Source organism: Gallibacterium anatis DSM 16844 = F 149, assembly GCF_000379785.1.
GTDB lineage: Bacteria > Pseudomonadota > Gammaproteobacteria > Enterobacterales > Pasteurellaceae > Gallibacterium > Gallibacterium anatis.
In genome coordinates this window covers 18,459-61,807 of sequence record NZ_KB903748.1, presented here as the reverse complement: position 1 = coordinate 61,807, position 43,349 = coordinate 18,459, and the positions used below count along the sequence as shown (strand labels likewise).

Sequence of the window (43,349 nt, the reverse complement as noted above, 5' to 3'; positions counted from 1 at the left end):
GGTCTTTTGGAACGAGTTGTTCGAGACTTATCATCTCGATTTCATATTGGAGTGAGGGTGTATTTTTGAGCATAGGCATTTCCTTTTTTCGATATGCCTATTAGATCAAACCTCTAGAGGTATGTCTAGAGGTTTGTCAGCAGTCTGAGCTAATTAATAATTAGCTTTAACTTTATCTATAATTTCGAAATACTTTTCCACTGAATCAATGCTATAACCTTCAACATAAAAATATGTATGAGAAAAATTTATATGCATATATAAACTTACTCGACTCAGTGACTTAATCTCATCTCGTAAATGATTAAGTATTTTTTCAATCAAAAGATATTGATAAATATTGGCTATCTCAGGAACCTCTTTAGATTCTTTTGCAATATGCCACACGTCCTCATCTGTAACTTCATCATTGTAGGCATCTAGAATATCTTTCCAAGCTCCTACATTTGGAGATAAATTGTTCTCCAATCTGAATTTTTTTAGCATAGCATTCCCCTTGTAAGAAAAACAAAGTGAAATGCCATTATTTATATAACTTTATGCAGTCCAGATAATCCTGTACTGAATAAATGGATTTTCCATCAATTCTCAGATGAGTATCGTAAGAATTAACGAAAATAAAAATATCTAAAGCCTCTTCATCAAGACCGGTTTCCTCACAAAAATGCGAAACGATACGCTCTAGAATTAAACTTTGATAAATATTGCCTAATATAGGCAATTCTTTAGATTCTTTTGCAATTTCCCAAACATCATCCTCAGAAGGATGATCATCATAACGCTCAAGAATTTCTTCCCATTCCTCAATTACAGAGGAACAGTTGTCATAAATGTTTAAGTGCATAGCATTTCTCCTAAATTCTAAAAACAAAGGGAAACACTATGCCCACCGGGAATAATGTTTCCCGGATGGGTTAAAGATAGGTTATTTAATAAGTTGATTTTCTTGTATATATTGCAATGAGAAAGCTCGTTTACCGATAATCTCTTCCACTTTATTCGGTGAAAGTCCGGCATCCAAAAGCTCTTTTCTTAAAGCATCAATAGAACGATTAAACGCTTCTCTTGCTGCTTGAACACCATCTACAATAAATTGAGCATTAAAATCATCTTTTAAATCATAAAACTGAATATTTGAAGCACATTTTGCAAACCATTCACACCGCACAGCAACTTCTTGCAAAGCCAATGTGCCGTGAGCTTGTTTAACACCGACATCACTCAAATAAACAGTACCTTGAATATTCGTAAAACCGTGTTTCTTTAGAATACGCTGAATATCAGTATACGCATTACGCCAACTGGCGTTATGGTAATTTTCTTCTAAACAGTGTGTATCCATATCAAACACAATAAGCGTACGATCCATAATCGTTCCTTAATAATAGGAGGGAAAATATCCCTCCTTTTGTTTAATTCCTTTAGCCTATAATGCGATAACCTGAGCATCATCAAATACCTCAGCATCACCGGACACTCGGGCATTACCGTACACCCAAGCATTACCGAACACCCGAGCATCACCGAACACCCAAGCATCATCGAACACCCGAGTATTACCGAACACCCGAGCATCACCGAACACCCAAGCATTACCGGACACCCGAGCATCACCGAACACCCGAGCATCATCGAATACCTCAGCATCACCAAACACCCAAGCATTACCGAACACCTGAGCATTACCGAACACCCGAGCATCGAATACCTCAGCATCACCGAACACTTGGGCATCACCGGACACCCGAGTATTACCGAACACTCGAGCATTACCGAACACCCGAGCATCACCGAACACCCGAGCATCACCAAACACCCAAGCATTACCGAACACCCAAGCATTACCATCTTGAGACAAATTAGATTCATCTTCTATCCAACCACCAAGATCACCGGCTTTTACGCCAATTTCTGGTAGGTCTTTTAATGCCTGAATTCGATAAAGTTTACGAAAGCAAAACACGATTGAGGTTTTTGTTAATTGATATTTCATAATGTTTCTCCTAAAAATAAAAAAGACGGAGAAACATCCTTACCCAACACGGGAAAAATGTTTCCCGTCAGGGTAAAAATAAAAAAGAATTAATTAATGAATAAACTTCATCAATCCCATTAATAAGCCTACACCGGCGATAATAATACCTGCCATTTTATAAATAACAGAATGTATTTCCGATATTAATTCGCTTTTTAACTTTGTCATTTCAATTTGCAAATCAGATTTTGTTGCTAATGAACTTTGACTTTCAGTTAACGCTTCTTCAATAGCTTTCGCAAAGGCTTCAGCTGATTCAGGTGACTGATTACCTTCTTTTTCCAGAATTTTGACAAATTTAAGTTTATCAAAACGAATAGATGACATAGATGCCTCCATATAGTTCTCCTGTGAATAATGACTATAGTAGTCTATGTGAAGTGAAAAGACCAACAGTATTGCTGTTGGTCTCATTGATTAGAATGGAAGCTCATTACCATCTTCCTGAACCAAAATTTCTTCTGGTAATGGAAGTGCTTCAGTGATAGCTTCTTCAGAATTTTGAACAGGAACAGGTTGTTGTTCTGTTTCTCTCGGATAAACTTTTACACCATCTTTCTTAATCATATCGATACGAATAAGACGACCTTTTAAAGATACAGCAGTATCACCTTTTTTGTGATGACTGCTATCTCTATTAACGGTGTATAAATCAGCCCACAAATCTGAAATAACAAAAGATATTAACATCTTATGTCCTTCAGACACCGCCTTTTGGCAGTTTTTAACTAACTTTTCAGCTAGAGCACCGACAACGTTTACATCAAAGTAACGATACTCTGGTGCTGTTGAATCACCTGCCAAAGCAGCAATTCTACAAGCCCAGAAAGGATTTCCTTTTTTAGGCTTAACTTCCCGAATATTGTTTAAATATCCGATTCCTGTTGTGTGAAGATTAAAATAAGTTTTAGCTTGTTGAGTTTGAGTATTCATAATGTTTCTCCTAAAAATAAAAAAAGCGGAGAAACATCCTTACCCAACACGGGAAAAATGTTCCCCGCCAGGGTTAAAAATAAAATTCTGTTAAACAAACACTCACCATCGTTTGCACGATAGAGGCTGGTCTCAAAGTGCTCGCAGCCTTAGCAAAGGGCGGTAATTTATTTTGAAACCCCTACCTAGGTTTAAAGGGCGACCATACATTTGACAACGTCAAACACGGCATTACAGGTCAGCCGTTATAAATGCTATCAACGATAGCGATTTAACACTTAGCATTAAACAAACAATTTCAACGAAATAAAATAATTTATTGATTAAACAATCTGATTAAAAAAAATCCGGAGTATACATACCGGAAAAATTTCAGCTATAAATATAGTTTAAGAGGAGGATGGATAACTTTTCAGTTATCCATCGGTGTGACGTGATTTTTGGAAGGGTTAACTAGCTAGGTACAAGAATGAGCAAACTTTTCCAAAACACTGAACGATTACATTAAAACAATATCAACAAAGAAATAAAACAATTTTTTCATTAAAGATTTCCATCAAAAACTACAAACATTATTTTTAACATTTTTTTAACCTGATCACACTGTGATCAGTGCTTATAATTTAATCAGTTAGATTTTTCCACTTGTTTTTTTATGATCAATATACAGATAAAGTCTATTTTTAATGATATTTTCTGTAAGAACCATTGCGAAATTATGATCTTCGTCTTGAGCATTAATATTATCTATAATCTCAATAGAATCTTTAAACACGAAATGTAAAACATCTAAATCAGAATAGTATTCGAGGATTGGGAGTGCCCATTCAAAGATAATTCCAGTGTTCATCCAAAACACTTCTCGTATTAAGATCCCCATTTCTCCTTTTTCAATATGATGAAATATACGAAATTCTTCAAGTACTTCAATATTATATTTTAAATTCTGATGATTCAAATTTTTCGTAGTTGCATAGTTAAATAACCTGTTTTGCTCTTCTAAATAATACCTTTTTAATTTTCCGCGAAAATAGACCTGTCTAATATATCGGTAAATAATTATATGTGGTTTAAGCATACCTTACTCCTTATTCTTTGATAAAGGTAAGATAAACTATATCCTTAATTACACAATAAGAAACTGTATTAGAATAATTGAATAATATTAGGATAAAATTGGTATATTGCGATTAATCCTGAAATTATAGATATAATAATCCCAGTTCTTTTCCACAATCTATCCTTTAATTGTAATAACTGTATCTCTTGAGCTAACTGAAAAACAAGTTCATTCATTTCTCTGCTCTGTTTTGCTAATGCTCGCATTTTAAATCGAATTGCAAAAAGCAAATTAGAAAGAAATCCAGTTTTTTGATAAATCAATACCATCTGACGGAGATAGTTGATTTTAGCTATATCGTAATTTTCCTGCTCTAATTCAATAATGAGTTCCTGTAGTATTGGAAGAGCTTTTTCATATTTTAAATCTACTGTATCTACATACATTTCCAAAGCATCTTCTGTTAAATACCCTTTCTCTAAAGAATTTCGTACAATAGATTTTAGACGCTCACAACGTTTTAATTTCTTATAATTCCCTATTGCATACATAAACGCAATAATAATCACATCAATAACAAAGATGATAATAAAGTTATTTTCTTGAGACATATACACTCCCCAATCAATATTTCAATAAATGGTCAAATTTTAAACACTGATCACACTGCGATCAGTGTTTAAAAAATAAGCAATTATAAAATTTAATGTGAATCTACTGCAAAACAATCTCTTCAACGCTTTTACTCTCATCATCTTCTTGAAGGTATTCCAACAATTTCTCTATTGTTTCATTTCCAGTAAGCAAATCATTCATAATACATCTTGCCAAATACTCAGCTCCCGTATCGTTGTTATCCTTATCTAGGAATTTAACACTGAAGCCAATATCATCAAACTCAAATCTCATTTTCACTGAAAACGAAAGCAACACTTCATTATATTCAAGATACAGCCGAAACTTATCTTTAAAAAAACCAAAGAGCAGAACGAGGTTTCTATTCATATACTCTATTAATTGCTCTACTTTCTCTTGCGGAAAAGTATCACTTGCGTCCCATACAATATGTATGCTGATTTCATCAGCTTGTGAATAATCCATTGTTACTGAAAATTTTACATCCTCGATTTGTGCCATCTTTATCCTCATTAAAAAGTAAAGGTTAAGGGTAATTTCCCTCTGAAGGTAAGGGGTTCACCCCTTACCTTTAAAAGGCCTTTTAGTCCGGGTTTTACATATGTATTCAAAATAGAGATTACATATTAGCAAATAATAGCATTTACCTACTTTTTGATTACACCCTATATTAAATTTCTATTTATGTGAAAAACACCCTTTTCCAATTAACGATCAAAAAATAACCACTGATCACAGTGTGATCAGTGGTTATTTTATATACAATTCACTAAAATCATCTATCTTTAGAGATATTTTAGGTTGAATTTTGAACCAAATTTAAAATTTAACAATTTTTTAACCTGATCACACTGCGATCAGTGCTTATATTTTATACAATTTGCTTTTTATATAGCGATTTTTTAAGCGTGTCGTACTTCTAAATTTAAATTTAATGCCCGCATTACTTTAAATACTGTCGCAAATGTTTCTGTTGATTTTATTTGGATCATATCACCCCTCCTCTTAGCACTATAATATCGTTCCTAGAAAAATGTAAACTATAATTCACACATTGATCCATTTTTGTTTTAATTAATTTTAGGGTATTAGCTACCACAACCACTATCTGTATAAAAAAACAGCAGTGATCACACTGCGATCACTGCTTAAATTTTAATCAAATCAAACAATCGGATTGAGTATATAGAGAAAACATACTAAAGTTAGATAACATTTTTTATGTTGGAGGGAGTTCTATGCCAATTATTTTATCTCTATACTTATGCTTAATCGCCGTTATCATTCCATCTGCCATTCAAGATCTAATAAGAGCAAAAAAGTTTTACAATTTAATAAGCAAATTATTTTCAGAAAAATCTCTTAACACCTATAACCTAAATAAAGCTATTAACTTCACAAAAGTAAAACGAATATATGCTATTAAGAACTTAACAAAGCTATATTTTGAAAATATCAATAACAAAGAAAATGAGATTGAGATTATACATTTAAAAGAACTACTAGATGACTATGAAAGAGAGATTAATTTTCCAGAGCTTCCAAAATCTATAATGAATCAAATAAAACTAATCCGTGCAGAAAATCCATACGAAAAAGAAAATATTCTTCAATTAGCAAATACCATAAATGATGTTTATTCTAAAAAGGAAAAATATAAATTATGTAATATTCTATTGTCTATACTCAGTGCTGCCTTAACACTAATATCTGTATGGGATACATTAGCAGCTCTTTTTCAAAAATATCTCTATTAAAAAAGGAATTGAAAAAAATAACCCCTCACTCTAGTATAAAAATTACATAATTAACACTGAGGTAAAAAATGGAAATTACTCAATATCTCTTACTAGGGATAATAATGCTACTTGTGTCTATAGGTAATCTTTGTATGTTTATACTAGAAACAAAAGGGTACGATCCCGATTATTTGTACGCAACATTATATTTTATATTAATGAGCATAACTTTATTTATTGCCTTATTTTTATTATTTGAAGTTGTCCCTAGCCATATTCAAATGAAATCTTGCACATAACCCTAATCATTAGCTCAAAAAACAACCACTGATCACACTGCGATCAGTGGTTGTTTTTTATACATAAAAGAAAATTTGCAGCATAATCTCACCGACCATACTGCAACTATAAAAATTACGTCAAAGATGACAATTTTGAATTGAGCTTATCACCACGATAATAAGCTATTGAAGAGTTTGACGAAAAAGAAAGTTTAAATAATTAATTGTTCCCTCTGAAATACCATAATTATTCTCCCCATCCACTGATCACTAAGTCGTCCCAATCAGTTTGACAATAGCGCTGACGCACAAAGGGCGAGCATTTTTCACCACTGCCCCGTGGTTTAGCAAAAGAATATCGTGGGATTTTATTTATTCCCATCATTGGAAACAAATAAAATCCCACGACATATAGACAAATAAAAAATGATTATAGATGAGATTGCATTTACTCTGTTAAGAGAGACCATATTTCAAAACGCTCGACAACTTAGTTCAAGTCAGCAGTTGTCTCAAACGGTCATTTACGACATTCCTCGCGTGAGCTACCACAGAACCGCAAGTTCAGTCTTAAAGGGCGTAACTTTGACGTAAGTTACCAACGATTTGCAATCTCTATTGTAAATAGATTATTGTGATTTTCCAACCCTTTTTCTTGAGCCAATATTTTCTATTGCCGTACAAGTAGGATAATTGGAGCAGCCCCAAAAATCTCCGTTTTTACCTTTTCTTCTTCTCATTGCTGCACCACATTTAGGGCATATCTTTTCAGCTTTCACTTGAATTGCCATACTCCCAGAACCAATCATTGATTTCACTACGTGGGAAATAAATTGATTCTGCTTATCCATAAAATCCTGTAATAACATCTTACCTGAAGCAATATCATTTAACGCCTGTTCCCATAATGCAGTCATACCCGGATCTTTAATAATATCCGGCAACCCATCAATTAAAGATTTACCAGCTGAAGTTGCAACAATTTCCTTGCGCTTTTTCTCAAGGTAACCTCGCTTAAATAATGTTTCAATCACTTCTGCTCGAGTAGCTTCTGTACCAAGCCCCTCAGTTTCTCTTAGTCTCTGCTTTAATCGAGCATCTGTAACGAACCGAGCCGCATTTTTCATTGCGGCAATTAATGTTCCCTCAGTGTAATGCTTAGGCGGTGTAGTTTTCAAAGTTAAAACATCACTATCAACAACATTACACGATTGCCCCTGCCGCAAGGATGGTAGCGATTGTTCTTCATCATCATCATTCCTGTCTTGCTGAAACAGAGCCTTCCATCCCATATTTATTACTTGCTTACCTTTTGAAATAAACGTCTGTTCATTACCAGATAACAGCACACTCGTATTATCCTCCTCATATAATGGTAGAAACTGAGCAAAATAATGCTTGCGTACAAGCTGATAAACCTTTAATTCATCGTCACTCATCTTACTCAAATCAACTTTTTGAGTTGTCGGAATAATGCCGTGGTGAGCCGTAATTTTACTATCATTCCAAACTCTGGAACGAAGAGATATATCTAATTTTGCTACAATATTTCTAACTTGAGGATCTGATTCAGATACAGCTTTTAGCACAAGCGGAATTTCATCAATCATTGATTCAGGTAAATAACCACAATCGGTTCTTGGATATGTCGTTGCTTTATGTGTCTCATATAATGACTGTGCTATCTTTAGCACTTGTGCTGCTCCCATACCAAATAATCTAGAGCAAGTTTGCTGTAACGTCCCGAGATCAAATGCAAGTGGAGGCATCTCTTTTTTGCGCTTAGTTTCAATATTATCTATTTTAAGTGTCTTCGATAGTTGTCTTTGCACTTGCGTAATCACACTGTAATCAATACATCTTCCCTCATCATCGCAAACCGATTCTGTCGGTTGCCAATAAGCACAAAATCCATCAAGGTTTACTTTTAAACGATAGAAAGGCTTAGAAACAAAGTTTTCAATTTCACGATCTCGCTGTACTACAATCGCCAGTGTCGGACTCTGTACTCGCCCAACACTCATCACACCTTGATACCCTTGCTTTTGAGCGATGAGAGTAAATAATCTCGTCAGGTTCATCCCAACTAGCCAGTCAGCTCTTCCTCTTGCTAATCCTGCGGCATACAAAGGTTTTGTTTCTGCATCAGATTTTAAATTAGCCAATGCTTTTCTAATGCTGCCATCATCTAAAGCGGACAACCAAAGTCTCTGCACCTTTCCTTTATAATTAGCCATATCTAATAATTCACGCGCAATAACCTCACCTTCTCTATCGGGGTCAGTTGCAATAACAATATGATTAGCTTTTTTAATTAATCCCATTACAACTTTATATTGTTTAGCTGTTTCTTTCTTTACCTTCATCATCCACTTGTCTGGAATAATCGGCAAATTATCAAAACCCCATTTTTTATAGGATTCATCATAATCCTGAGGTTCAGCCTGCTCAACTAAATGACCGATTCCCCAAGTCACAAATGTTTGCTGATCTGGACTCGATAAATATCCTTCCCCTCTTTTTGTTGCACCAATAAACTTCCCAATATCCCGTCCTTGCGATGGCTTCTCGCATAAAATTAATTTCATTCCGCTCTTCTCCACTCGCCATCTATATTTCCTACCTTCAAATCAGTTTTCGTTAAATCAGTCATAACTTTATCTCCTATCATTACAAAATACTTTTGATTAAATTTTACTCATTGATTACATTGCGATCACTGACTAAAATTTAAACACTGATCACACTGCGATCAGTGACCATTTTTTAATCAATAAAGTTTATCTTTATTTTTCATATAGATACAATTTATAAGATCACTTTCGAAATGAGCCATAACTACTATTACCACTATAACGAGTGATATTTGACAGGATTTAGATTAAGAGACCAACACGATCCGAACAATAATAAATTGTATTTTAGAATTAAGAAAATATCTGACAGATAAAAAAGGTAAGGCTCACACCTTACCTTTATTTTTTCCTTGCTGATACAACTGTTCTATTTCATTAATTTTTTCTGCGCATTCTTTCGCCTGTCGGTAAATGAAGTTCATTACTGACATTTGCGCATTAAACGCTATGCGATCTTTTTCCAATGCAATTAATGCTTCTTTAATTTCTTCCGGCACATTTTTATCTTGAATCAACTGATCCCAAGCATATTTACCTGTACGGTTTCGCAGTTGATTACGCCATCGCAAGAACTTTCCCCCAGAGGAGCTATTATGATCAATAATGAACACTATCGGAACGTGGTTCAATGGATACTCTTTTGCCCCATTTACAATATTCTGTCCCAATTCAAATAACTCAGCACGGGCATCCTTTATCATTTGTGCTAATGCTTTGTATTCATCAGCATTATCGATTGGACCGAATAATGTTTTTAACCCCGTATTCAACGGGGTATTAAACACTAATTTTTTATAATCCTCTTTATCTAATGAGCGATATTTCATTCAATCTCCTTATCAACTGCTTCAGACTTCTCATCATTATCTTCTGCTTCAGCAAACAAAGCTATATTGACAGGCGCAAATTGACTACGAGTTTTTCCAGAAAGAATATCTTCCGGCAATTTACCAAACCGAGCAATCGCGGCCAAAGCATTAGCTGTACCAGCTTTTATATCCGCACGGCTAACTCCAGCATCCTGATACCGTTGGATTAAACCAAAAACTGAGCGAACAAGATGAGCAGCTTGTTCTACTAAATTTCTCACCTCTTGCCTTGGCATAATTGCAATGTGTGCTGCTGTCATTGCTACAGTTGTAAAATAATCAAAATCAGCTAACAGATAAATTAGCTGATATCCGATAGAAGACCTGATAGCTAATGGGATTTTCGCTGGATCAACATTAAAACTATTTTTCAGTTCAATGGCTCCCGGCACATTTTCAGCATAAATATCAGTCATTTTATCTGCTAATTTAGCCATTTCTTCACGAGTAGATAAAATTTTACTCTCAATTTTCATTAAATAAGCATCTGCATACGGATCATCTTGCGCAGCGTGTTGGGTAATTCTATTTAAAATCGATAAACACACCGGAACGCTGATAATCCGAGTTATTTGCTTATTATCTTTATTGACATTTTTACCCTGCCAGAGTCGTGTGGCATATTGGGTTTGCAACGTTAAAGTGATATCAGTGCGTAAAGCACCGATTGAGTTTACATCAGCCATAGTATCGTATCCTTTTTGTTGTTAATTGAATAAAACCTCATCATATGTTTTCGCTATATGAATACAATAAACTATTAGATACTCGTTTTTATCAAAAAAATATGGTTATTTTTTAAGCAGTGATCGCAGTGTGATCAGGTTAAATATTTGTTAAATTTTAACATTTTTATAATATTTGCTTTATTTTTGTATAATAAATGACCTAATATACTCAGTATGATTAAAAAATAAGCACTGGTCACACTGCGATCATTGCTTATTTTTTAACCTACTCAGTGTTTATTAAATAAAAAAGCCGGTTATTCACCGGCAAATGCTTTACTCATTACTAAGGGGAATAAGAATTAAAAAGGAGGTGGTTCATCTTCAATGATTTGAATTTCCGCTTCAGGAGAAATATGTTCTTCTGTCTGTTTGTTTTGTTGAATAACTGGTTTACTGCTTATTAATTGTAACTGCTCACCAATAATTGAAGTTGTCCAGCGATCAATGTTTTTATCATCCGTCCATTTTTGTGTACGTAAATAGCCGGTCACAAAAACTTTACTGCCCTTGTGCAGATAATCTTTGGCAATTTCTGCTAATCTTCGATATAGCACAATTCTGTGCCATTCGGTTAATTCTTGTCTTTCACCGTTTTTGTCTTTCCAAACGCGACTTGTTGCTACGCTTAGCATTGCAGTTAAATCGCCGTTCGGCATATAACGTACTTGAGGCGCATCCCCCAAGTTACCCAAAATATTTACCTGATTAACGCTCGGCATTGATTTGTCTCCTCGTGTTGTTTTTTAATTAGAGCTTATTATTCACGCCACGCCGTTAATCACAATGATTAATTGATTTTCCGAAAGCGATAAAAAACTAACCTCGTAATTGCTCTGCCAGTAATTTTGCTTTATTCAGCATATTGGCAAGCTCTTCAGGACTTCTAGTGACTGTCAAAACCGGGTTATTTTGTTTTTTTGTCTGTGAGGTTGGTTTTGCCAAATCTGCTGTTTTGTTCTTAATTTTGCAAAGATACTCGTTAAAGTCTCCCTGTTTCGCTTTTCTTAGCAAGCTACACACATAGCTTAGCGGATTACGAATATCGCCTTTTTCAATGCGTAATGCAGCTTCAGTCATCACGCTCTGAACGACAGCATCAGATAATCTGAGTTGTCTTATTAAATTTTCTAGAGTCTGTTTTTCTAGATCGTTAAATACTTTTAATAAATTATTATTAAATACAGTACTAGTACTGTACTTAGTATATATATTATTAGTACTAGTACTGTACTGAGAAACTAAGTGTTTTTTACTGAGTTCCGTATGAAAATTAGCCGATTTTAGTGGTTTCGTACTGAGTTCCATATCGGAACTAAGCAAATTTTCTCCTTTTTCACTGAGTTCCATTTGGGAACTGGCTATATTTTCATCATTTTCACTGAGTTCCATTTGGGAACTGGCTATATTTTCATCATTTTTACTGAGTTCCATTTGGGAACTCTGATAATTTTCACTGAGTTCCATATCGGAACTCTGTAAAACTTCATCTTTTTGACTAAGTTCCATTTCGGAACTCTGCAATTTTTTCTCTTTTTCACTGAGTTCCGATTTGTTATCTGTCTCTGTTGTTAATAATTCTGCCATTACTTTTTTCGCTACTGCCGGAGTGCGATTTGAATTTAATGAGGCATCTTGGGATTCATTGAAACGTTTCTGCATCAATGTTAAATATGATACAAAATGAGCGTTGTTTTTATCATTTTTGATTGACTCAATAATATGCTGTGCAACTTCTTGCACGACTCTGTCATTGTGTTTAGTTGACTGAGCAAGTAGTTTTAAATAGGAAGAGTCAAAATGAACGGCATCCGTAATGCCGATAGGCTCATCGTGAATGATGTATACGTTGCCCAAAACTCTTCCTTTCTCATCTCGTTTGGTATCACACAAAGTGAGCCATCTTGTTAATCTCAACAACAATAGCGTTTGACTTACAATTTTTCGTGAGACTTTTTCTTGGCGATAAAGTTTGTCTGAGAGAAGTTCTTGCAACTTCTCATAGCTCGGAAATAAGCTACTAGCAAAGGCTTTCGCGTGGTAACGAATCATTTGCCAAGTATATTTTGCACGAACCGTTAAATAGGGATCTTGTAAGAGTCTTAGAGGGACGGTTTCGTGCGGATTTCCAAAATAAAACAATCCTGCGTTCCCTGTTGTTATTGTCATAGCTCACCTCCATTTTTTTCCCATCTCTGCACCTGCTTCCAGAGCGTTGTCAAATCAAGATCCAGCTCTTCAGCAATCACCATCAAATTGTCTAAAGCGGTAATATCATTTAGCTCTCTGTTTTTCTCAGAGAGCTTACAGGCTTCCTGCCATCTATACCACGCAGCACTGGATTTTTCCGGGTCAGTAAATGCTCGTCTTCCGCTTGAGATTTGCTTCCCTAGCAAACGTCTTCTTTCGCTAACTTCGTGGCTTTGCGCGCCAAAAAAATGGCGCATTAATTCAATGCTTGCGCCAAGAACAAGTGCTCTGTCAAACAGATTTTGATATTCTGTTTGATCTTTGGTTCTCTTCAGCATTTTATTTAGTAAATCGTGATTAACACTTACTTTGAAAAAAGTCGTGTTCATATTGCTCAGAAAATGGAGCTCGTCAGTAGTAAGGTTGTTGATTTTTATCAACTCCTCGGTACTAAATCCCAGCTCCTCACAATAGCGTAATTTGCCCATTTTTATCTGGGCAATGAGGTGAGGTAGTATAATTTGATTGATTGTTGGCATCATAATTAACATCCCCGTAAGTGCTGTCTTAATTGACGCGTGACTCTGATAAGCCTGAAGATTTTAACCAGTAATAAATCATTAATTTCCGGTTCAGATTCCATACCTATCAATAATGATTCATTGAGGGTACAAGTTAAATTTTCATTGTGACCATCTGTTGCCAAGCACGACAACAATTGATGTATATTCTCTTGCAAAGCAGAGACATTATCTGATTGTAATGGCAGAATAGTAAAACTGAAGTCATCATTAATAGGTTCAATGATGGATGATTTAAGACCGATAATTGACACAATATCAGTCGTTAACCCATACGCTTCAAAGCGTAGTTTTTCAACATTATCAATAGCTGGATAAATTTGCCAGATATCTTCAACAGGCTGACAGCCACTGTTTGCAAATGTTATGCCGTTTTGTGCGGCTCGTTGCTGTTTCTGCTCATTAATTGATTGCTGTTTTTCAAATGATAGCCCGAAATCAGATAACCCATTATCGTCAATATTGTCTGGTTCAGTTGTTAAAGATTCTTCATAATCTGGTTCAGTCTGATAATCTTCATTTTCTGGTTCAGAATTATCAAAACCATCAAAATCGTTCATTTTTTGCTCACTGGTCACACTGCGATCAGTGCTTATTTTTTGATCATCTTCTGATTTTTCATCATTTTGATTATCTGGTTCAGTTTTTAATTCCTGTGAAGGCGTAATATTTTCATTAACTGCTTCAGTTTCTTGATTGGTTGATACATTGGCTTTAGGTTTATTCTCAAGTTCAAAGAGAATATCTTGGTAAGAAACATAATCCGTACCAATTTCATTGACCATATTGCCTATCAATTCATCTTGGAAAATTTCAAATGAATAGTCGTCATTATCGAACCTTTTTAGGGTATCTAACCATAATGACTGAAAACTATTGTTATCTTTGTAGTGTAATGCGGTGTGTTTATCAAAACACTTTTCTGCATTGTTATAAATGATTAATAATTTTTCGATTTGCGGTCTTCCCATCCCATTAAATAATAATGTTGGAATGGCTGGATAGAGTAAATCAATGCATTGTTGCATCCTTGCCCAGACTGAATATGTGACGCTATAGCCATCGGCTTTTAAGCGTTCAATAAATTTACGGTGAGAAAGTGATTCACCTAGCTGTTTTTCATAAAACCGTTTTGCTTGGGCAATGCCTAACGCACGTTCAATGAAGCTGAGGTCTCCACGCAGGTCATTTTCAGCTAAATGTCCAATCAAGCAATGTAAATCGCCTTCTGTGTTGTCATCGCTTTCACCTTGCCACGGCTTATATAGACAACGAATGGAGAAATATTTAGGGTCTTGTGTTTCTTCATATAACTCTTTTAATGCCTGCAGACGTGTGTTACCACCGTCAGCGATGATATAAAAATTCTCATTTGGTCGCTTAGTAATGTTAGGTGGAAAATCTAATCCTCTTACTCTGATAGACTCTTTGATCTCTTCAAACTTTGGATTTTGTGTTTTTCTTGGGTTGTTATCAAACGGTCTTAATTCTAACAGCGTGACTGTCCTTAATTCAGGTTCTGCTGTTTGAGTAGCAGTAATCGCTGCGGTGTAATCAGGGCTAGTATTTGGAATTAAACCGACCTGAATGCCTCTCATCAAAGAGGCTTTGCGTTCTTCTTTTGATTTTTGAAAGATATTTTTCATAACTCCTCCTTAATTAGGCATTAGCATAATGAGATGGCTCAAATCGGGAATATTGAGCAGCAAAATAAGATTCTACTGTACCAACTGGGCCGTTACGTTGCTTCCCGATAATTACTTCCGCTAACCCGGTTTTTTCATCATCTTTGCTATAATAATCGTCTCGATGCAGCAATATAATGACGTCTGCATCTTGTTCGATTTGGCCTGAGTCTCTTAAATCTGCGTTGGTTGGACGTTTTATCGCTCGTCCTTCTACAGCTCGATTAAGTTGAGCCAATGCGATTACCGGGCAATTCATCTCTTTCGCTAACGCTTTCAACGCATTAGAAATTTTGCTGATTTCTTCATAGCGATTTGGTGCTGTCGGATAACGCATCAGCTGTAGATAATCAACAAAAATTGCTGCAGGTTGTCCGTGTAATCTTGAGTATTTACGGACTCTTGAGCGTAAAATATCCGCTGTTAATGAAGGAGAATCATCAATGATTAAGCGATTTTCCCATTGTTTGATGGTATTGATTGCTGTTGACAGCTTGGCGAAACCCTCATCATCTAGCAAAAGCGGATTACGCAAGGTTTGCAGTGGAATGTTGCCAACCATTGATAACAATCTAGTGATGATTTGATCTGATGGCATTTCTAGCGAAAAGAACAATACAGGCTGTTCAGATTGCTCTAATGTCGCTTTTATTGACGAGAGTAAGAATGCGGTTTTTCCCATTCCCGGTCTGCCTGCGATCACCACGAAATCTGCAGGCTGAAAGCCTGTCGTCATTGTATCTAAATCATCTAATCCTGTTGGTATTCCGCTTACTGCCGAATTTTGAAAGCACGCATTTTCTATTTTGCTCACTGCTGTTTTCAATGCTGCAGAAAGTGAGATATTGCTGGCATCAGTTTGATTGGTGGTTATCTCAAATAACTGTTTTTCAGCACTTGATATTACATTTTCTATGCTTTCATTTTGTGAGATATTTTGTAATTTCTCACCCAATTTCATCAACTCTCGCACTTTTGCGATTTCGCTTAATTTTTTAGCATAGACTTCAGCATTACTTGATGTCGGTGTTTTTTGTACAAGTTCAACTAGATAAGCAAACATTCCCTCTTGAGAGGGATAAGATTTTCTTAAATCGTCTTCTAAGATCAGAATATCAATACTTTCGCCATTAGAAAGTCTGTTTTTGATTGCTTTGAAAGCGATTTGATGCCAATTGAGTGAAAAGTCTTTTTCAGACACGATATCTGAAATATTGTCAAATACGTCATTATCAATTAGTAATGACCCAATCACGGCTTCTTCTACCTCTATTGAGCGATTCATTAAGGCATTGTTATTTTTTTGTCCCATATTATTTCCTCCTATTGTTGAAAGTAAGGTGCAAATTGAGGAAATAATGTTGAACAGAGCTTCTTCATTGTTTCAAATTCAGACTCTCTGTATCTGTGGATAGGTGTACAAAGCGTATTTGCCTCTCTGTAAGCAACGCGAGATGGAATAGTGAGGTCAAGAAACTCAGCTTGATAGCCTTGTTGTTTAAATTGGGGTTCATTGAATATTTGATGCAGTTGTGCAATAACATCTTTTGCATCATTGGTATTATCAACACGATTAGCAACCGCTTTGATTGGCGGTAAATGCAAGCCCAATGCTTCATATGTGCTTAAATCCGCATATAAGCTCAACGTGCCTCGCAAAAATTCACGCGTTGATAACAGCTCCGGAAGGAGTGGAGAGAGAATTAAATCACTGGCAAGCACTGACATTTCCAATGTGATATCTCGTGTACCGCGAGTATCGATCACAATCAAATCGTACCCTTGAATTTGTTTTAATAAATGATTAAAACGAATAACACCGTCCGGCGAATTTCTTAAAAGTAGGCTAATTTTGCCGGTTGGATCATTAGACTTGATCAAATCGAGATTTTGAATAACGGTGTGAGAGATGATTTCGCTGTGATTGAGATTTTTGTTGATCAAAAACTCATAAATACCGCCCTCTGCAATATAGTCCAGCTCATAATATGAACTTAGAGACGGCTGAACATCGGTATCGATCATCAAGACTTTAAGTCCGTGATCAGCACAAAATGCAGAAATATTCGCAGCGTTAGTAGTTTTAGTAACTCCACCTTTGGTGGATAGAATAGTTGTGATGAATGGTTTTTTCATATGTGGTAACTCTTTGTTGATTAAAGAAAATTTATCAACATCAAACAACCAAAATATGTTTCTACAGGACTTGAATCTGTTTGAAAACAAACCAATCAAAGAGATGGTGCCTAGGGCCGGACTCGAACCGGCACACCCGAAGGCGGTTGATTTTGAATCAACTGCGTCTACCAATTTCGCCACCCAGGCATCAGTGAACGAGGTGCATTATACGGATGTTTAAGACGGTTGCAAGCATAAAATTCACGAAAATGTTCGTTCGGTGCTATTTTCAACAATTTTAGCTAAATTGTATTTTTCTTATCCGATATTGCACCTATTTTTTATGATTTTCCTATGATTAACGACAAAATTCCGGCAGCAATTAATGGCCCGACAGGCACCCCACCTAAAAAAGCAACTCCCAAAATGGTGCCAATCAATAACCCGGTTACCAATGTTGGCGAGCCACTCATCAAGGAAACGCCTCTACCCCCTAACCAAGCAACCAAAATCCCTACGGCAATAGATAAAAACATTTTCCAATGCAATAACTGTTTTAATTCCGGCAAGCTGATTTTTCCGGATACCAGAGGGCTTAAAACCCCGATAGTTAAGATAATAATACCAATGGTCAAACCATATTTATCCAGCCAAACGATATGCTTTGCTAACAGTGTTTGTTGCATTAATAACAAGACTGATGCCGCCACAGTGACCGAACTATTATGTCCAATAACGCCTAACGCAATTAAAGCGACTAAAAAAAGTGCTATCCCATTAAATTGTAAAGACATTTTTCTTCCTCAATCCAAAACCACCAAATCCGGTAAAGTTGCAAAACATTGATTTTTCACTGTTTCATAAAAATCATCAATATAAGCAACGTTTCGATCTTCCACTCGAATTGCCGCATATAAATTACTATATAAACCTTTTTCAGTAATTTTTCTCGCCACAACATACCCTTTTTCTAAATAAGGTAATACTGCCCAGTACGGTAATGCCGCAATCCCTCGTTTACTGGCGACCAATTGTATCATTGCAATGGTTAACTCTGTAGTCCGTCTAATCGGATTTATTCCTGCCGGTTTCAGCACCTTACGCAATAAATCCAGCATATCATCCGGCACCGGATAGGTAATCAACGTTTGATCGACAAAATCTTGTGCCTGCCAAACCTCTTTACTTGCCAGTTCGTGATCTCTCGCACAAATCCCTACCATTTCATAAGCAAACAAAGGACAATGGATCACTTCACTGTTTTCTTCCATTTCCGATACCACTGCCCAATCGGCACGATTGGTTAACAATAATCCCACCGGATCGGTCTGGAAACCGGAAACAATATCCAATTCAACCAAGCCCCAATGTTGTCGAAACTGATCCATTGCCGGCATTAACCAATCAAAACAGGTATGACACTCTACCGCAATGCGTAACTCCCCTGCTTCCCCCTGTTTAACCCGCGCTAAATCACGCTCCGCAATAACCACTTTCGGCAACACCTCATTTGCCAACTGAATCAAACGCTCTCCGGCGGCAGTAAAGCGAATAGGCGATGTTTTCCGTTCAAATAAAGGTAAGCCGAACTGCTCTTCCATTAGCTTTAATTGATGAGAAAGTGCCGATTGCGTTAAATAAATGCGTTTTGCAGCTGAAGACACACTGCCGGTCTCCTTTAATGCCAATAACGTTTTTAAATGTCGTAATTCTAAAAAGGTAGGTTTCATCTTTATTAATTTAATTCATCTTAAATATGAAAATTATGAGCTTTCATCATACAGAATTTTTCGTTATTCTGCATCATATAAAGACGTTTAGACGTCTATTCAGATCAATTTTAATATAAAAATATAAGGAGATGCATTATGACAACATTTCACCTTTTAGGTTTTCCGCGCGTTGGCGCAAAGCGTGAACTAAAATTCGCTCAAGAACGTTATTGGCGACAAGAGTTATCTGAACAGGATTTATTAACCGTTGCAAAATTATTAAGAGAAAAAAATTGGCAACACCAAGCCGCCGCCAATGCGGATTATGTGGCAGTGGCAGATTTCACTTTTTATGATCATATTTTAGATCTGCAAGTGGCAACCGGAGCAATTCCAGCGCGTTTCGGTTTTGATAGCCAGCAATTAACGCTTGATCAATATTTCCAACTGGCGCGTGGTAACAAAGAGCAATTCGCCATTGAGATGACAAAATGGTTTGATACCAACTATCACTATTTAGTACCGGAATTCCACAAAAACACCGAATTTAAAGCTAACCCAGCCCATTATGTGCAACAAATTCGTGAAGCAAAAGCCCTTGGTTTAAATGTGAAACCGACCATTGTTGGCCCATTGACGTTCTTACATTTAGGTAAGGAAAAAGGTGAAGCCTTTGATCGCTTTGCATTATTAACCAAACTCGTGCCTGTTTATGTGGAAATTCTTAATGCATTAGCGGCAGAAGGCGTGGAATGGATTCAAATTGACGAGCCTGCCCTTGCGGTAGATTTGCCTGCTGAATGGGTCGCGGCGTATCAAGCGGTTTATGCTGAGTTAAGCGAAAAAGTGAATGCGAAGTTATTATTGGCAACCTATTTTGGCTCGGTAGCAGAACACGCAAACTTATTGAAATCCTTACCTGTGGACGGCTTACACATCGATTTAGTGCGTGCGCCTGAGCAACTGACTGCCTTTGCTGATTATGACAAAGTGCTTTCAGCCGGTGTGATTGACGGACGCAACGTATGGCGTGCCAATCTCAACCAAGTGCTAGACGTGCTTGAACCGTTAAAAGCCAGACTAGGCGAACGTTTATGGATTGCGCCAAGCTGCTCTTTATTACATTGTCCGTACGATTTATCAGTGGAAGTGCAATTAAAAGAAAACAAACCTGAGCTTTATAACTGGTTGGCATTCACGCTTCAAAAAGTGCAAGAATTATCGGTAATTAAGACCGCACTTGAGCAAGGCCGTGCCGCAGTGCAAGCAGAATTAGCTGCTAGCCAAGCCGCTGCAGATGCGCGAGCCAACAGCACAGAAATTCATCGCCCTGAAGTGGCTGAACGTTTAGCTAATTTGCCGGTAGGCGCAGATCAACGTAAATCGCCATTTGCTGAGCGTATTGCCAAACAAAATGCGTGGTTAAATTTACCTTTGTTGCCAACTACGACGATCGGTTCATTCCCACAAACCAGTGAAATTCGCCACGCTCGTGCACAATTCAAAAAAGGGGCATTAAGCCTTGAAGATTATGAAGCAGCGATGAAAAAAGAGATTGAATTGGTGGTGCGGGAACAAGAGCGTCTAGATTTAGACGTGCTAGTACACGGCGAAGCGGAACGTAACGATATGGTGGAATACTTCGGTGAATTATTAGACGGATTCGCTTTCACCAAATTCGGTTGGGTGCAAAGCTACGGTTCACGTTGCGTTAAGCCGCCAATTATTTACGGTGATGTGGTTCGTCCTGTGCCGATGACAGTTCGTTGGTCGCAATATGCACAAAGCCTAACCAACAAAGTGATGAAAGGAATGCTCACCGGCCCGGTTACGATTTTACAATGGTCGTTCGTACGAAACGATATTCCACGCGCCACTGTGTGTAAACAAATTGGCGTGGCACTTTCTGATGAAGTGTTGGATTTAGAAAAAGCCGGCATTAAAGTGATCCAAATTGATGAGCCGGCAATCCGTGAAGGCTTACCGCTCAAACGTGCCGATTGGGACGCGTATCTACAATGGGCAGGCGAAGCATTCCGTTTAAGCTCAATGGGCGTGCAAGATGATACACAAATTCATACTCATATGTGTTATTCCGAGTTTAACGACATTCTGCCAGCCATCGCCGCCCTTGATGCAGACGTGATCACCATTGAAACTTCACGTTCGGATATGGAATTGTTAAACGCGTTCGCCGATTTCAAATATCCAAATGATATTGGCCCAGGTGTGTACGACATTCACAGCCCACGCGTACCAAAAGCAGAAGAAATTGAACATCTGCTACGCAAAGCCTTGAAAGTATTACCAAAAGAGCGTTTATGGGTGAACCCAGACTGCGGCTTAAAAACCCGCGGTTGGACAGAAACCTTACAGCAATTAGAAGTAATGGTTGAAGTGACCAAAAAATTACGTGCGGAATTAAATTAATATCTAGAAGGAAAAGGTGCGGTTTCTATCCGCACCTTTTCATTATGAACAGAATAAATCCTCATTTACAGTCAAATTAAACAACATTTGCATTTTCCTCGACAAACGGCAATATCGGTTCTCATCACCGTTTTTAACACATTGCATCAATGCTCGTCTTCCCTAAAGTTTCAATATTTGCAAATTCAACAGCAACAAAAAACTTCCCGTTATAAATGATATGAAACAAAGATTTGTAATGATTATTTAAAATATTCTAGGAATTGAATTTTGATTTGGTTAGACTAACGCGCACAAATGAAAATTTTTTAGGAAAAATTATGGATAATGGTAACAAGGTCGAATTATTGGTCAATGTTACCCCGAACGAAACAAGGATTGCCCTGGTTGCAGGGGGAATTTTGCGTGAAGTGCATATTGAACGGGAAACAAAACGGGGAATTGTTGGCAATATATATAAGGGTCGGGTAACACGAGTTTTGCCCGGAATGCAATCTGCTTTCGTTGATATCGGTTTGGAAAAAGCGGCTTTTTTACACGCTTCCGATATCGTGTCGCACACTGAATGTGTCGATGAAAATGAACAAAAACAGTTTGTGGTTAAAGACATTGCGGAATTGGTGCGTGAAGGACAAGATATTATTGTGCAGGTAGTTAAAGATCCGTTGGGAACAAAAGGTGCAAGATTAACCACAGATATTACACTTCCCTCCCGTTATTTGGTCTTTATGCCGGAAAACAGCCACGTCGGCGTATCACAACGCATTGAAAGTGAAGAAGAACGCGCTCGTTTAAAAGAGTTGGTTACACCATTTTGCGATGAGTTGGGCGGTTTTATCATCCGTACCGCTGCAGAAAATGTTTCTCTGGAAGAGCTTAAACAGGATGAAGATTTTCTAAAGCGTTTGTGGCGTAAAGTGTTGGAACGCAAGGTGCGCTCTACTGCACCGGCAATGCTTTACACCGAGCCGGCACTGGCACAACGCATTATTCGTGATTTTGTCGGGATGACGATTGATAGCATCCGCATTGATTCAAAATTAATCTTCCTTGAAGTTAAAGAATTTATTGAAGAATTCTTGCCTCATCTTACCCATACACTCTCCGTCTATACCGGTCCACAACCGTTATTTGATCTTTATAACGTTGAAGACAGCATCCAAAAGGCGTTGAATAAACGGGTTAATCTCAAGTCCGGCGGTTACCTGATTATTGAGCAGACCGAAGCAATGACCACAATTGATATTAATACCGGTGGTTTTGTCGGTCATCGTAATCTGGAAGAAACCATTTTTAATACCAACATTGAAGCGACACAAGCGATTGCCCAACAACTGCAATTACGTAATCTCGGTGGCATTATTATCATTGATTTTATTGATATGCAGCTGGCGGAACATCAAGAGCGGGTATTACAGTCTTTACGTGATGCCTTAGCGAAAGATCGCGTAAAAACAACAGTTAACGGTTTTACGCAATTAGGTTTGGTGGAAATGACGCGTAAAAGAACACGGGAAAGTTTGGAACACGTTTTATGTGAAGAGTGCCCAAACTGCCACGGACGCGGTCACGTAAAAAGTGTTGAAACAATTTGCTATGAAATTGCGCGTGAAATTATTCGTGTTCATCATCTCTACTCAAGCGAACAATTCTTGGTTTATGCCTCTCGGGCAGTGGCGGAACATTTGATTAATGAAGAAACACACGCCCTGCTTGCCGAAGTGGAAGTCTTCATTGGCAAGAAAGTGCAAATCAAAATGGAACCTTACTATACACAAGAACAGTTTGATGTTGTTGTGATGTAATAATGTTCAAATTTGTAGAACGACGCATCACTCATTACACGGTGAATTGCCCTATTTTGGGAGAGGTTAAACCTCTTCCAAATTCAATATGCTCTACCGTCGTGAACGGCGTGATTTCAACCATTTAGGAGAAACATAATGAGGCAGTTTTATCTATTCCGCCACGCACAAAGCCAAGCCAATGTGGGCGGAATGCCTCTGCCCGATCGAGAAATCCCTCTTACTGAACTCGGCCAACAACAGGCTTTAAACCGTTGCCAACAGTGGCACATTCAACCTTCTGCACTATACTGTTCCCAATTTTTACGTACCCAACAAACGGCACAACCTTTTGTACAAAAATATCAATTACCGCTGCAACAGCTCTCTTGCTTAAACGAATTGAGTTATCTCGATTTTGCAATGATTCAATCGCTTACCACAGCCCAACGCCAACAACTTGCCACGCAATATTGGCTCACTGCCGAACCGGAAGATAAACAAGCTGCACAATGCGACAGTTTTCTTGATTTTAGTCGGAGAATTGATGATTTTTGCCGACAAATTACGACTTTTCCTGATAATAGTCTATTTTTTACGCACGGTATCTGGCTAGCACAACTATCGTGGAAAATTCTTGATTATGATGTGAATAATAATCGAGATATGCAACGTTTCCGACAATTTACTCACGCTTTGGCAATTCCTAATACAGCCGCCTTTGTATTAACTGTTGATCATCACTGTTTACAGCTACAATATCTGGCAGATTATGCTGTTCTTGGTGTATAAACATTGTTATTTACAGAATGAACGGCATATAATGCTTACCATTTTTTAGAGCAATTTTTTACACATTAATCATAATATGAAGATATTAGACCAAGTAGCAGATTCTTTATTAACACCCAACCAACTTTCCATAGCACAACTGCCAACAATTTTTGATATTTTTTCCGATCGTCAAATCGATTTTGCCGATCTGTTCTTTCAGACTTCAATGGATGAAGTTTGGACATTGGAAGACGGCATTATCAAAGAGGGCGGATTTCATATCGATCAAGGTGTCGGCGTGCGTGCTATCAGCGCAGAAAAAACCGGTTTTGCCTATTCGGATGTGATCAATTTGAACGCCTTGCACAATTGTGCTTCTGCCGCAAAAGGCATTGCTCAGCATAAATCGCCCGTTACTGCCATTTTCCCACAACAAGGTTTCAACGCGGTCGATCCAATTTTACATTATGCCGCAATAAACCCTTTGGATACGCTATCGCGCGAGCAAAAAATTGCGCTGTTGCATTTGGTTGATAACAGCGCGCGTGCGGAAGATCCACGAATCACTCGCGTATCCGTCACGCTTTCCACCTTATATGAAGAGGTGCTTATTGCCGCCACCGACGGCACTCTGGCTGCGGATATTCGTCCATTAATTCGTTTATCCATTTCCGTTTTAGCCGAACAGGACGGTCGCCGTGAACGTGGTAGCGCCGGCGTGGGCGGTCGTCGCGCATTAACTTGGTTTTTTGAAGATTATCAAGGTGAACAACGTGCCGTTTATTTTGCAAAACAAGCCGTTCGTCAAGCGTTGGTCAATCTTAATGCCATTGCTGCGCCTGCCGGAATGATGCCGGTGGTGTTAGGTGCCGGCTGGCCGGGGGTTTTATTGCACGAAGCAGTCGGACACGGTTTAGAAGGCGATTTTAATCGTAAAAAATCATCATTGTTCAGCGGCAAAATCGGTGAATTAGTCACTTCTCCGCTCTGCACCATTGTTGATGACGGCACCTTGCCGGATCGCCGCGGTTCACTCACGATTGATGATGAGGGTGTACTGGGACAATACAATGTTTTGATTAAAGACGGCGTTTTACAAGGTTATATGCAAGATAAATTGAATGCGCGTTTAATGGGAATGAAACCAACCGGCAATGCCCGCCGCGAATCTTATGCCCATTTACCGATGCCGCGTATGACCAACACCTATATGCTACCGGGCGCACACCAATTTGATGATTTGATTCAATCGGTCGATTATGGCGTTTACGCACCACACTTCGGTGGCGGTCAAGTCGACATCACTTCCGGCAAATTTGTGTTTTCCACTTCAGAAGCCTATTTAATCGAAAAAGGGAAAATCACCAAACCGATTAAAGGTGCAACCCTCATCGGCAGTGGAATTGAAGTAATGCAGAATGTATCAATGGTAGCGAATGAATTGGAGATTGATCACGGTATCGGCGTTTGCGGCAAACAGGGACAAAGCGTACCGGTCGGCGTTGGTCAACCGGCATTGAAAATCGAAAAAATTACTGTCGGCGGCACCAATTAATGAATTATTATGCAATTTAATTGATTAAATATTCAATTAAGCGTATTCTGAGTTCATTCTATTTTCAGAAAACAGATTGAGGCGAAAATGATGCAACAACAAATTAGACGTAGCGATTTTAATTATGTGATGGTTCAGAACTATACTCCGGCAAATTTTATTCCGGTTAAAGGGAAAGGAAGTCGCGTTTGGGATCAACAAGGCAAAGAATATATTGATTTAACCGGCGGCATTGCCGTTAATGCGTTGGGTCACTGCCCTGATGAACTTATTGAAGTATTACAACAACAAGGTTCAACTCTGTGGCACTCCAGCAACTGGTTTACCAGTGAACCGACCCTCGCTTTGGCAAAATCTTTAGTTGCCAAAACATTTGCCGAACGCGTTATGTTTGTTAATTCCGGCGCAGAAGCCAATGAGGCAGCGTTGAAACTGGCACGTCGTTATGCAGTAGATCATTTTGGTTATCAAAAAAGCAAGATAATTTCTTTTAAACAGAGTTTTCACGGTCGTACTCTGTTTACCGTTAGCGTAGGCGGCCAAGCAAAATATTCTGATGGTTTCGGCCCTAAACCGGCAGATATCATCCACGTTCCTTATAACGATTTGGAAGCAGTAAAAGCAGTGATTGATGATCACACTTGCGCTGTCATTCTTGAGCCGATCCAAGGCGAAAGTGGCGTTATTCCTGCCGATAAAGCCTTTTTACAAGGATTGCGTGAATTGTGCGATCAATATCAGGCACTTTTGATTTTTGATGAAGTGCAAACCGGTGTCGGCCGTACCGGATACCTTTACGCTTATATGCAATCCGGCGTTGTGCCAGATATTTTAACCAGTGCCAAAGCATTGGCAAACGGCTTCCCGATTGGTGCAATGTTGACCACAGACAGAATCGCCGCCAGCTTTAAACCGGGCGTACACGGCACCACATTCGGTGGAAATCCGTTAGCCTGTGCCATTGGTAACAAAGTTATCGAAATTATCGGTAATCTGCACTTTTTGCAAAAAGTGCAGGAAAAGGGAGAATTTATCAAACAACAGTTGGCAAAATTAAACCAACAAACACCGATTTTTAAACAGATTCGTGGCGAAGGCTTATTAATCGGTGCAGAATTGGTTGAACAGTATCACGGAAAAGCAATGGATATTTGTCATCTTGCCAATCAATTCGGTCTAATGTTGTTGGTTGCCGGCCCGAATGTCGTGCGTTTTGCACCGGCGCTGAATATCTCTCAGACTGAATTGGATGAAGGCTTGGCACGTTTTGCTAAAACCTTGACAGAATTCACAAAATAGTTATTGTGAGCTAGTCAAAACGCAGCAAATGTGATAGCTTTTCAACGTTTTTATTACACAGGAGTAATCAATAAATCACTATGAGTGACGAGCATTCGACAAATTCAAACGAAAGCAATGCCAAAAAAGGGTTCTTTCAATCTTTATTAAATAACTTTTTTCCGGCTGATCCTAAAAATAGGGAAGAACTGGTGGAAGCTATTCGTGATTCAGAACAAAATGAGGTCATCAATCAAGAGACACGACAAATGATTGAAGGCGTCATTGAAATTTCTGAATTACGGGTACGAGATATTATGATTCCTCGTTCGCAAATTGTCTTTATCAATGCACAACAGAGTTTGTCTGAATGTCTTGATGTAATTATTGAATCCGCTCACTCACGTTTTCCGGTAATTGCCGATGAGCGCGATAATGTGATTGGTCTTTTGCTGGCAAAAGACTTATTGAAATATTTGCGTCCGGATGCACAACCTTTTTCAGTACACGAAGTGCTGCGTCCTGCAGTGATCATTCCGGAAAGTAAACGTGTCGATAGAATGCTGAAAGAGTTCCGATCCGAGCGTTTTCATATGGCGATTGTTGTTGATGAATTCGGTTCAATTTCCGGCTTGGTCACTATTGAAGACATTTTGGAACAAATTGTCGGTGATATTGAAGATGAATTTGATGAAGAAGACGTTGAAGATATCCGCCAACTTTCAAAACATATCTATGCAGTGCAAGCCTTGACCGATATTGAAGATTTTAACCAATATTTCGGCACCGGTTTTACCGGCGAAGAGGTGGATACGATCGGCGGTGTCATTATGCAGGCGTTCGGTTATCTACCGACAAGAGGTGAAAGCATTACACTGGATAATATTGAATTCAAAGTGACTTCCGCTGATAGCCGCCGCATTATTCAATTACGCGTTATTATTCCTGATGAACAATTGGAAAAAATGCAGCAGGATAATCAGGAAAATAGCAACATATAGCATATTCATTAAACGTTAAATGGCAGACTACTTTTATAGTCTGCCATTATTTATTCTGAAGTTAATAAAATAAGATTAAAATATTGAGATTATTATAATGCCAAAATATCTATATCCTCTTCTTGCCGTTTTTTCCGGCATTATCGGTGTTTTTGCTTACGCCCCTTTTAATTATAGCGGGTTGGCTTTTATTTCTATTTTTTTGCTATTAGCCGTTATTAAATATGCGCCTTCGACTAAATTAGCGTTAATATCCTCTTTTTTATGGGGAATGAGTTATTTTAGCTTCGGTTTAAACTGGATTAATATCAGTTTAGATCAATTTGGAGGTTTATCCACTGCCGCAGCTTATAGTTTAGTGCTTGTTTTAGCAGCATATTTATCGCTATTTCCACTATTATTCAGTTGGTTGATCAGAAAATTAGCAGTACAACAAGCGATTATTTTCGCAATTCTCTGGACTTTTACTGAATTTCTACGTGGCTGGTTATTTACCGGTTTTCCTTGGTTACAATTCGGTTATACGCAAATTGATACGCTGTTTGCCGGCATTGCGCCTTTCTTCGGTGTTCAGGGCATCACTTTTGTCATAGTCTGGTTATCTGCGCTCGGACTCAATATTATTCACAGCCTAAGCAATAAAAATGATCGCCGCTTATTATTAGCGACATCACAAACTTTTCTAGCCATTATTTTAGTAGTCATCAGTTATTACAGTAATAAAATTACGTTTATTAAACAAGATCCGCAACAGAAACCCCTTACAATCACGTTGGTTCAAGGAAATATTGAACAGCAAAATAAATGGAATCCGGATTATATTTATCAATCACTCGATATTTATCAGAATCTGATTATGCCTCATTTAGGGAAAAGCGATATTATTATTTTGCCTGAATCTGTATTGCCATTATTAGAAAATCAGCTCACTCCTTATATTGAAATGTTGTCACGTTTATCGCAACAATCTAATAGTGCTATTTTATTAGGCACTATTTATCAAGCAAGCAACAGCGAACATTTATATAATTCATTAATCGCATTAACGCCGCAACAACCTTATGATATTAATCATACATCACGTTATTTAAAACACCATCTTGTGCCTTTCGGTGAATATATTCCTCTGCCATTTATTGAAAATATCATTAATATTCCTTTTTCCAGTATGTCTGCCGGTGGATTACAACAACCGCCACTACCAATAAAGCAAGCAAATTTCACTAACGCAATTTGTTATGAAATTATTTTTGACAGTGAAGTACAAAAAAGTCTGCAACAAAATACCGATTTTCTGTTAACCGTTTCCAATGATGCTTGGTTTGGTACTTCAATCGGTCCGTGGCAACATTTCCAAATGGCAAGAATGCGTGCATTGGAATTAGGGAAACCGCTAATTCGCAGCACTAATACCGGCGTAACGGCATTTATCGATCCATTCGGTAAAGTCATCAAACAAGCGCCGCAATTCACAGCGACCACACTGACGACAGAAATGTATAAAGTCAGTGGCAAAACGCCATTTGCTGCATTTGGCAATACGCCGCTTTATCTCTTATCCATTATCTTATTTACGCTACATTTATTAGGTGGTTTATTAAGAAAAATGCTATTAAAGAAAATGTTGTCGAATCAATAAGTTAATTTAAAATTAAGCTATTAATACAAAACTTATTTTTCGCCTTAAGCAAACAAAAAACCGGTAATCTCTCGAATACCGGTTTTTTCTATTTATGATACAGACGACTAAAAACTAGCCTAAAATTTCACGTAATGCTTTACCAATATCGGCAAGACTACGTACAGTTCTTACACCGGCTGCTTCTAATGCAGCATATTTTTCATCTGCTGTACCTTTACCGCCACTAATAATCGCACCAGCGTGTCCCATACGTTTGCCTTTCGGTGCAGTCACCCCGGCAATATAAGAAACGACAGGTTTAGTCACGTTTTGTTTAATATAAGCAGCAGCTTCTTCTTCCGCAGAACCACCGATTTCACCGATCATTACAATCGCTTTGGTTTCCGGATCAGCTTGGAATAATTTAAGAATATCAATGAAGCTTGAACCCGGAATCGGGTCACCACCGATACCGACACAGGTTGATTGACCATAACCTTCATCTGTAGTTTGTTTTACTGCTTCATAGGTTAATGTACCTGAACGTGAAACAATACCGATACTACCTTTTTTGTGAATATGTGCCGGCATAATACCGATTTTACATTCATCCGGTGTAATCACACCCGGGCAGTTTGGTCCAATCATTCGTACACCGGTTTGATTTAATTTTTGTTTAACTACCAACATATCTTCGGTTGGAATACCTTCAGTGATACAAACAATTAATTGAATTCCAGCATCAATCGCTTCCAAAATCGCATCTTTACAACCAGGTGCAGGCACATAGATAACACTGGCAGTTGCACCGGTCGCTTCAACCGCTTCACGAACGGTATTGAATACAGGCAAACCTAAATGTGTAGTGCCGCCTTTATTCGGTGAAACACCGCCGACAAGTTGTGTGCCGTAAGCTAACGCTTGTTCTGAATGGAATGTTCCTTGACCACCGGTAAAACCTTGGCAAATCACTTTTGTATTTTTATCAATTAAAATAGACATTATTTATCCTCCGCTGCTTTAACCACTAACTGCGCTGCTTCTGTTAATGAGTTGGCAGCTGTAATTTTAAGTCCGCTGTTGGCAAGAATTTCGCGTCCCAATTCAGCGTTATTACCTTCCAAACGCACAACTACCGGCACGTTAATTCCGACTTCTTTCACTGCATCAATAATACCGTTGGCGATTAAGTCACAACGTACGATACCACCGAAAATATTGACTAATACCGCTTTCACATTTTTATCTGAAAGAATAATCTTAAATGCAGTAGCAACACGTTCTTTAGTCGCGCCACCACCAACATCAAGGAAGTTTGCTGGATTACCACCGTGCAATTTAACGATATCCATTGTACCCATCGCCAAGCCGGCACCATTCACCATACAACCGATGTTACCGTCAAGTGCAACATAGTTAAGTTGTGATTCTTCCGCTTCGGCTTCACGTGGATCTTCTTGACTTAAATCACGCATTGCCAATAAATCCGGATGACGATATAACGCATTACCGTCAATCACTACTTTGGCATCAAGACAGTGCAATTTACCGTTTTTCAAAATCACAAGCGGGTTGATTTCAAGTAGAGAGGCATCTTTTTCAACGAACAATTTAGTTAATTGGCAGAACATTTGAGTAAATTGTTTGGTTTGTTCCGGATTTAAACCAAGTTTAAATGCCAATTCACGACCTTGATAAGGCATACCGCCGATCAAGGCATCAACATACACTTTATGTAATAAATGTGGGGTTTTCGCCGCAACTTCTTCAATGTTTACACCACCTTCAGTTGAAGCCATAAAGACAACGGATTGTGATGAACGGTCAATAACCATACCGACATAGAGTTCTTTTTCAAGATCTGATGCTTCTTCCACATAAATTGTGTTGACCGGCTGTCCATTCGCATCAGTTTGGAAAGTCACTAAACGTTTACCTAACCATTTGTTAAAAAATTCAGTTAATTGTTCTTCTGTCTGAACCAATTTAACGCCGCCGGCTTTACCACGTCCACCGGCGTGAACCTGACATTTGACCACCCATTCTTTACCGCCCAATGTTTTCATTGCCTGCAAACCTTCTTCGACAGTTTGACAAGCAATACCTCTGCTCACTGGTAATTTATATTCAGCAAAAATCTGCTTACTTTGGTATTCATGTAAATTCATGATTTCTCCTATTTAGTATGTGCCTACCTTTACGGTAGGCATTGATTAAAGGTGATGGTTATTAAGTTTAGATTTCCAATAAAATACGTGTCGGATCTTCTAACAATTCTTTGATTGTAACTAAGAAACCAACAGATTCTCTGCCGTCTACCAAACGGTGGTCATAAGAGAGCGCCAAATACATCATTGGGCGAATTTCCACCTGACCGTTAACCGCTACCGGACGATCTTTAATCGCGTGCATACCAAGAATTGCACTTTGCGGCGGATTAATAATCGGCGTAGACATTAATGAGCCGAACACACCGCCATTGGTAATAGTGAAGTTACCGCCGGTTAAATCTTCAACGGTTAATTTGCCGTCACGACCTTTTTCAGCAAGTGATTTAATTTGTTTTTCAATTTCAGCCATACTGAGTTGATCACAATCGCGTAATACCGGAGTGACTAAGCCACGTGGGGTTGATACGGCAATGCTGATATCGAAATAGTTGTGGTAAACAATATCATCGCCATCAAGAGAAGCATTGATTTCCGGATAACGTTTCAAAGCTTCAACAACGGCTTTAACATAGAATGACATAAAGCCTAAACGAACACCGTGTTTTTTCTCGAACTGTTCACCATACTGTTTACGCAATTTTTTAATTGGTGTCATATCCAATTCATTGAAAGTCGTCAACATTGCAGTGCTGTTTTTCGCTTCTAGTAGACGTTCTGCAATACGTTTACGTAAACGGGTCATCGGAACACGTTTTTCACTGCGTGCCACTAATATCGGAGCCGGTTCAGCCGCTGCAGCTGCCGGTGCTTTAGATGCGGAAGCTAAATAAGCTTCAACATCTTCGCGAGTTAAACGTCCGCCAACACCGGAACCTTTAATCTTGCTCGGGTCAAGATCATTTTCAGCCAATAGACGACGAACTGCCGGACTCAATGCATCATTTGTGCTTTCCGGCTCAATTGCCGCTTGTTGACGATCTGATGGTGTCGGTTCAGTTTTATTTACGCTGGCATTTGTTTCTTCGCCTTCTTTAACAGCGCGTAATTTACCTAACAATTGTTTACTGACAACTGTTGCACCTTCTTCTTCCACAATAGCATCCAACACACCATCAATAGGTGCCGGCACTTCCAAAACCACTTTATCGGTTTCAATTTCAACAAGGACTTCATCACGTTTAACGAACTCACCTGCTTTTTTATGCCAAGTTGCTACGGTCGCATCCGCTACAGATTCCGGTAAATCAGGAACAACAATTTCTTCAATATTACTCATTTATATAACCCTCTACTTTAGTTAGATTCTTTAGTTTCAATAGTTAATGCGTCATCAATCAATGCTTTTTGTTGTTTGATATGTAATGACATATAACCGACCGCCGGTGATGCAGATGCCGGACGACCTGCATAACGTAATTTTGCTCCTTCCGGTATAGAAGCATAGAAATTATGTTGGCTACAATACCACGCACCTTGGTTTTGCGGTTCTTCTTGACACCAAACAAAATCAGTAACGTGTTGATAAGCCGATAGAATTTCTTTGATCTCTTCGTGTGGATATGGATAAAGCTGTTCAATACGAACAATAGCAACATCCTTAATTTCACGTTTACGTCTTTCTTCCAACAGATCGTAATAGACCTTACCGGAACAAAGCACCACACGTTTCACCTGTTTTGCATCAATCGGATCAATTTCACCAATCGCATTCTTAAATGAACCGTCATACAACTCTTTCATTTCAGACACTGCCAATGGATGACGGAGCAAAGATTTAGGTGTAATCACGATCAATGGACGGCGTACCTTACGCAATAATTGACGTCTTAACATATGGTAAACCTGTGCCGGTGTTGACGGTACGCAAACTTGGATATTATCTTGCGCACAAAGTTGTAGGTAGCGTTCCAAACGTGCAGATGAGTGTTCAGGACCCTGACCTTCATAACCGTGAGGTAAAAGCATTACCAAACCGCACATTCTGCCCCATTTTTGTTCGCCGGAGCTGATAAATTGGTCAATGACAACTTGCGCCACATTGGCAAAATCCCCGAATTGTGCTTCCCACAAGGTTAATGTTCTCGGTGTGGTGGTAGCAAAACCGTATTCAAATGCAAGTACAGACTCTTCTGACAATACGGAATCCCACACTTCAAACTCACCTTGTTTATTATGGAGATGCTGTAACGGCGTATAAGTGGTGCCATTTTGTTGATTATGCAACACGGCGTGACGATGGAAGAAAGTACCGCGTCCTGCATCTTCACCGGATAAACGGATATGATTGCCGTCATCCAATAAAGTGGCATATGCCATTGTTTCTGCCATTCCCCAGTCAAACGGTTTTTCACCACGCGCCATTGCTTGGCGGTCATTGTAAATTTTCGCAACACGACTTTGTAGCACGTGATCTTCCGGATATTCACTGATCTTATGTGCCAAAGCTTTAAAACGCTCTTCCGGGAATTTACTTTCGTAAGGAGAAGTCCAACTGTGATTTAAGTAAGGCAACCAGTCGATCTTATTCATATCGATTGGCGTATATTCCGCAACAACACACTCACCTTGGTCTAATTTATCGCGATAATCGTTCGCCAAAGCGGTTGCTTCTTCATCGCTGATAATCTGTTGTTGTACTAAATAATCGGCATACACTTTGCGCGGTGTCGGATGACCTTTAATTTTCTTATACATCAACGGTTGAGTGGCAGAAGGTTCGTCCGCTTCGTTGTGTCCGTGACGACGATAAGAGATTAAATCAATGAAAATATCACGTTTGAATTTAGCACGGTATTCCACCGCAATGCGTCCAGCAAAGGCTACCGCTTCCGGATCATCGCCATTTACGTGGATAATCGGTGCCTGAATCATCTTAGCAATATCAGTACAATATTCTGTAGAACGTGTATCGTGCGGATTGGAAGTGGTAAAACCGATTTGGTTATTAATTACGATACGAATAGTACCGCCGACAGTATAACCACGCGTTGCCGACATATTTAATGTTTCCTGCACAATACCTTGTCCGGCTACGGCTGAGTCACCGTGTACGGTTACCGCCAACACATTTTGACGCTCGGTATCGTGGCTACGATTTTGTCTTGCACGCACAGAACCGATAACAACCGGGCTGACAATTTCCAAGTGAGAAGGGTTAAATGCTAATGCTAAGTGAACAAGACCGTGTTCGGTCATAAAATTAGAAGAGAAACCTTGGTGGTATTTCACATCGCCGGTACGATCAGTAAGGTGTTTTCCGGCAAATTCATCAAACAATTCACTCGGTTTTTTACCCAGTACATTCACCAGCATATTCAAACGTCCGCGGTGCGCCATTCCCATCACCACATCTTTTACGCCCTGTTTGCTGGCGTGGCGGATAATCTCTTTCATTAAAGGAATAAAGGCATCGCTACCTTCCAATGAGAAACGTTTTGCACCCGGGAATTTTGCGCCTAAATAACGCTCCAAGCCGTCTGCTGCGGTTAACTCTTTTAAGAAAGTCAACTGCTCTTCTTTGCTGAACAACGGTTTATTCAAAACCGATTCAATTTTTTCTTGTAACCAACGACGAATATCGATATCGGTAATATGCATAAATTCAATCCCGATATGGCCACAATAAGTTTCTTTTAAAGCTTTGTCGATTTCACGCAACGTCATACTTTCACGTTGGTAAACATAATGTCCAATATTAAAGTGTTCATCCAACTCTTCGTCTGAAAAACCGTGATAATGGTAATCCAATTCATCAATCGCCGGTCTGTTCCACATTTTTAATGGGTCAAGATCAGCATTAAGGTGGCCTCTAAAACGATATGCATTAATCCATTGTAATAAACGCACCTGCTTCGCACCTGCTTCCGGATCAATAACAGTTTGCTGATTGCGACGGCCTTCACTGGCCAATTTACGGAAATAATTTTTTACCGGTGCGTGAGGTTGGTCATTCGCCGTTTTCCATTGTTGGAAAATCTGTTGCCACTCCTCGGCTACACTGTTTGGATCAGTTAGGTAAGATTCATAGAGATCTTCAATATAAGATTGATTCGCACCACCAAAAGCTGTGGAAGCAAGCCATTCTTTCATTGTATTGTTAGATTGCATTGATAAGTCCTTCATTTTTTACTTATAGTTGAACTACAACTTCACTATTTTATTGAGTAAATCATTTTGATACACCCATTAAAATAGCTAGATGATTCACTCTAAAGTGGAGTATGCTTATTATTATGCATTAAAAAATTTTTTTCTGTGACATTTGTTACATTTTTAACAAAAAAAAAACAAAAAATTGCAAAAATTTTTTGATCTACCTCTAATTTTGAAAAAAAAGTGAGGGCAAGCAAAAAATAATGATGTTATATTGTATAACAACTTATTAACATACAGTTAAACAAACCCACAATATCATGCTGACGTTTTTCTAAAAAAGACAAGAAGGAGGAATTTATGTCAGAACTTACTGCAAAACTAACTATCAGTGATGGAAGAGAATATGATTTGAATGTACATCACGCTGAGTTAGGTTATGATGCGGTTGATGTGCAATCATTAACTTCACAAAAACTATTTACCTTTGACCCGGGTTTAATGTCGACCGCAACTTGTAAGTCATCCATCACCTATATCGATGGTGATAAAGGTGTGTTATTACACCGCGGTTATCCAATCGATCAACTTGCAGAAAATGCTGATTATCTTGAAGTCGCCTATTTATTACTTTTCGGCGAACGTCCAACCTTAGAACAATACAAAGAATTCACTCAATTAGTAAAAAGACACACTCTTGTACACGAACAGTTAAGTCGTTTCTTCAACGGTTTCCGTCGTGACTCTCACCCGATGGCGGTAATGTGCGGTGTTAGTGGTGCATTAGCTGCGTTCTACCACGATTCTATCGATGTGAAAGATGCCCAAAACCGTGAATTGACTGCAATTCGTTTATTGGCAAAAATGCCGACACTTGCCGCAATGTGTTATAAATATTCTATCGGTCAACCATTTATGTTCCCGCAAAATCATCTATCTTATGCGGGTAATTTCCTTTATATGATGTTCGCTACTCCTTGTGAACCATATGTTGTCAATCCGGTTCTTGAAAAAGCAATGGATCGTATCTTTATCCTCCACGCCGACCACGAACAAAACGCTTCAACTTCAACAGTACGTACTGCTGCTTCTTCCGGTGCAAACCCATTCGCTTGTATCGCTGCCGGTATCGCCTCTTTATGGGGACCTGCTCACGGTGGCGCCAACGAAGCCTGCATCAATATGTTGGAAGAAATCGGTACGGTTGATCGTATTCCTGAATTTATCGCACGTGCAAAAGATAAAAACGATCCGTTCCGTTTAATGGGCTTTGGTCACCGTGTTTATAAAAACTACGACCCTCGTGCTAAAGTAATGCGTCAAACCTGCCACGAAGTATTGCAGGAATTGAAGATTAATAATCCATTATTTGATGTAGCGATGGAATTGGAACGTATCGCACTTAACGATCCGTACTTCATTGAAAAGAATCTTTATCCGAACGTTGACTTCTATTCCGGTATCATCTTAAAAGCAATCGGTATCCCAACCTCAATGTTTACCGTAATGTTTGCTTTAGGTCGTACCGTTGGTTGGATTGCACACTGGAAAGAAATGTACAATCAAGGCAACTTCAAAATTGTACGTCCTCGCCAAATTTACACCGGCCACAAACAACGTGATTTTGAGCCAATGGATAAAAAATAATTTCCTCCGACATTGACTTTCCTTTTTCCCACATTTTTAGCAATAAAAATGTGGGATTTTTTAACACAGAAATCCGCAACCAGTCTGCATTGGCACTAACTATTTCCTAATAAATCTTGTCTAAACTTACACGAAGAAAATCTTGACTTTGATCACAAAAAAAATAGAATGAACGAACGTTCATTCACACCCCCAAATAGGAGAGAAAAACCGCAATGACAGCAGAAAATGAAATGCTTCAGCAGATCTTTCGTGCAACAGAAAAGTTGATTGCCCAATATGGTGTACACCAACTCTCTATGCAAAAAATCGCTAAAGAAGCAGGAATTGCTGCCGGCACTATTTATATCTATTTCAAAAGCAAAGAAGAATTATTGCAACGTCTTGCCTCCGATCTTTTCCAACGTTTCCAAACCTGTGTCAATAAAGGCATTAATCCGGATTTACCCCTGTTTCAGCAATACCGCCAAATGTGGTGGAATTTGTGGCACTGGCTACACGCCAACCCTCAGGTCATACTCACAATGAACCAATACCGCGCGCTGCCGGATTTTTACGACATTATCGAAGAGTGCCTGAATATTACTGATGATGCTTGGCACTGTTTAACCGAAAGAGGAAAGCAAAGCGGTGAAATTGCCGATCTGCATCCTGATATTCTGTTCAGTTTAAGCTTGGAAAGTGCGATCAATATGGCAGAAAAAGATCTTCATTTACGAATGAAAAGTGATGAGCAGGATTTAGAAAAGATTATCCAACATAGCTGGAATGCTATTTTGCCCCTTTCTTAATATGATTTATTTTTTAATACGGAGAAATTTAAATGGCTGAAAATCAGGCTGTAAAGCCTCGTCGTTCAAAACGCTTTATTGTGAAAGTCGTTTTGTTAGTCACACTGTTGATATTTGCGTTGGTGATTGCTGCGCATTTTATTAAAAAAGTGAAAACCAACGAATTCTTAAGCAATATGCCGCCTAACATTATTCCAATTACGGCGGTGAAAATTGAACCTCAAGATTGGATTCCGGTGATTAACAGCACTGCATTGGTGCGACCGAACCAAGGTGCAATGTTGAGTTCACAAGGCACCGGCACTGTCGCCAGCGTCAATATTCAATCCGGGCAACACGTGAAAAAAGGGCAAGTGTTGGTTGAGTTGGATAACTCGGTTGAAAAAGCCAATCTGGTTGCGGCGGAAGCAAAACTTCCGGCGGCTAAATTGACTTATAACCGTTACCTTGCCTTGATGAAAACCAATAGCGTTTCAAAAACTGAATTGGATAATGCAAAAGCCACTTATGAAAACTTGGTTGCTACTGTCAATGGTTTAAAAGCAACGATTCAGCGTCGTCAGATTGTTGCGCCGTTCGATGGTGAAGCCGGTATTATTAAAGTGAATGTCGGTGAATACGTTACTGCCGGTACTGAAATTGTACGTGTTGAAGATCGTAGCAAAATGAAAGTCAATTTCGGCATTTCGCAAGACGAACTCAGTCAATTACATTTACAACAGCAAGTAAAAGCGGTTAGCGATGTTTATCCTGATGAAACTTTCTCAGCAGTAATCACCGCGATCGAACCGGCTATTAACAAATCCACCGGGTTAGTCGAAGTGGAAGCCACTTTTGAAGGGCAAACCAAATTAATTTCCGGTATGTTCGTTCATCTTAAAGTAGAACGTCAAACCGAAACCAATCAAGTGGTCGTGCCGCAAGTTGCCATCAGCTACAATATGTATGGTGAAACCGCTTATATCCTCGTTCCGCTTACAGAAGAAGATAAAGCGAAACTCGGCGACCAACCGTTGGATAATGTCTATAAAGCACAACAAATCACAGTGCAAACTAAAGACCGTCGCAGTGTTCACGCTCAATTAGCAGCAAACCCTGCACTTAAAGCCGGCACCTATATCATTACCGGTGGGTTGCAGAATGTCAGCGGCGGCAGTTATGTCAGAGTGGTTGATAAACCGGTGATTGGTGCTACTGAACCAGAAACAAAAACTAATCTTTAAGCATTAGCAAATTAGGAAAAAAGATGAAATTTACCGATCTTTTTATTAAACGCCCGGTGCTTGCCATTTCGATTAGCTTGTTGATTGTCATTCTGGGATTACAAGCAATATCAAAACTGGCAGTTCGGGAATATCCAAAACTTGTCACTACCGTGATTAATATCACGACAGCTTATCCGGGAGCGGACGCGGAATTGGTCGAAGCATTTATTACTTCAAAAATCGAGGAGGCGGTTGCGCAAGCGGATAACATTGACTATATGTCTTCATCCAGTGCGCAAGGTTCCTCTCGCATTACTGTAAAAATGAAGTTAAATGCTGATCCAAACGGTGCTTTGGCGGATGTATTGGCAAAAGTGAACTCTGTTCGTTCGCAATTACCTTCCGATATTGAAGACCCGACAATTACCTCTTCTACCGGTGGTTCCGGTATTATGTATATCGGTTTCACCTCGAAAGAATTAAATTCCAGTCAGGTTACCGACTACATTGAACGTGTTGTCAAACCACAATTCTTTACGGTATCCGGTGTGGCAAAAGTGGAAGTTTTCGGAGGCGCTTCTTACGCTTTGCGTATTTGGCTGCAACCTGAAAAAATGGCAGCGCTCGGCTTGTCCGCCAGCGATGTAATGGGAGCATTGTCACAAAATAACGTACAGACTGCGGCAGGTAGTGCCAACAGTTATTATGTTACCTATAAAAACAAAGTGGAAACCACGACAAAATCCGCTGATGAGTTGCGCAACTTAGTGCTATTCTCTAAAAACGGTAATATCGTGAAACTCGGCGATATTGCAAAAGTCGATATGGATAAAGAGAGCGATGACGCACGTGCAGCGGCAAACGGTGAAAATGCGGTCGTTTTAGGCATTGAGCCGGCGGCGGATGCTAACCCATTGACAGTGGTAAAAAACATTTATCCACTTTATAACTCTATTAAAGAGAGCTTGCCTAACAGTATCGAAAGCCGTGTACTTTACGATAAAACCATTGCGATTAACGACTCTATCAACGAAGTTATTCACACCATCTTTGAAGCAACCGTAATCGTGCTTGTCGTGATCACAATGTTCTTAGGCTCTTTCCGAGCAATGATTATTCCGGTGGTCACTATTCCGATTTCACTTATCGGGGTAATTATGTTGCTGCAATTCTTTGATTTCTCGATCAACCTGATGACGCTACTAGCGTTGATTCTCGCTATCGGTCTGGTGGTGGATGATGCGATCGTAGTGTTGGAAAATGTCGACCGACATATCAAAGAAGGCGAAACCCCATTCCGTGCGGCAATTATCGGTACACGTGAAATCGCCACTCCGGTTATCTCAATGACTATTGCGCTTTGTGCGGTATATTCGCCAATGGCGTTGATGGGCGGAATTACCGGAACGCTGTTTAAAGAGTTCGCCTTAACTCTTGCCGGTGCGGTGTTTATTTCCGGTATTATTGCGTTAACACTGTCACCAATGATGTGCGGTAATATCCTCAAAGCTCACACCAATCCGACCAAACTGGAAATTCGTGTTGAACGTACTTTGAACAGCGTAACTGATCTCTATCAACGTATGTTGGCATTGATGTTGGACAGCCGTAAATTGGTGATTTTCTTTGCAGTATTGATTTTCGCCAGCTTGCCGGTGTTAATGAGCAATCTTTCCAGTGAATTAACCCCGAATGAAGATAAAGGTGCGATTTTAGCATTGGGTACAGCGCCATCTAATGCCAATATTGATTATGTACAGGATGCAATGAAACAGTATGAGAAAATCCTTTCAGAAACGCCTGAAGTGGAATTCTCTATGGTGATTTCCGGTGTGCCGAGTACCAACCGTTCATTGGCAATCGCCAGTTTGACCAACTGGAGCAATCGTGACCGCAGCCAAACTGAAATTGCAAATGAGATCAACCAGAAAGCGAAAGCTATTCCGGAAATCAGTGTAAACGGCTTCTCGTTCCCGGAAATTGAAACCGGTGAACAAGGACCTCCGGTCAGTTTCGTTATCACCTCTGCGGATGATATTCACAAAATTGCGTTAGTGGCAGAACAAGTGTTAAATGCGGCAAGAAAATCCGGTAAGTTTATTTATAACAGCCTTGATTTGAAATTCGATACACCGCAAATGCACATTACTATCGACAAAGAAAAAGCAGGTACTTACGGTATCAGTATGCAGCAGATCAGTAAATTATTGGGAAGTTATCTCGCCGGCGGCACAATCACTCGTGTCGGTATCGACGGACGTTCCTATAAAATCATTTCTGAAGTACCGCGTGCAGACCGTTTAAATCCGGAAGATTTGAATAACTATTTCGTTACTGCTGCAAACGGTGATTCTGTGCCGCTCGGTAACTTAATCAAAATGGAAATTAACTCTGAGCCGCTTTCTTTAAGCCGTTTCAATCAGTTAAGTTCTGCGGTTATCAGTGCAATTCCAATGCCAACTAGCTCCGTAGGGGATGCAGTAAAATGGTTTGAAGGAGAAGGAGCATCATTGTTGCCAAGCAATTACAGCTATGACTTCAAAGGCGAAGCGCGTCAATTCGTACAAGAGGGTAATGCGCTTGCAGTCACTTTCGTACTGGCGGTACTGATTATCTTCTTAGTGCTTTCCATCCAATTCGAATCAATGCGCGATCCGTTGGTCATTATGATCTCCGTACCGTTGGCAATCAGTGGCGCGTTATTGATGTTAAATATTCTGTCGTTATTCGGCATTGCCGGTACAACGCTCAATATTTACTCAGAAGTGGGATTGATTACTTTGGTTGGTTTAATTACCAAACACGGAATCTTGATGTGTGAAGTGGCAAAAGAACAGCAATTATTGTTCGGCAAAGATCGTATTGAAGCCATCAGCTATGCGGCAAAAGTGCGGTTACGTCCAATTCTGATGACCACCGCCGCAATGATCGCCGGTTTGATTCCGTTACTTTACGCAAGCGGTGCCGGTGCGGTATCTCGTTTCAGTATCGGTATCGTCATCGTATCCGGTCTTGCTATCGGTACTTTGTTTACCTTGTTTGTATTGCCGGTCATTTATACTTTGGTGGCAAGTAAACACAAGCCGTTGCCAGTCTTTGAAGAAAGCGCTTCTTAATCCCACAATAAAATAAAAGGTCTGGAGCATTATCCAGACCTTTATCAATAATCTAAAAACAAAAAAGGAACATTTTCATTTAAGATTCAACAACAATTAGAATTGATAGCCAATAGAAGTTGATGTACTAAGATCTTTATTACTACCATTCATTCCTGTTGCAAAACTAAATTTTGCTTTCCAACGCCCATTATCACTTAATCTTGATATTCCAATCGCAATAGCACTACGATCACGATAAGTCCCCAAACCGACAGCAATCATACTTTTTCCATCTTTAGTCGCCGAAACTAAACCAGCCATTGCATTGCTAGCTGCAATCCCACTAGCAAGACGATCATCTAATGATTTTATATCGCGATGTAATTGATTAATTTGCTTATCCAAATTTAATTTTCTGCTTTCAAGTTGTTGAATACGATCTTCATGATTTTCTATTACAGTTCTATTCGCATTTATCGCATTAGTATTGTTGGTTATAGCAATTCTATTCGTATTTATCGTATTAGTATTATTTGTTATAGCAGTTTTATTCGCCTCTATCGCATTAGTATTGTTGGTTATAGCAATTCTATTCGTATTTATCGTATTAGTGTTTTTGGTTATAGCTTTGTTGTTCTCCGTTATCGCATTAGTGTTTTTGATTATAGCTTTGTTGTTCTCCGTTATCGCATTAGTGTT

General features: G+C 38.9%; 37 protein-coding genes and 1 tRNA gene. 12 read left to right on the top strand and 26 right to left on the bottom strand.

The genetic code is table 11. The annotated features are described in order from the left end of the window. Nucleotides 1–153 precede the first annotated feature (153 nt). The 9 genes from A3EO_RS0111770 to A3EO_RS0111730 form a co-directional block, all read right to left on the bottom strand. The gene (locus A3EO_RS0111770; protein WP_018347297.1) at nucleotides 154–486 is read right to left on the bottom strand and encodes a hypothetical protein; all 333 of its coding nucleotides are present in this window, start codon (nucleotides 484–486) and stop codon (nucleotides 154–156) included. A 37-nt stretch (nucleotides 487–523) separates the two neighbouring features. Continuing rightward, nucleotides 524–844, bottom strand: a complete 321-nt coding sequence (locus A3EO_RS0111765) for a hypothetical protein (RefSeq protein ID WP_018347296.1) — start codon at nucleotides 842–844, stop codon at nucleotides 524–526. 81 nt (nucleotides 845–925) lie between these two features. Then, complete coding sequence (locus A3EO_RS0111760) at nucleotides 926–1,369, bottom strand: virulence factor (RefSeq protein WP_018347295.1); 444 nt, start codon at nucleotides 1,367–1,369, stop codon at nucleotides 926–928. 57 nt (nucleotides 1,370–1,426) lie between these two features. Further along, nucleotides 1,427–1,993: a hypothetical protein gene (locus A3EO_RS12970; RefSeq protein WP_018347294.1), complete on the bottom strand. Its 567-nt coding sequence runs from the start codon at nucleotides 1,991–1,993 to the stop codon at nucleotides 1,427–1,429. 93 nt (nucleotides 1,994–2,086) lie between these two features. Further along, a complete protein-coding gene (locus A3EO_RS0111750) occupies nucleotides 2,087–2,362 on the bottom strand; it encodes a CCDC90 family protein (protein ID WP_230587123.1) in 276 nt (91 codons plus the stop codon). A gap of 90 nt (nucleotides 2,363–2,452) precedes the next feature. Continuing rightward, a complete protein-coding gene (locus A3EO_RS0111745) occupies nucleotides 2,453–2,968 on the bottom strand; it encodes an STY4534 family ICE replication protein (RefSeq protein ID WP_018347292.1) in 516 nt (171 codons plus the stop codon). 631 nt (nucleotides 2,969–3,599) lie between these two features. Then, a complete protein-coding gene (locus tag A3EO_RS0111740; protein WP_018347291.1) occupies nucleotides 3,600–4,046 on the bottom strand; it encodes a hypothetical protein in 447 nt (148 codons plus the stop codon). 68 nt (nucleotides 4,047–4,114) lie between these two features. Then, the gene (locus A3EO_RS0111735; protein WP_018347290.1) at nucleotides 4,115–4,639 is read right to left on the bottom strand and encodes a hypothetical protein; all 525 of its coding nucleotides are present in this window, start codon (nucleotides 4,637–4,639) and stop codon (nucleotides 4,115–4,117) included. A gap of 103 nt (nucleotides 4,640–4,742) precedes the next feature. Next, nucleotides 4,743–5,165 carry a hypothetical protein gene (locus tag A3EO_RS0111730; protein WP_018347289.1) on the bottom strand — a complete coding sequence of 141 codons (423 nt, stop codon included), beginning with the start codon at nucleotides 5,163–5,165 and terminating at the stop codon, nucleotides 4,743–4,745. A gap of 737 nt (nucleotides 5,166–5,902) precedes the next feature. Here A3EO_RS0111730 and A3EO_RS0111725 point away from each other — a divergent pair. Further along, on the top strand, nucleotides 5,903–6,421 hold the full coding sequence (locus tag A3EO_RS0111725; protein WP_018347288.1) for a hypothetical protein: 519 nt from the start codon (nucleotides 5,903–5,905) through the stop codon (nucleotides 6,419–6,421). 892 nt (nucleotides 6,422–7,313) lie between these two features. On the opposite strand, the gene A3EO_RS0111720 is transcribed toward A3EO_RS0111725, so the two are convergent. From A3EO_RS0111720 to A3EO_RS0111660, 12 genes are all read right to left on the bottom strand, one after another. Continuing rightward, a complete protein-coding gene (locus tag A3EO_RS0111720; protein WP_018347287.1) occupies nucleotides 7,314–9,272 on the bottom strand; it encodes a DNA topoisomerase III in 1,959 nt (652 codons plus the stop codon). Nucleotides 9,273–9,646: 374 nt separating this feature from the next. Next, a complete protein-coding gene (locus tag A3EO_RS0111710; protein ID WP_018347286.1) occupies nucleotides 9,647–10,147 on the bottom strand; it encodes a DUF3158 family protein in 501 nt (166 codons plus the stop codon). Then, a complete protein-coding gene (locus tag A3EO_RS0111705; protein ID WP_018347285.1) occupies nucleotides 10,144–10,875 on the bottom strand; it encodes a PFL_4669 family integrating conjugative element protein in 732 nt (243 codons plus the stop codon). The genes A3EO_RS0111710 and A3EO_RS0111705 overlap by 4 nt, the downstream gene beginning before the upstream one ends. Before the next feature lie 344 nt (nucleotides 10,876–11,219). Then, nucleotides 11,220–11,639, bottom strand: coding sequence for a single-stranded DNA-binding protein (gene ssb, locus A3EO_RS0111700; protein ID WP_018347284.1), 420 nt, complete (start codon nucleotides 11,637–11,639; stop codon nucleotides 11,220–11,222). 97 nt (nucleotides 11,640–11,736) lie between these two features. Beyond that, nucleotides 11,737–13,086, bottom strand: a complete 1,350-nt coding sequence (locus A3EO_RS0111695; RefSeq protein WP_018347283.1) for an STY4528 family pathogenicity island replication protein — start codon at nucleotides 13,084–13,086, stop codon at nucleotides 11,737–11,739. Continuing rightward, entirely contained in the window at nucleotides 13,083–13,649 is a 567-nt protein-coding gene (locus A3EO_RS0111690) for a DUF2857 domain-containing protein (protein ID WP_013745203.1), read from the bottom strand. Before A3EO_RS0111690 ends, A3EO_RS0111695 begins: the two co-directional genes overlap by 4 nt. A 2-nt stretch (nucleotides 13,650–13,651) precedes the next feature. Continuing rightward, entirely contained in the window at nucleotides 13,652–15,334 is a 1,683-nt protein-coding gene (locus A3EO_RS0111685; RefSeq protein ID WP_018347282.1) for a ParB family protein, read from the bottom strand. Between the two features lie 13 nt (nucleotides 15,335–15,347). After that, nucleotides 15,348–16,685, bottom strand: coding sequence for a replicative DNA helicase (gene dnaB, locus A3EO_RS0111680; protein WP_018347281.1), 1,338 nt, complete (start codon nucleotides 16,683–16,685; stop codon nucleotides 15,348–15,350). An 11-nt stretch (nucleotides 16,686–16,696) separates the two neighbouring features. Beyond that, on the bottom strand, nucleotides 16,697–17,509 hold the full coding sequence (locus A3EO_RS0111675; protein WP_018347280.1) for a ParA family protein: 813 nt from the start codon (nucleotides 17,507–17,509) through the stop codon (nucleotides 16,697–16,699). A 104-nt stretch (nucleotides 17,510–17,613) separates the two neighbouring features. Next, a tRNA-Leu gene (locus A3EO_RS0111670) sits at nucleotides 17,614–17,698 on the bottom strand. A gap of 134 nt (nucleotides 17,699–17,832) precedes the next feature. Next, on the bottom strand, nucleotides 17,833–18,285 hold the full coding sequence (locus A3EO_RS0111665; protein WP_018347279.1) for a DUF441 domain-containing protein: 453 nt from the start codon (nucleotides 18,283–18,285) through the stop codon (nucleotides 17,833–17,835). Between the two features lie 9 nt (nucleotides 18,286–18,294). Then, entirely contained in the window at nucleotides 18,295–19,221 is a 927-nt protein-coding gene (locus A3EO_RS0111660) for a LysR family transcriptional regulator (protein WP_018347278.1), read from the bottom strand. A 138-nt stretch (nucleotides 19,222–19,359) separates the two neighbouring features. Between A3EO_RS0111660 and metE the strand changes: the two genes are divergently transcribed. From metE to lnt, 7 genes are all read left to right on the top strand, one after another. After that, complete coding sequence (metE, locus tag A3EO_RS0111655; protein ID WP_018347277.1) at nucleotides 19,360–21,633, top strand: 5-methyltetrahydropteroyltriglutamate--homocysteine S-methyltransferase; 2,274 nt, start codon at nucleotides 19,360–19,362, stop codon at nucleotides 21,631–21,633. 320 nt (nucleotides 21,634–21,953) lie between these two features. Beyond that, entirely contained in the window at nucleotides 21,954–23,438 is a 1,485-nt protein-coding gene (gene rng / locus A3EO_RS0111650; RefSeq protein ID WP_018347276.1) for a ribonuclease G, read from the top strand. Between the two features lie 138 nt (nucleotides 23,439–23,576). Continuing rightward, nucleotides 23,577–24,209 (top strand): histidine phosphatase family protein, encoded by a 633-nt coding sequence (locus A3EO_RS0111645; RefSeq protein ID WP_018347275.1) that lies wholly within the window; start codon nucleotides 23,577–23,579, stop codon nucleotides 24,207–24,209. Nucleotides 24,210–24,285: 76 nt separating this feature from the next. Next, complete coding sequence (gene tldD, locus A3EO_RS0111640; RefSeq protein WP_018347274.1) at nucleotides 24,286–25,746, top strand: metalloprotease TldD; 1,461 nt, start codon at nucleotides 24,286–24,288, stop codon at nucleotides 25,744–25,746. A 90-nt stretch (nucleotides 25,747–25,836) separates the two neighbouring features. Beyond that, complete coding sequence (locus A3EO_RS0111635) at nucleotides 25,837–27,045, top strand: aspartate aminotransferase family protein (protein ID WP_018347273.1); 1,209 nt, start codon at nucleotides 25,837–25,839, stop codon at nucleotides 27,043–27,045. 80 nt (nucleotides 27,046–27,125) lie between these two features. Further along, the gene (corC, locus tag A3EO_RS0111630) at nucleotides 27,126–28,025 is read left to right on the top strand and encodes a CNNM family magnesium/cobalt transport protein CorC (protein WP_013745214.1); all 900 of its coding nucleotides are present in this window, start codon (nucleotides 27,126–27,128) and stop codon (nucleotides 28,023–28,025) included. 97 nt (nucleotides 28,026–28,122) lie between these two features. Beyond that, complete coding sequence (gene lnt / locus A3EO_RS0111625; protein ID WP_018347272.1) at nucleotides 28,123–29,664, top strand: apolipoprotein N-acyltransferase; 1,542 nt, start codon at nucleotides 28,123–28,125, stop codon at nucleotides 29,662–29,664. 114 nt (nucleotides 29,665–29,778) lie between these two features. Here the strand turns inward: lnt and sucD are convergent, their stop codons facing one another. The 4 genes from sucD to sucA form a co-directional block, all read right to left on the bottom strand. After that, nucleotides 29,779–30,648, bottom strand: a complete 870-nt coding sequence (gene sucD / locus A3EO_RS0111620; RefSeq protein ID WP_013745216.1) for a succinate--CoA ligase subunit alpha — start codon at nucleotides 30,646–30,648, stop codon at nucleotides 29,779–29,781. Continuing rightward, the gene (gene sucC / locus A3EO_RS0111615) at nucleotides 30,648–31,814 is read right to left on the bottom strand and encodes an ADP-forming succinate--CoA ligase subunit beta (protein WP_018347271.1); all 1,167 of its coding nucleotides are present in this window, start codon (nucleotides 31,812–31,814) and stop codon (nucleotides 30,648–30,650) included. The genes sucD and sucC overlap by 1 nt, the downstream gene beginning before the upstream one ends. A gap of 67 nt (nucleotides 31,815–31,881) precedes the next feature. Continuing rightward, the gene (gene odhB / locus A3EO_RS0111610) at nucleotides 31,882–33,093 is read right to left on the bottom strand and encodes a 2-oxoglutarate dehydrogenase complex dihydrolipoyllysine-residue succinyltransferase (protein WP_018347270.1); all 1,212 of its coding nucleotides are present in this window, start codon (nucleotides 33,091–33,093) and stop codon (nucleotides 31,882–31,884) included. A gap of 17 nt (nucleotides 33,094–33,110) precedes the next feature. Further along, nucleotides 33,111–35,924: a 2-oxoglutarate dehydrogenase E1 component gene (gene sucA / locus A3EO_RS0111605; protein WP_018347269.1), complete on the bottom strand. Its 2,814-nt coding sequence runs from the start codon at nucleotides 35,922–35,924 to the stop codon at nucleotides 33,111–33,113. Nucleotides 35,925–36,269: 345 nt separating this feature from the next. On the opposite strand from sucA, the gene A3EO_RS0111600 reads away from it, so the two are divergent. The 4 genes from A3EO_RS0111600 to A3EO_RS0111585 all read left to right on the top strand — a co-directional run bounded on the left by A3EO_RS0111600 (nucleotide 36,270) and on the right by A3EO_RS0111585 (nucleotide 42,668). Beyond that, complete coding sequence (locus tag A3EO_RS0111600; RefSeq protein ID WP_018347268.1) at nucleotides 36,270–37,556, top strand: citrate synthase; 1,287 nt, start codon at nucleotides 36,270–36,272, stop codon at nucleotides 37,554–37,556. A gap of 215 nt (nucleotides 37,557–37,771) precedes the next feature. After that, on the top strand, nucleotides 37,772–38,347 hold the full coding sequence (locus A3EO_RS0111595) for a TetR/AcrR family transcriptional regulator (RefSeq protein ID WP_018347267.1): 576 nt from the start codon (nucleotides 37,772–37,774) through the stop codon (nucleotides 38,345–38,347). Between the two features lie 32 nt (nucleotides 38,348–38,379). After that, nucleotides 38,380–39,570 carry an efflux RND transporter periplasmic adaptor subunit gene (locus tag A3EO_RS0111590; protein ID WP_018347266.1) on the top strand — a complete coding sequence of 397 codons (1,191 nt, stop codon included), beginning with the start codon at nucleotides 38,380–38,382 and terminating at the stop codon, nucleotides 39,568–39,570. 23 nt (nucleotides 39,571–39,593) lie between these two features. Continuing rightward, a complete protein-coding gene (locus A3EO_RS0111585; protein WP_018347265.1) occupies nucleotides 39,594–42,668 on the top strand; it encodes an efflux RND transporter permease subunit in 3,075 nt (1,024 codons plus the stop codon). A gap of 96 nt (nucleotides 42,669–42,764) precedes the next feature. Here A3EO_RS0111585 and A3EO_RS0111580 read toward each other — a convergent pair. Beyond that, a partial coding sequence (locus A3EO_RS0111580; protein ID WP_018347264.1) for a YadA C-terminal domain-containing protein occupies nucleotides 42,765–43,349 on the bottom strand: 585 nt, incomplete at its 5' end.

What these genes read in the sequence shown, in the direction of transcription:
- A3EO_RS0111600 (WP_018347268.1), top strand. Translation starts at nt 36,270, where the DNA reads ATGTCAGAACTTACTGCAAAACTAACTATCAGTGATGGAAGAGAATAT.
- tldD (WP_018347274.1), top strand. Translation starts at nt 24,286, where the DNA reads ATGAAGATATTAGACCAAGTAGCAGATTCTTTATTAACACCCAACCAA.
- A3EO_RS0111760 (WP_018347295.1), bottom strand. Translation starts at nt 1,369, where the DNA reads ATGGATCGTACGCTTATTGTGTTTGATATGGATACACACTGTTTAGAA.
- metE (WP_018347277.1), top strand. Translation starts at nt 19,360, where the DNA reads ATGACAACATTTCACCTTTTAGGTTTTCCGCGCGTTGGCGCAAAGCGT.
- A3EO_RS0111585 (WP_018347265.1), top strand. Translation starts at nt 39,594, where the DNA reads ATGAAATTTACCGATCTTTTTATTAAACGCCCGGTGCTTGCCATTTCG.
- corC (WP_013745214.1), top strand. Translation starts at nt 27,126, where the DNA reads ATGAGTGACGAGCATTCGACAAATTCAAACGAAAGCAATGCCAAAAAA.
- A3EO_RS0111685 (WP_018347282.1), bottom strand. Translation starts at nt 15,334, where the DNA reads ATGAAAAATATCTTTCAAAAATCAAAAGAAGAACGCAAAGCCTCTTTG.
- A3EO_RS0111730 (WP_018347289.1), bottom strand. Translation starts at nt 5,165, where the DNA reads ATGGCACAAATCGAGGATGTAAAATTTTCAGTAACAATGGATTATTCA.
- odhB (WP_018347270.1), bottom strand. Translation starts at nt 33,093, where the DNA reads ATGAGTAATATTGAAGAAATTGTTGTTCCTGATTTACCGGAATCTGTA.
- rng (WP_018347276.1), top strand. Translation starts at nt 21,954, where the DNA reads ATGGATAATGGTAACAAGGTCGAATTATTGGTCAATGTTACCCCGAAC.
- dnaB (WP_018347281.1), bottom strand. Translation starts at nt 16,685, where the DNA reads ATGGGACAAAAAAATAACAATGCCTTAATGAATCGCTCAATAGAGGTA.
- A3EO_RS0111765 (WP_018347296.1), bottom strand. Translation starts at nt 844, where the DNA reads ATGCACTTAAACATTTATGACAACTGTTCCTCTGTAATTGAGGAATGG.
- ssb (WP_018347284.1), bottom strand. Translation starts at nt 11,639, where the DNA reads ATGCCGAGCGTTAATCAGGTAAATATTTTGGGTAACTTGGGGGATGCG.
- A3EO_RS0111720 (WP_018347287.1), bottom strand. Translation starts at nt 9,272, where the DNA reads ATGAAATTAATTTTATGCGAGAAGCCATCGCAAGGACGGGATATTGGG.
- sucA (WP_018347269.1), bottom strand. Translation starts at nt 35,924, where the DNA reads ATGCAATCTAACAATACAATGAAAGAATGGCTTGCTTCCACAGCTTTT.
- A3EO_RS0111635 (WP_018347273.1), top strand. Translation starts at nt 25,837, where the DNA reads ATGCAACAACAAATTAGACGTAGCGATTTTAATTATGTGATGGTTCAG.
- A3EO_RS0111665 (WP_018347279.1), bottom strand. Translation starts at nt 18,285, where the DNA reads ATGTCTTTACAATTTAATGGGATAGCACTTTTTTTAGTCGCTTTAATT.
- A3EO_RS0111740 (WP_018347291.1), bottom strand. Translation starts at nt 4,046, where the DNA reads ATGCTTAAACCACATATAATTATTTACCGATATATTAGACAGGTCTAT.
- A3EO_RS0111745 (WP_018347292.1), bottom strand. Translation starts at nt 2,968, where the DNA reads ATGAATACTCAAACTCAACAAGCTAAAACTTATTTTAATCTTCACACA.
- A3EO_RS0111725 (WP_018347288.1), top strand. Translation starts at nt 5,903, where the DNA reads ATGCCAATTATTTTATCTCTATACTTATGCTTAATCGCCGTTATCATT.
- sucD (WP_013745216.1), bottom strand. Translation starts at nt 30,648, where the DNA reads ATGTCTATTTTAATTGATAAAAATACAAAAGTGATTTGCCAAGGTTTT.
- A3EO_RS0111750 (WP_230587123.1), bottom strand. Translation starts at nt 2,362, where the DNA reads ATGTCATCTATTCGTTTTGATAAACTTAAATTTGTCAAAATTCTGGAA.
- A3EO_RS0111690 (WP_013745203.1), bottom strand. Translation starts at nt 13,649, where the DNA reads ATGATGCCAACAATCAATCAAATTATACTACCTCACCTCATTGCCCAG.
- A3EO_RS0111645 (WP_018347275.1), top strand. Translation starts at nt 23,577, where the DNA reads ATGAGGCAGTTTTATCTATTCCGCCACGCACAAAGCCAAGCCAATGTG.
- A3EO_RS0111695 (WP_018347283.1), bottom strand. Translation starts at nt 13,086, where the DNA reads ATGACAATAACAACAGGGAACGCAGGATTGTTTTATTTTGGAAATCCG.
- A3EO_RS0111735 (WP_018347290.1), bottom strand. Translation starts at nt 4,639, where the DNA reads ATGTCTCAAGAAAATAACTTTATTATCATCTTTGTTATTGATGTGATT.
- A3EO_RS0111705 (WP_018347285.1), bottom strand. Translation starts at nt 10,875, where the DNA reads ATGGCTGATGTAAACTCAATCGGTGCTTTACGCACTGATATCACTTTA.
- A3EO_RS0111710 (WP_018347286.1), bottom strand. Translation starts at nt 10,147, where the DNA reads ATGAAATATCGCTCATTAGATAAAGAGGATTATAAAAAATTAGTGTTT.
- A3EO_RS0111675 (WP_018347280.1), bottom strand. Translation starts at nt 17,509, where the DNA reads ATGAAAAAACCATTCATCACAACTATTCTATCCACCAAAGGTGGAGTT.
- sucC (WP_018347271.1), bottom strand. Translation starts at nt 31,814, where the DNA reads ATGAATTTACATGAATACCAAAGTAAGCAGATTTTTGCTGAATATAAA.
- lnt (WP_018347272.1), top strand. Translation starts at nt 28,123, where the DNA reads ATGCCAAAATATCTATATCCTCTTCTTGCCGTTTTTTCCGGCATTATC.
- A3EO_RS0111660 (WP_018347278.1), bottom strand. Translation starts at nt 19,221, where the DNA reads ATGAAACCTACCTTTTTAGAATTACGACATTTAAAAACGTTATTGGCA.
- A3EO_RS0111590 (WP_018347266.1), top strand. Translation starts at nt 38,380, where the DNA reads ATGGCTGAAAATCAGGCTGTAAAGCCTCGTCGTTCAAAACGCTTTATT.
- A3EO_RS0111595 (WP_018347267.1), top strand. Translation starts at nt 37,772, where the DNA reads ATGACAGCAGAAAATGAAATGCTTCAGCAGATCTTTCGTGCAACAGAA.
- A3EO_RS12970 (WP_018347294.1), bottom strand. Translation starts at nt 1,993, where the DNA reads ATGAAATATCAATTAACAAAAACCTCAATCGTGTTTTGCTTTCGTAAA.
- A3EO_RS0111770 (WP_018347297.1), bottom strand. Translation starts at nt 486, where the DNA reads ATGCTAAAAAAATTCAGATTGGAGAACAATTTATCTCCAAATGTAGGA.